General features: G+C 67.2%; 56 protein-coding genes, 1 tRNA gene, 2 pseudogenes and 1 riboswitch (1 of these 60 only partly in view). Of the genes and pseudogenes, 29 read left to right on the top strand and 30 right to left on the bottom strand.

Features of this window, described 5'->3' with window-relative positions:
- Both I7S92_RS13045 and I7S92_RS13050 read left to right on the top strand, forming a co-directional pair.
- A pseudogene (locus tag I7S92_RS13045) lies at positions 1-105 on the top strand (IS5/IS1182 family transposase); the annotation flags it as partial.
- 35 nt (positions 106-140) lie between these two features.
- Positions 141-719, top strand: a complete 579-nt coding sequence (locus I7S92_RS13050; RefSeq protein WP_197645005.1) for a thymidine kinase — start codon at positions 141-143, stop codon at positions 717-719.
- Here I7S92_RS13050 and I7S92_RS13055 read toward each other — a convergent pair.
- Positions 671-1627, bottom strand: a complete 957-nt coding sequence (locus I7S92_RS13055; protein WP_197645008.1) for a DMT family transporter — start codon at positions 1625-1627, stop codon at positions 671-673. The genes I7S92_RS13050 and I7S92_RS13055 overlap by 49 nt on opposite strands.
- A 161-nt stretch (positions 1628-1788) precedes the next feature.
- Here I7S92_RS13055 and I7S92_RS13060 point away from each other — a divergent pair, with 161 nt between their 5' ends.
- A complete protein-coding gene (locus I7S92_RS13060; RefSeq protein WP_197645011.1) occupies positions 1789-2811 on the top strand; it encodes a hypothetical protein in 1023 nt (340 codons plus the stop codon).
- On the opposite strand, the gene I7S92_RS13065 is transcribed toward I7S92_RS13060, so the two are convergent.
- The 7 genes from I7S92_RS13065 to I7S92_RS13095 all read right to left on the bottom strand — a co-directional run bounded on the left by I7S92_RS13065 (position 2808) and on the right by I7S92_RS13095 (position 8834).
- Positions 2808-3047, bottom strand: a complete 240-nt coding sequence (locus tag I7S92_RS13065; RefSeq protein ID WP_197645014.1) for a hypothetical protein — start codon at positions 3045-3047, stop codon at positions 2808-2810. The genes I7S92_RS13060 and I7S92_RS13065 overlap by 4 nt on opposite strands.
- On the bottom strand, positions 3047-3679 hold the full coding sequence (gene upp, locus I7S92_RS13070; protein ID WP_197645017.1) for a uracil phosphoribosyltransferase: 633 nt from the start codon (positions 3677-3679) through the stop codon (positions 3047-3049). Before upp ends, I7S92_RS13065 begins: the two co-directional genes overlap by 1 nt.
- Entirely contained in the window at positions 3680-4657 is a 978-nt protein-coding gene (locus I7S92_RS13075; RefSeq protein ID WP_197645020.1) for an adenosine deaminase, read from the bottom strand.
- 64 nt (positions 4658-4721) lie between these two features.
- Positions 4722-5918 carry a phosphopentomutase gene (locus tag I7S92_RS13080; RefSeq protein WP_197645023.1) on the bottom strand — a complete coding sequence of 399 codons (1197 nt, stop codon included), beginning with the start codon at positions 5916-5918 and terminating at the stop codon, positions 4722-4724.
- Positions 5918-7228: a thymidine phosphorylase gene (locus I7S92_RS13085; RefSeq protein ID WP_197645026.1), complete on the bottom strand. Its 1311-nt coding sequence runs from the start codon at positions 7226-7228 to the stop codon at positions 5918-5920. The genes I7S92_RS13080 and I7S92_RS13085 overlap by 1 nt, the downstream gene beginning before the upstream one ends.
- A complete protein-coding gene (locus tag I7S92_RS13090; RefSeq protein ID WP_197645041.1) occupies positions 7225-7635 on the bottom strand; it encodes a cytidine deaminase in 411 nt (136 codons plus the stop codon). Before I7S92_RS13090 ends, I7S92_RS13085 begins: the two co-directional genes overlap by 4 nt.
- Before the next feature lie 119 nt (positions 7636-7754).
- Positions 7755-8834, bottom strand: coding sequence for a cupin domain-containing protein (locus tag I7S92_RS13095; RefSeq protein ID WP_197645044.1), 1080 nt, complete (start codon positions 8832-8834; stop codon positions 7755-7757).
- A 138-nt stretch (positions 8835-8972) separates the two neighbouring features.
- On the opposite strand from I7S92_RS13095, the gene I7S92_RS13100 reads away from it, so the two are divergent.
- From I7S92_RS13100 to I7S92_RS13115, 4 genes are all read left to right on the top strand, one after another.
- A complete protein-coding gene (locus I7S92_RS13100) occupies positions 8973-11252 on the top strand; it encodes an NADP-dependent malic enzyme (RefSeq protein WP_197645046.1) in 2280 nt (759 codons plus the stop codon).
- A gap of 279 nt (positions 11253-11531) precedes the next feature.
- The gene (locus I7S92_RS13105; RefSeq protein WP_197645048.1) at positions 11532-13418 is read left to right on the top strand and encodes a propionyl-CoA synthetase; all 1887 of its coding nucleotides are present in this window, start codon (positions 11532-11534) and stop codon (positions 13416-13418) included.
- Positions 13419-13461: 43 nt separating this feature from the next.
- Positions 13462-13836 (top strand): hypothetical protein, encoded by a 375-nt coding sequence (locus I7S92_RS13110; RefSeq protein ID WP_197645050.1) that lies wholly within the window; start codon positions 13462-13464, stop codon positions 13834-13836.
- Positions 13830-15248, top strand: a complete 1419-nt coding sequence (locus I7S92_RS13115) for a sigma-54-dependent transcriptional regulator (protein WP_197645051.1) — start codon at positions 13830-13832, stop codon at positions 15246-15248. Before I7S92_RS13110 ends, I7S92_RS13115 begins: the two co-directional genes overlap by 7 nt.
- Positions 15249-15309: 61 nt before the next feature.
- Here I7S92_RS13115 and I7S92_RS13120 read toward each other — a convergent pair whose 3' ends face one another.
- Positions 15310-16068, bottom strand: a complete 759-nt coding sequence (locus tag I7S92_RS13120; protein ID WP_197645052.1) for an NAD kinase — start codon at positions 16066-16068, stop codon at positions 15310-15312.
- Positions 16069-16257: 189 nt separating this feature from the next.
- Here I7S92_RS13120 and glyA point away from each other — a divergent pair, with 189 nt between their 5' ends.
- Both glyA and I7S92_RS13130 read left to right on the top strand, forming a co-directional pair.
- Positions 16258-17553: a serine hydroxymethyltransferase gene (gene glyA / locus I7S92_RS13125; protein WP_197645053.1), complete on the top strand. Its 1296-nt coding sequence runs from the start codon at positions 16258-16260 to the stop codon at positions 17551-17553.
- The gene (locus tag I7S92_RS13130; RefSeq protein WP_197645054.1) at positions 17553-18512 is read left to right on the top strand and encodes an SdiA-regulated domain-containing protein; all 960 of its coding nucleotides are present in this window, start codon (positions 17553-17555) and stop codon (positions 18510-18512) included. Before glyA ends, I7S92_RS13130 begins: the two co-directional genes overlap by 1 nt.
- A 35-nt stretch (positions 18513-18547) precedes the next feature.
- On the opposite strand, the gene I7S92_RS13135 is transcribed toward I7S92_RS13130, so the two are convergent.
- Positions 18548-18910: a hypothetical protein gene (locus tag I7S92_RS13135; protein WP_197645055.1), complete on the bottom strand. Its 363-nt coding sequence runs from the start codon at positions 18908-18910 to the stop codon at positions 18548-18550.
- 106 nt (positions 18911-19016) lie between these two features.
- Between I7S92_RS13135 and I7S92_RS13140 the strand changes: the two genes are divergently transcribed.
- A complete protein-coding gene (locus I7S92_RS13140) occupies positions 19017-19787 on the top strand; it encodes an alpha/beta fold hydrolase (protein WP_197645057.1) in 771 nt (256 codons plus the stop codon).
- A 2-nt stretch (positions 19788-19789) separates the two neighbouring features.
- On the opposite strand, the gene I7S92_RS13145 is transcribed toward I7S92_RS13140, so the two are convergent.
- A complete protein-coding gene (locus I7S92_RS13145; RefSeq protein WP_197645319.1) occupies positions 19790-19963 on the bottom strand; it encodes a hypothetical protein in 174 nt (57 codons plus the stop codon).
- A gap of 123 nt (positions 19964-20086) precedes the next feature.
- A complete protein-coding gene (locus I7S92_RS13150) occupies positions 20087-20785 on the bottom strand; it encodes an SDR family oxidoreductase (RefSeq protein WP_197645059.1) in 699 nt (232 codons plus the stop codon).
- 297 nt (positions 20786-21082) lie between these two features.
- Here I7S92_RS13150 and I7S92_RS13155 point away from each other — a divergent pair, with 297 nt between their 5' ends.
- The 10 genes from I7S92_RS13155 (at position 21083) to I7S92_RS13200 (ending at position 29179) form a co-directional block, all read left to right on the top strand.
- Positions 21083-22291, top strand: coding sequence for a tyrosine-type recombinase/integrase (locus I7S92_RS13155; RefSeq protein WP_197645061.1), 1209 nt, complete (start codon positions 21083-21085; stop codon positions 22289-22291).
- A complete protein-coding gene (locus tag I7S92_RS13160) occupies positions 22288-22875 on the top strand; it encodes a hypothetical protein (protein ID WP_197645063.1) in 588 nt (195 codons plus the stop codon). The genes I7S92_RS13155 and I7S92_RS13160 overlap by 4 nt, the downstream gene beginning before the upstream one ends.
- Before the next feature lie 96 nt (positions 22876-22971).
- Positions 22972-23163, top strand: coding sequence for a helix-turn-helix transcriptional regulator (locus I7S92_RS13165; protein ID WP_197645065.1), 192 nt, complete (start codon positions 22972-22974; stop codon positions 23161-23163).
- A 42-nt stretch (positions 23164-23205) separates the two neighbouring features.
- Positions 23206-23547, top strand: coding sequence for a winged helix domain-containing protein (locus tag I7S92_RS13170; protein WP_197645067.1), 342 nt, complete (start codon positions 23206-23208; stop codon positions 23545-23547).
- Between the two features lie 92 nt (positions 23548-23639).
- Positions 23640-23834 (top strand): helix-turn-helix transcriptional regulator, encoded by a 195-nt coding sequence (locus I7S92_RS13175; RefSeq protein ID WP_197645069.1) that lies wholly within the window; start codon positions 23640-23642, stop codon positions 23832-23834.
- 678 nt (positions 23835-24512) lie between these two features.
- Positions 24513-24965 carry a hypothetical protein gene (locus I7S92_RS13180; protein WP_197645071.1) on the top strand — a complete coding sequence of 151 codons (453 nt, stop codon included), beginning with the start codon at positions 24513-24515 and terminating at the stop codon, positions 24963-24965.
- On the top strand, positions 24962-27490 hold the full coding sequence (locus tag I7S92_RS13185) for a hypothetical protein (RefSeq protein ID WP_197645073.1): 2529 nt from the start codon (positions 24962-24964) through the stop codon (positions 27488-27490). Before I7S92_RS13180 ends, I7S92_RS13185 begins: the two co-directional genes overlap by 4 nt.
- Before the next feature lie 354 nt (positions 27491-27844).
- A complete protein-coding gene (locus I7S92_RS13190; RefSeq protein WP_197645075.1) occupies positions 27845-28387 on the top strand; it encodes a hypothetical protein in 543 nt (180 codons plus the stop codon).
- Positions 28371-28787: a hypothetical protein gene (locus I7S92_RS13195; RefSeq protein ID WP_197645077.1), complete on the top strand. Its 417-nt coding sequence runs from the start codon at positions 28371-28373 to the stop codon at positions 28785-28787. The genes I7S92_RS13190 and I7S92_RS13195 overlap by 17 nt, the downstream gene beginning before the upstream one ends.
- Positions 28784-29179, top strand: a complete 396-nt coding sequence (locus I7S92_RS13200) for a hypothetical protein (RefSeq protein ID WP_197645079.1) — start codon at positions 28784-28786, stop codon at positions 29177-29179. Before I7S92_RS13195 ends, I7S92_RS13200 begins: the two co-directional genes overlap by 4 nt.
- Before the next feature lie 6 nt (positions 29180-29185).
- Here I7S92_RS13200 and I7S92_RS23490 read toward each other — a convergent pair whose 3' ends face one another.
- From I7S92_RS23490 to I7S92_RS13250, 10 genes are all read right to left on the bottom strand, one after another.
- Entirely contained in the window at positions 29186-30631 is a 1446-nt protein-coding gene (locus I7S92_RS23490) for a S1C family serine protease (protein ID WP_197645081.1), read from the bottom strand.
- Positions 30632-30719: 88 nt separating this feature from the next.
- Positions 30720-31175 (bottom strand): hypothetical protein, encoded by a 456-nt coding sequence (locus I7S92_RS13210; RefSeq protein ID WP_197645082.1) that lies wholly within the window; start codon positions 31173-31175, stop codon positions 30720-30722.
- Between the two features lie 42 nt (positions 31176-31217).
- The gene (locus tag I7S92_RS13215) at positions 31218-31772 is read right to left on the bottom strand and encodes a hypothetical protein (RefSeq protein WP_197645083.1); all 555 of its coding nucleotides are present in this window, start codon (positions 31770-31772) and stop codon (positions 31218-31220) included.
- A 216-nt stretch (positions 31773-31988) separates the two neighbouring features.
- A complete protein-coding gene (locus I7S92_RS13220; RefSeq protein ID WP_197645084.1) occupies positions 31989-32279 on the bottom strand; it encodes a hypothetical protein in 291 nt (96 codons plus the stop codon).
- 65 nt (positions 32280-32344) lie between these two features.
- Positions 32345-32860 (bottom strand): hypothetical protein, encoded by a 516-nt coding sequence (locus tag I7S92_RS13225; RefSeq protein WP_197645085.1) that lies wholly within the window; start codon positions 32858-32860, stop codon positions 32345-32347.
- A 146-nt stretch (positions 32861-33006) separates the two neighbouring features.
- Positions 33007-33082: transfer RNA gene (locus I7S92_RS13230), tRNA-Ala, on the bottom strand.
- 61 nt (positions 33083-33143) lie between these two features.
- Positions 33144-33581, bottom strand: coding sequence for a thioredoxin TrxC (trxC, locus tag I7S92_RS13235; RefSeq protein ID WP_197645086.1), 438 nt, complete (start codon positions 33579-33581; stop codon positions 33144-33146).
- 78 nt (positions 33582-33659) lie between these two features.
- Positions 33660-33977 carry a DUF3775 domain-containing protein gene (locus I7S92_RS13240; protein ID WP_197645087.1) on the bottom strand — a complete coding sequence of 106 codons (318 nt, stop codon included), beginning with the start codon at positions 33975-33977 and terminating at the stop codon, positions 33660-33662.
- A 61-nt stretch (positions 33978-34038) separates the two neighbouring features.
- Entirely contained in the window at positions 34039-34362 is a 324-nt protein-coding gene (locus I7S92_RS13245; RefSeq protein ID WP_197645088.1) for an AzlD domain-containing protein, read from the bottom strand.
- Positions 34359-35045 carry an AzlC family ABC transporter permease gene (locus tag I7S92_RS13250; protein ID WP_197645090.1) on the bottom strand — a complete coding sequence of 229 codons (687 nt, stop codon included), beginning with the start codon at positions 35043-35045 and terminating at the stop codon, positions 34359-34361. The genes I7S92_RS13245 and I7S92_RS13250 overlap by 4 nt, the downstream gene beginning before the upstream one ends.
- A 117-nt stretch (positions 35046-35162) precedes the next feature.
- Between I7S92_RS13250 and I7S92_RS13255 the strand changes: the two genes are divergently transcribed.
- Complete coding sequence (locus tag I7S92_RS13255) at positions 35163-35894, top strand: hypothetical protein (protein ID WP_197645092.1); 732 nt, start codon at positions 35163-35165, stop codon at positions 35892-35894.
- 78 nt (positions 35895-35972) lie between these two features.
- On the opposite strand, the gene gcvP is transcribed toward I7S92_RS13255, so the two are convergent.
- From gcvP to gltX, 6 genes are all read right to left on the bottom strand, one after another.
- Positions 35973-38810 (bottom strand): aminomethyl-transferring glycine dehydrogenase, encoded by a 2838-nt coding sequence (gene gcvP / locus I7S92_RS13260; protein WP_197645094.1) that lies wholly within the window; start codon positions 38808-38810, stop codon positions 35973-35975.
- A 102-nt stretch (positions 38811-38912) separates the two neighbouring features.
- Complete coding sequence (gene gcvH, locus I7S92_RS13265) at positions 38913-39272, bottom strand: glycine cleavage system protein GcvH (RefSeq protein WP_197645096.1); 360 nt, start codon at positions 39270-39272, stop codon at positions 38913-38915.
- 10 nt (positions 39273-39282) lie between these two features.
- Positions 39283-40401, bottom strand: coding sequence for a glycine cleavage system aminomethyltransferase GcvT (gcvT, locus tag I7S92_RS13270; RefSeq protein WP_197645098.1), 1119 nt, complete (start codon positions 40399-40401; stop codon positions 39283-39285).
- Positions 40402-40570: 169 nt separating this feature from the next.
- A riboswitch (glycine riboswitch) is annotated at positions 40571-40663 on the bottom strand.
- Positions 40664-40739: 76 nt separating this feature from the next.
- Positions 40740-41171 carry a DUF6841 family protein gene (locus tag I7S92_RS13275; protein ID WP_197645100.1) on the bottom strand — a complete coding sequence of 144 codons (432 nt, stop codon included), beginning with the start codon at positions 41169-41171 and terminating at the stop codon, positions 40740-40742.
- 60 nt (positions 41172-41231) lie between these two features.
- Positions 41232-42632, bottom strand: coding sequence for an MATE family efflux transporter (locus I7S92_RS13280; RefSeq protein WP_197645102.1), 1401 nt, complete (start codon positions 42630-42632; stop codon positions 41232-41234).
- Positions 42633-42708: 76 nt separating this feature from the next.
- Positions 42709-44034 carry a glutamate--tRNA ligase gene (gltX, locus tag I7S92_RS13285; protein WP_197645104.1) on the bottom strand — a complete coding sequence of 442 codons (1326 nt, stop codon included), beginning with the start codon at positions 44032-44034 and terminating at the stop codon, positions 42709-42711.
- A 170-nt stretch (positions 44035-44204) separates the two neighbouring features.
- Here gltX and I7S92_RS13290 point away from each other — a divergent pair, with 170 nt between their 5' ends.
- The 3 genes and pseudogenes from I7S92_RS13290 to I7S92_RS13300 all read left to right on the top strand — a co-directional run bounded on the left by I7S92_RS13290 (position 44205) and on the right by I7S92_RS13300 (position 46192).
- Complete coding sequence (locus tag I7S92_RS13290) at positions 44205-44615, top strand: metallopeptidase family protein (protein ID WP_197645106.1); 411 nt, start codon at positions 44205-44207, stop codon at positions 44613-44615.
- Between the two features lie 2 nt (positions 44616-44617).
- Positions 44618-45106 (top strand): annotated as a pseudogene (locus I7S92_RS13295) (MBL fold metallo-hydrolase); the annotation flags it as partial.
- 138 nt (positions 45107-45244) lie between these two features.
- Positions 45245-46192 carry a 1-phosphofructokinase family hexose kinase gene (locus I7S92_RS13300; RefSeq protein WP_197645110.1) on the top strand — a complete coding sequence of 316 codons (948 nt, stop codon included), beginning with the start codon at positions 45245-45247 and terminating at the stop codon, positions 46190-46192.
- Between the two features lie 171 nt (positions 46193-46363).
- Here the strand turns inward: I7S92_RS13300 and I7S92_RS13305 are convergent, their stop codons facing one another.
- Positions 46364-47788, bottom strand: coding sequence for an MORN repeat-containing protein (locus I7S92_RS13305; RefSeq protein WP_197645113.1), 1425 nt, complete (start codon positions 47786-47788; stop codon positions 46364-46366).
- Between the two features lie 192 nt (positions 47789-47980).
- Here I7S92_RS13305 and I7S92_RS13310 point away from each other — a divergent pair, with 192 nt between their 5' ends.
- Entirely contained in the window at positions 47981-49639 is a 1659-nt protein-coding gene (locus I7S92_RS13310; protein ID WP_197645115.1) for an NAD+ synthase, read from the top strand.
- Positions 49640-50011: 372 nt separating this feature from the next.
- Complete coding sequence (locus tag I7S92_RS13315) at positions 50012-51592, top strand: 2-isopropylmalate synthase (RefSeq protein WP_197645117.1); 1581 nt, start codon at positions 50012-50014, stop codon at positions 51590-51592.
- Between the two features lie 131 nt (positions 51593-51723).
- Here I7S92_RS13315 and I7S92_RS13320 read toward each other — a convergent pair whose 3' ends face one another.
- Complete coding sequence (locus I7S92_RS13320; RefSeq protein WP_197645120.1) at positions 51724-52482, bottom strand: SDR family NAD(P)-dependent oxidoreductase; 759 nt, start codon at positions 52480-52482, stop codon at positions 51724-51726.
- A gap of 237 nt (positions 52483-52719) precedes the next feature.
- On the opposite strand from I7S92_RS13320, the gene I7S92_RS13325 reads away from it, so the two are divergent.
- The 3 genes in view from I7S92_RS13325 to I7S92_RS13335 are tightly spaced (at most 31 nt apart) and all read left to right on the top strand, a layout consistent with a single transcriptional unit that may run on beyond the window.
- Positions 52720-53757 carry a rod shape-determining protein gene (locus I7S92_RS13325; RefSeq protein ID WP_197645122.1) on the top strand — a complete coding sequence of 346 codons (1038 nt, stop codon included), beginning with the start codon at positions 52720-52722 and terminating at the stop codon, positions 53755-53757.
- A 31-nt stretch (positions 53758-53788) separates the two neighbouring features.
- On the top strand, positions 53789-54784 hold the full coding sequence (gene mreC / locus I7S92_RS13330) for a rod shape-determining protein MreC (protein ID WP_197645124.1): 996 nt from the start codon (positions 53789-53791) through the stop codon (positions 54782-54784).
- Positions 54777-55233: the 5' portion of a rod shape-determining protein MreD gene (locus I7S92_RS13335; RefSeq protein ID WP_197645126.1), read on the top strand. 83 nt of this gene lie beyond the right edge of the window; 457 of the gene's 540 nt are visible here — the first part of the coding sequence; it begins with the start codon at positions 54777-54779; its stop codon lies beyond the right edge, outside the window. The genes mreC and I7S92_RS13335 overlap by 8 nt, the downstream gene beginning before the upstream one ends.

Genomic DNA, 55233 nt, shown 5'->3' on the forward strand with positions numbered 1-55233 from the left:
GGCCGGCTGAAGGACTGGAGACGCGTTGCCACCCGATACGACAGATGCCCGGAAACCTTCTTCTCCGCTATCGCCCTCGCAGCAACCGTCATGTTCTGGCTCTGAAACTCAATGAGTCTGGAGCCTAGGGCAGTCGCATCATGGCCAAGCTCTATTTCCACTATTCGACGATGAATGCGGGGAAATCGACCTCGCTCCTGCAGGCCTCGCACAACTACCGCGAAGGGGGGATGCAGACCTATCTGATCACCGCGCAGTTCGACAACCGCGCCGGCGAGGGCCGGATCGCCAGCCGCATCGGCATCGGCGAGCCCGCGGATACCTTCGCGCCCGGAGAGGACCTCTTCGCCAAGCTGCAGGCGCGCTTTGCGCAAGGGCCCGTCGCCTGCGTCTTCATCGACGAGGCGCAGTTCCTGACCAAGGAGCAGGTCTGGCAACTGGCCCGCGCGGTCGACGATCTGGGCGTGCCGGTGATGTGCTACGGGCTGCGCGTCGATTTCCAGGGCAACCTCTTTCCCGGCTCGGCCGCGCTGCTGGCCTGGGCGGACGAGATGCGCGAGGTGCGCACGATCTGCCGTTGCGGCAAGAAGGCCACCATGGTCATCCGCCGCGGCCCCGACGGCCGCGCGCTGAAAGAGGGCGAGCAGGTGGTGATCGGCGGGAACGAGACCTATGTCTCGCTCTGCCGCCGCCACTGGCGCGAGGCGGTGGGCGACTGAGCCGTGGAGGGCCGCGCGATCAGCACCCCGGCCAGCGCGATCAGCGACATTCCGGCGACGGCAAGCCAGCTCAGCACCTCGCCCCAGATCACGAAGCCCCAGGCGGCCGAGGCGGGCAGGATGACATATTCGAAGACCGCGACCTTCGAGGCGTCGGCGATCTGGTAGGCCCGCACGATCATCCCCACGCCCAGAAGCGAGCCCGCGGCCTGAACGAAGGTCCACCAGAGGAAGCTGCCCGTGGGCCAGACCGGCCCGCGCTGGAGAAAGCCCTCCGCTCCCTCGGGCACCGGCAGGGGAAACAGGGTCAGCACGGCCATGCCGATCACGCCGAAGACGCCCAGCATCGCGAAGAAGCCCGCGACCAGCACCTCGGCGCTTTCGCCCTTGCACCATTCGCGCGTGGCGATATTGCCCAGCGCATAAAGCGCGCCCGAGATCACCGGCAGCAGCGCGGCGAAAGTGGCGCCCGACAGCGCCTCGGGCCCCAGGACCATGACCACGCCGCCGAAGCCCACCAGCACCGCCAGGACCTGCAGCGCCGAGATCGACTGGCCATAGGCGAACCGCTGGATCAGCAGGACGAAGATCGGCGCCGTGAACAGCCCCGCCGCGACCTGGGCCACCGGCAGGAAGGCCAGCGCGCCGAAATAGATCACCATGGCCGAGCCGTGGATCATCGACCGCGCCAGCACCCGGCCAAAGCGCCGGGGCCGCAAGCGCAGCCCCAGGGGAACCGTCAGCACGGCGAGGATTGCGAAGGCCATCGCCGTCCGGGTGGCATGGAACTGCCACAGCCCGCCATCCCGGGCGATGACGCGGACGTAATTGTCGGTAAAGGCAATGACCACCGCATAGATCAGCACGGCGCCAAGCGCGGCCAGGGTCCGGTTCGGGGTATCGCTCATTCTTGCCATCCGTTCTGCCTTTGCCGGTTTGCCCCGCCCGGCCGCGCTCTGCCCGCCTGATCGCGACGCCCGGCACACGCTTCGGGTCGCGGAAGGGCCAGCATTGTGAAGCACGGCGGCAGGCGGTAAGGTCGCGCGAAACAGGCAGAGACCGGGGCCCGATGACGGCGCTGAAGAAGTATCAGAGGCTGGAATGCTCGGGCCTGTGGCGCGAGAACCCGCAAGACCAGCGCCGCGAGGTCCTCGTCCGCTTCGGCGAGGCGACGCTGATCCTCTCCGACCCGAAAAGCGGCGAGGCGCTGAGCCATTGGTCCCTTCCGGCGGTCGAGCGGATCAATCGCGGCGAGGAGCCGCCGGTTTTCGCCCCCGGTTCGGAATCGACCGAAAGCCTGGAGCTGGACGATCCCGACATGATCGCCGCGCTGGAGGCGGTGCGGGCCGCCGTGAAGGCCGCGATCCCGCGTCCCGGCCGGCTGCGCGGGCTGATGCTGGGCGGGACGGCGGCGGGGGTGGTCGCGCTGGCGCTGTTCTGGTTGCCTGGCGCGCTGGTGCGGCACACCGCCTCGGTCGTGCCGCCGGCGCAACGGGCCGAGATCGGCCAGCGCGTGCTGGACGACCTGGTCCGGGTGACGGGCGCGCCCTGCGACAACCAGCTGGGACTGCAGGCGCTGGCGGGGCTGTCCGAACGGGTGTTCGGCCCCGTCGACACCCCGATCCTCTATGTCCTGCCCGAGGGCGTGGATGCGCCGCTGCACCTGCCCGGCGACGTGATCGTCCTGCCCCGCCGCCTGATCGAGCAGTCGAACGGGCCCGAGGCCGTCGCCGGCGCCGCCCTGATGGAGCGGCTGCGCTCGCAGAGCTCCGACCCGATGCTGCCGCTCCTGGAACATGCGGGCCTGCGCGCGACCTTCCAGCTTCTCACCACGGCGGAACTGCCGGATACGGCGCTGGCGGGCTATGGCGAGGCCGCCCTGCGCCAGCCCCCGCTGCCGCTGGCCGACGCCGCCGCCCTCGCCGCCTTCGAGACCGCGCAGGTCCCGGCCTCGCCTTACGCGGTGGCAGTGGACCCCGATGGATCGGTCACGGGCGGCCTGGTGGAGAACGACCCCTACAAGGGCCTCGCCCCCTCGCCGCTGATCCCCGACGAATCCTGGGTCGCCCTGCAAGGCATCTGCAGCGCCTAGGACTTGCCGGGTCCGGTCTTGCCCGAGGGCGGATTGCCGCAAAGCGGCTGCCCCTGCCGCGTGACGCGGGGAAGCCAGAGCACCTGTCCCGCTCCGCCCGCCCGGATGAAGATGCAGCCCTTGCTGTCGACATATTGCTGCCCGGCATAGGCCTTTGGCGGCAGCTCGGCCGGACGGACCGGCTCTCCGGCAAGGGCGGGGGTAGCAAGCGCCAGCATCAGGAGCGCCGCCCGCATCACTTGGTCCCGAACATCCGGTCGCCGGCGTCGCCGAGGCCCGGCACGATATAGCCGTGGTCGTTCAGATGGCTGTCCACCGCCGCGGTGACGATCGGCACGTCCGGATGCGCCTCTTTCATCCGGGCGATCCCTTCCGGTGCGGCCAGCAGGCAGAGGAAGCGGATCTGCTTTGCCCCCGCCTTCTTCAAGAGCGAAATCGCGGCCGCGCTGGAATTCCCGGTGGCCAGCATCGGATCGACGACGATGGCGATCCGGTCCTCCATCTTCTCGGGCAGCTTGCAGTAATATTGCACCGGCTGCAGCGTCTCGGGGTCGCGGTAAAGGCCGATGAACCCCACCCGCGCCGCCGGGATCAGTTCCAGGATCCCGTCCAGAAGCCCGTTCCCCGCCCGCAGGATGCTGACGAGAGCCAGCTTCTTCCCTTCGATCACCGGGGCGTCCATCTCCTCCAGCGGGGTCTCGATCCGCCGGGTGGTCATCGGCAGCTCGCGCGTGACCTCATAGGCCAAAAGCAGGCTGATCTCGCGCAGCAGCTTGCGGAACGACGCGGTCGAGGTGTCCTTCTCGCGCATCAGGCTCAGCTTGTGCTGGACCAGGGGGTGCGACACGACGGTCAGGTGATCCAGCATTCAGGCCTCCAGCTTTTTCGCGATCTTCGCCTTGGTATCCGCATCGCAGAAGGCCGCGTCAAGCGACTGGCGCGCGATCTTCCGGAATTGCCCCTCGTCCCAGTCGAAGGCGCGGTGGAGTTCCTCGTACTCCCGGACCATGGTGGTGTGGAAGAAGGGCGGATCGTCGGTCGAGATCGTGACCTTGACGCCCCGGCGGTCCAGCGCGTCGATCGGGTGCTCGCGGAAGTCCTTGTAGATGCCCAGCGCGACGTTCGAGCCGGGGCAGACCTCCAGCACCGTGCCGCGTTCGGCCAACTCGTCCACCAGCGCCGGATCCTCGATCGCGCGGACGCCATGGCCGATCCGCTCCACCTCCAGATCTTGCAGCGCCGCCCGCACGCTCTCCGGCCCGCCCCATTCCCCGGCATGGGCGGTCAGCCGCAGCCCCGCCTCGCGTGCGCAATCGAAGGCCCAGCGAAAGTCCTTGGGCGCGCCGATCTTCTCGTCCCCCGCGATTCCGAAGCCGACGATCCAGTCGCCCGCCGTCTCGGCCGCGCAACGGGCGGTCCCCCGCGCTTTCTCGGGGCCGAAATGCCGGATGCAGGTGACGATGCCGCGCAGGGTGATGCCCATCTGCCGCTCGGCCTGATCGGCGGCCTCCTGCATGGCATGCAGGTATTCGCGCCAGGCCCCCAGATCGCGTCCGCCACAGAAGTCGGGCGAGACGAAGGTCTCGGAATAGACCACGCCACTCGCCGCCGATTCCTCCAGAACGGCCAGCGCCAGGCGCTGGTAGTCCCCGGGCGTCCGCAAGGCGGAGGTCGCCGCCTCATAGACCTTCAGGAAGTCCCGGAAGTCCCGGTAGCGATAGTTCCCGCGCTCGTCGAAGATGCCGGATATGTCCAGATGCTTTTCCTTCGCCAGCCCCCGAATGAAGGTCGGCGGCGCCGCTCCCTCCAGATGCAGGTGCAGCTCGACCTTGGGCAATCCGCTCACGAAACGCCTCTCCTTCCTCTTGGCCAAAATACTCCGGGGTCCGGGGCAGCGCCCCGGGGGCCCGTCACAGGAAACTCCGCCCCGGCCCCTGCGCCGCCACCCCCAGATGCGCCGCGACACTCGCGCCGATGTCGGCGAAGCCGCAGAGGCCCGCGTCCCGCGCCCCGACACCCCAGCCCACCACCGGCACGCGCTCTCGCGTGTGTTCGGTCCCGCGCCAGGTCGGGTCGTTGCCATGGTCGGCGGTGAAGATCGCCAGGTCTCCGGGGCGGAGCTGGGCGAAGAACCGGGGAAGACCCGCGTCGAACCATTCCAGCGCGCGGGCATAGCCCGAGACGTCGCGGGGATGGCCATAAAGCGTGTCGAACTCGACAAAGTTCGCAAAGGTCAAGGACCCGTCTTCCGCCTCACTTCCCAAGCGCGCCAGATGTTCGAAAAGATCAAAGTCGCTTTTACCCTTCCACAGCTTCCCGACGCCCCGCATCGAGAAGATGTCGCCGATCTTGCCGATCCCATGCGTCGCCCGCCCGGCCTCCACCACCCAGTCCAGCAGTGTCGGCGCGGGCGGTTCGATGGCGAAGTCCTTGCGGTTCGCCGTGCGCCGGAAATCGCCGCAGGAGCCGGTGAAGGGCCGTGCGATCACCCGGCCGACCTTGCGGGCATGCAGGCCGGGCGCAAGGTCGTGGCAAAGCTGCAAAAGCCGCTCCAGCCCGAAGGCCTCTTCATGCGCGGCGATCTGGAACACGCTGTCGGCACTGGTGTAGCAGATCGGCCAGCCGGTGCGCAGATGCTCCTCGCAATGTTCGGCGATGATCGGCACGCCCGAGGCGTGGCAGTTGCCGAGAATTCCCCCGGTCCCGGCCAGGCGGCAGACCTCGGCCACCAGATCCTCGGGAAAGGCGGGGACGGTATCGGGGAAATAGGTCCAGTCCCAGGGCACCGGCACCCCCGCGAGTTCCCAATGACCGGAGGGCGTGTCCTTGCCCTTCGACACCTCTGTCGCCGCGCCCCAGAGCCCCTCGGGCAGAGCCGAAAGTCCCGGCGTGGCGGCGCCTGAGGCCAGCCGGATCGCCGCGCCAAGGCCGAGACGGTCGAGGTTCGGCATCCGGAGGGGTCCGCTGCGCCCCCCTTCGGCCCGGCCCGCAGCGCAGGCCTGTGCGATATGGCCCAAGGTGTTCGCGCCTTCATCGCCGAAATCCGCCGCATCCGGCGCGCCGCCGCAGCCCACGGAATCCAGCACGATCAGGAAGGCGCGCGGCATCAGGCGATCCTCTTCTGGATCAGGGCGGGTTCTTCAGGCAGGTCCGCGGCGATCCGGTAGGCGGCCTGCACCGCCCGCACCGCCGCCCGCGCGGCCTCTTCCGTGGCGGCATGGACCATCGCCAACGGCACGCCCGCGCCGGTCTCCTCGCCGATGCCGGCCAGGTCCGACAGGCCGACCGAGGGGTTCACCTTGTCCCCCTCCCGCAGCCGGCCGCCGCCTAGATGCACGACGGCATGGCCCAGCGCCTCGCCGTCGATGGCGGCGACATAGCCGTCGGCCGGGGCCGGAACCTCGCGCATCACCGGGGCCGACGGCAGGCGGTCGGGCCAGCGGTCCACGAAATCCGAAGGTCCGCCCTGCGCTGCGACCATCTGCCCGAAGATCTCGGCCGCCTGCCCGGAATGCAGCGCCTCGGCGATGCGGCCTTCGCCGTCCTTGGGATCGGCGGCCAGGCCCGCCAGCGCCAGAGCCTCGCCGCCCAAGGCTACCGTCAGATCCCAGAGCGCGGTGTTGACCGAAGTGCCGGTCAGCGTCTCCATCACCTCGATCACCTCCAGCGCGTTGCCCGCCGCCGTGGCGAGCGGTTGCGACATGTCGGTGATCAGCGCGGTGGTCATGCAGCCCGCCCCCTGCGCGGTTGACACCAGCGACCGCGCGAGGGCCTCGGCCTGCCCGGCCGTCTTCATGAAGGCGCCCGAGCCGCATTTGACATCGAGGACAAGGGCCTCGAGCCCCGCCGCCAGTTTCTTGGACAGGATCGAGGCGGTGATCAGCTCGATCGACTCGACCGTGCCGGAGATGTCGCGGATCGCATAAAGCCGCCTGTCCGCCGGGGCGAGGTCGGCAGAGGCGGCGACGATGGCGCATTTCACGCTGTCGATCTGCGCCCGCAGCGCCTCCTCGCCGAGCCCGGTCCGGAAACCGGGGATCGCCTCCAGCTTGTCCAGCGTGCCCCCGGTATGGCCCAGCCCCCGGCCCGAGATCATCGGCACATAGGCCCCGCAGGCCGCCAGCGCCGGGGCGAGAAGGAGCGAGGTGCAATCGCCGATCCCGCCGGTGGAATGCTTGTCCACCACCGGGCCGGGCAGGTCCCAGGCCAGGACCTTGCCGCTGTCACGCATCCCCCGCGTCAGGGCCACGCGGCCCTCCTCGGACAGGCCCCTGAGCAGCACCGCCATCGCGAAGGCCCCCGCCTGCGCATCCGTCACCACGCCCGAGGCAAGGCCCGCCGCAAACCAGCGCAGGTCCTCGGCCGGGGGCTGGCCGCCATCGCGGATCGTCGCGATGATCGTGCGGGCGTCGGTCATGTCCGCTCCATATGCGCGGCGGTGAAGACGCCGGGCAGGAGTTCGGCCACGGTCATCACCTTCTGCTTGCCGTCGGTGGTGCAGAGCGTGACTTTCACCTCCTGCCCGGCGAATTCCGCGATCTTCTGCCGGCAGCCGCCGCAGGGGGGGACGGGATCGGGGCTGTCGGCGATGACCAGAACCTCGGCGATGCGGCTGTCCCCGGCGGCGATCATCGCGGCGATGGCCCCGGCCTCGGCGCAGGTGCCTTCGGGATAGGCCACGTTCTCGACGTTGCAGCCGACATGCACCGCGCCGGAAGTGCTGCGCAGCGCGGCCCCGACCTTGAACCGCGAATAGGGCGCATAGGCCCGTTCCCGCACCCGTGTCGCCGCCTCGAGAAGCGTCATCGCAGTCTCCTTGACCATCCGGTCAGAGTGTGTGCCGAAGCTGCGTGTTCCGCAAGCGGGGGAAACCTCCTCGAGCACTTCGTGCACTCGTCGGGAAGCGGCGAGGAGTGCACGAAGTGCTCGACGAGCGACCCGCCTTAACGCACCGCAACCCGCGTCGGCGGATTGCCGGGCAGCGTGACCTCCAGCAGTTCGAGGTCGGAGGTGGCGTCGCTGTAGCGCGTGGCCATCCCCGGCGGAACGACGAAGGCGTCGCCCGGCGACAGGCGGTAAGGTTCCTTCCCCTCGCCCTCAAGCGTCATGTTGCCGGACATGACGAAGGTGAAGAGGATGTCGCCGTCATGCACCGTCCAGGGGGCCGGGCCGGTGGGCCGCGCCACCATCACCGAGGCCACGCCACGGGTGTTCTCGTCGATCGTGGTGTCGCGCGCCTCGAAGCCCGGGATGCGGAAGGGCCTGAACACCCCCTCCTTGCCGATGTCGTGGACGAAGCGTTGCCCCTCCCATTCCCGCTCGGGGCGGTAATGCGGGGTGGGGAGCGTCATCTCGTGGTCGATCTCGGTCACATGCTCGGCCGGGACGCCGATCTCGACCACCTGGACGCCTTCGGAGTGCAGGACCCTGTGGCGGATCCCCGGCGGCTGGATGAAGCAGTCGCCGGCATGGATGCGGCGGACGTCGCCCTGATCCTCGTAAAGCACGTCCACCCAGCCCGCGACGCAGAAGATCAGCTGGAAGCCGACCTTGTGGAAATGCACCATGTCCGGCACCGGCCCGTCCGGCACGCGGATATGGCTGGCGATCATCGCGCCTCCGAGGCGGCTGGGGATCAGGTCGCGGTATTCCATCCCCGCGCGCCCGATCACCCAGGGGGCCTGGTCGGCCAGGCGGCGGACGACGAAGGCATGTTCGGTGGCCGGGGTCACGACCGGCGGGTTCAGCTCGTCGATCTCGACCCGCGTGCCGTTCGGGGCGGTCAGCAGCTTCGCGCCGCCGGCGAAACCGGGATCATCGGTCAGGATGCGCAGGGTTCCCGGCCCCTCGGGCGCGCCCTTCTGGATCCGGAGTCGCAGGCCATGACCCGACAGGACCGCGACCTCGGGGTTGTCGGCGGGAAAGATCATGTCCAGCCGCATTCCCAGCGTCTTCGTGTAGAAGGGCAGGTCGTCGCGCAGCTCGCTCGTCGGCAAGCGGATTTCGGCGCGTGTTTCCGTCATGGCATTCCCCGTGCTATGGCGGCATCGTGAGTGGGTCGCAGGCGATTTGCAAGCAGGCCCGAAAACGGTTTCAAGCAATGCCGGATTGGCAGGCGGCCGGAACTGGTTCAACGTTGAACCATTCGGCAGGAGGGGTTGATGGACGAGGCACGGCACGACAACGCACGCCAGGCGGCGCTGGATTACCACGAGTTCCCGAAGCCCGGGAAACTGGAGATCCGGGCGACCAAGCCCCTTGCCAACGGCCGCGACCTGGCCCGCGCCTATTCGCCCGGCGTCGCGGAAGCCTGCCTCGAGATCAAGGCCGACCCCGCCACCGCCAGCCGCTATACCGCCAAGGGCAACCTTGTCGCGGTGATCACGAACGGGACGGCCGTCCTTGGCCTGGGCAACATCGGCGCGCTCGCCTCGAAGCCGGTGATGGAGGGCAAGGCGGTCCTCTTCAAGAAATTCGCCAACATCGACTGCTTCGACATCGAGGTGAACGAACCCGACCCGGTGAAACTGGCCGAGATCGTCTGCGCGCTGGAGCCCAGCTTCGGCGCGGTGAACCTCGAGGACATCAAGGCCCCCGACTGCTTCATCGTCGAGAAACTGTGCCGCGAGCGGATGAACATCCCCGTCTTCCACGACGACCAGCACGGCACCGCCATCGTCGTCGGCGCGGCGGCGACCAATGCGATGATCGTCGCGGGCAAGACCTTCGAGGAGATCAGGGTCGTCTCGACCGGCGGCGGCGCGGCGGGGATCGCCTGCCTGGAGATGCTGGTGAAGCTGGGCGTGAAGCGCGAGAACATCTGGCTCTGCGACCTGGAGGGTCTCGTCTATCACGGCCGGGCCGAGCAGATGACCGAGCAGAAGGCCGCCTTCGCGCAAGGCCACAAGCCCGGCACGCTGGCCGAGGTGATTGCGGGGGCGGACATGTTCCTCGGCCTCTCCGGTCCGGGCGTGCTGACGCAGGACATGGTCCGCGCCATGGCCCCGAACCCGATCATCTTCGCGCTTGCCAACCCCTCGCCCGAGATCCTGCCCTCCGACGCGCGCGAGGTCGCTCCCGGCGCGATCATCGCCACCGGGCGCAGCGATTTCCCGAATCAGGTCAACAACGTCCTCTGCTTCCCCTTCATCTTCCGGGGCGCGCTGGACGTCGGCGCGACGACGATCAACGCCGCGATGGAACTGGCCTGCATCGAGGGCATCGCCGCCCTGGCCCGTACCACCACCAGCGCCGAGGCCGCCGCCGCCTACCGGGGCGAGACCATGACCTTCGGCCCGGATTACCTGATCCCGAAGCCCTTCGATCCCCGCCTGATCGGGGTCGTAGCCAGTTCCGTGGCCCGCGCGGCCATGGAGACCGGCGTCGCCACCCGCCCGATCGCCGATCTCGACGCCTACAAGCGCAAGCTGGACGGGTCGGTGTTCAAGTCCGCCCTGCTGATGCGCCCGGTGTTCGAGGCTGCCCGCACCGCCACCCGCCGCATCGTCTTTGCCGAGGGTGAGGATGAGCGTGTCCTGCGCACCGCCAACGCGATGCTGGAGGAGACGACCGACCTTCCGATCCTGATCGGCCGCCCCGAGGTGGTCGAGGCGCGCTGCGAGCGCTACGGCCTGCCGATCCGGCCCGGCCGCGACTTCCATCTGGTGAACCCGGAAAACGACCATCGCTACCGCGACTACTGGGGCACCTATCACGAGTTGATGGCCCGGCGCGGTGTCACGCCCGATACCGCCCGTGCTGTGATGCGCACCAACACCACCGCCATCGCCGCGATCATGGTGCACCGCGAAGAAGCCGACAGCATGATCTGCGGCACCTTCGGCCAGTTCAACTGGCACCTCGGCTATGTCCGCCAGATCCTGGCGCGGGGCGGGCGGCACCCCGTCGCCGCGCTGTCGCTGATGATCCTGGAGGACGGTCCCCTCTTCATCGCCGACACCCATGTCCATCCCGAACCCAGCCCGCAGCAGATCATGGAGACCGTGATCGGCGCCGCCCGCCACGTCCGCCGCTTCGGCCTGACGCCGAAGATCGCGCTTTGCACCCAGTCGCAGTTCGGCAACATGGACACCACCACCGCCCGGCGGATGCGCGATGCGCTGGAAATGCTGGACTCCCGCGAGCCCGATTTCGCCTATGAGGGCGAGATGAACATCGACGCCGCCCTCGATCAGTCGATCCGCGACCGCCTCCTGCCCAACTCGCGCTATGAAGGGGCGGCGAACGTGCTGGTCTTCGCCTCCTCCGAGGTGGCTTCGGGCGTCCGCAACATCCTGAAGGTCAAGACCGGCGGACTCGAGGTCGGGCCGATCCTGGTGGGCATGGGCAACAGGGCGCACGTGGTGACGCCCGCGATCACCGCGCGGGGGTTGCTGAACATGTCGGCCATCGCAGGAACGCCCGTCGCGCATTACGGGTAAGCCTCCTCGTTCGACTCGTCTCCTCGTCGGTCCCGGCGAGGAGTGACGAAGTCATCGACGAGCGGTTCGAATCGACCGCGCCGAAAACGCGCAAGGCTTTGCAAAACCCGGGCGCATGGGGCAGAGGCCTTGCCTGCCGGCCATGATTTGCAAAACCGGCCGGCCGCGAAAGGCAAATTCTGCAAACAAGTCGCAGCCTGTTCCCGGTAACAGCGTTGCGCAATGGGCATCCCATGGCATACCACCATCCCCAGGCGGCATCAGCGGGGGGAGATCGCGATGGGCTACGCACAGATCTACAAATCCTGGGCCGAAGATCCCGAGGGGTTCTGGCTCTCGGCGGCTGGCGGCATCGACTGGGTCACGAAACCCGGCCGCGCGCTGGATGACAGCCGTGCGCCCTTGTACGAATGGTTCACCGATGCGCGCGTCAACACCTGCTGGAACGCCGTCGACCGCCATGTGATCGCAGGCCGCGGCAAGCAGCCCGCCATCATCCACGACAGCCCCGTCACCGGCACCAAGCATGTCATCACCTATGCCGAACTGCAGGACCGTGTCGCCCGCCTTGCCGGGGCGCTGCGGGCCAAGGGCGTGGATAAGGGCGACCGCGTCATCATCTACATGCCGATGGTCCCCGAGGCTCTGGAGGCGATGCTGGCCTGCGGCCGGATCGGCGCGATCCACTCGGTCGTCTTCGGCGGCTTCGCGGCTGCGGAACTGGCGGTCAGGATCGACGACTGCACCCCGAAGGCGATCATCGCGGCCTCCTGCGGGATCGAGCCTGCCCGTGTCGTGCACTACAAGCCCCTGCTGGATGCGGCCATCGACCAGGCGACCCACAAGCCCGATTTCTGCGTGATCTTCCAGCGCGAGCAGGAGGTGGCAAGGCTGACCCCCGGCCGCGATGTCGCCTGGCACGAGTTCCAGTACGGCGTCACCCCCGCCGAATGTGTCCCGGTCGAGGGCAATCACCCGGCCTATATCCTCTATACCTCGGGCACGACCGGCGCGCCGAAGGGCGTGGTGCGCCCGACCGCCGGGCATCTGGTGGCGCTGAACTGGACCATGCGCGCGATCTACAACGTCGGGGCGGGCGATGTGTTCTGGGCGGCCTCGGACGTGGGCTGGGTCGTCGGCCACAGCTACATCTGCTACGCCCCCCTGATCGCCGGTTGCACCACCGTCGTCTACGAGGGCAAGCCGGTCGGCACCCCCGACGCCGCCGCCTTCTGGCGCGTGATCAACGAATATGGCGTAAAAAGCTTCTTCACCGCCCCGACCGCGCTCCGCGCCATCAAGCGCGAGGATCCCGAGGGCAAGCTGGTCCCCCCGCTTCCCAGTCTGCAGGCGCTGTTCCTGGCCGGCGAGCGCGCCGATCCGGACACGATCGAATGGGCCGCCAGGCATCTGGGCGTGCCCGTCATCGACCACTGGTGGCAGACCGAGACCGGCTATGCCATCGCCGCGAACCCCTTCGGGATCGAGCATCTGCCGGTCAAGATCGGCAGCCCCTCGGTCGCCATGCCCGGCTATGACGTGCAGGTGCTGGACGAGGGCGGCCATCCGGTCAGCGCGGGCACGCTGGGCGCCATCGCGATCAAGCTGCCGCTTCCCCCCGGCACACTGCCGACCCTGTGGAACGCCGAGGAGCGGTTCCTGAAATCCTACCTCAACCACTTCCCCGGCTATTACGAGACGGGGGATGCGGGCTACGTCGATGCCGAAGGCTATCTCTACATCATGGCCCGCACCGATGACGTGATCAACGTCGCCGGGCACCGCCTGTCGACCGGCGCGATGGAGGAAGTGCTGGCCAGCCACAAGGATGTCGCCGAATGCGCGGTCATCGGGGTGGCGGACGAACTCAAGGGCCAGTCGCCGCTGGGATTCCTCTGCCTGAACAAGGGCGCGACCCGGCCGCATGACGAGGTGGTCAAGGAATGCGTGCAACTGGTCCGCGACAAGATCGGCCCGGTCGCCGACTTCAAGCGCGCCGTGGTGGTCGAGCGGCTGCCCAAGACCCGCTCGGGCAAGATCCTGCGCGCGACCATGGTCAAGATCGCCGACAGCCAGCCCTGGAAGATGCCGGCCACCATCGACGACCCCGCCATCCTGGACGAGATCGCCGAGGCGCTGCGCAGCCTGGGCCTGGCGCGGGGCTGAACCGGCTGGACAATCGCTGCATTTTGCGCCAGATCTTTGCATTATGCAAAGATCTGCGCTTCCCGGCCGTTTCGACCGCGACCGCTTCCGCCGCCTGATCGAACTGGTCGGACCCGGAATGGTGCCGGTACTTCTGGCCCAGCTTGCCGCCGACCTTGGGAATTGCGACAGTCGGCTGTCCCAGGGAACGGCGACGGGCGACTGGGCACTCCTGCGCGAGACCTCGCATGACCTGGTGGCGCTGGCCGGCTCTTGCGGGGCGCTGGCGCTGCAGGATCTGGCCCAGGACCTGAATGCCGCCACCCATGCCCGGGACCCGGCCACGACGCGGCGGCTTGTCCCCGCCATCGCGGCAGAACTGGCCGCGCTTCTTGCCCTGATCCGGGCCACCCCGCCTGAAGGACCTCTGCCATGGTAAGGCAATCTCCCACCCTGCCGCCGCCGATCCTGCTGGTGGAAGACACGATCTCGCTGCAGATCGTCTATCGCGCGATCCTGGAATCCGCCGGCCACACGGTCACGGTCGCCGCCAATGCCGCCGAGGCCCGGGCGCATTTTCAGGAGCACGGCCCCGCTGTCGTCCTGCTGGACCTTGTCCTGCCGGACCGCGACGGGCTGGAGCTGATGCAGGAGTTCCTCGCCCTCGCCCCCGAGACCGGGTTCATCGCGATCACGGCGAACAACTCGGCCGACCGCGCGGTCGAGGCGATGCGGGCGGGAGCGCACGACTATCTGGTCAAGCCGATCGACGAGGCGCGCCTGCTGGACGCGGTCCGCAATGCCCTGGCCGAAAAGCGCCCGCGTCGCGCCGCGCCGCCGGTGCATGTGCCCGACCGCGGCAGCGCCCCGGTGGAGACCTCGGGCTTCATCGGCTCCTCCGAATCGATGCGACGGATCCACGGCACCATCGGCTCGGTCGCGCGGTCGATGGCCACGGTCTTCATCACCGGCGAAAGCGGCACCGGCAAGGAACTCTGCGCGCTGGCGGTCCATGCCCATTCCGCCCGGGCGCAAGGGCCGTTCATCGCGCTGAACTGCGGCGCGATCCCGCAGGACCTGCTGGAAAGCGAGGTCTTCGGCCATATGAAGGGCAGTTTCACCGGCGCGATTTCCGACAAGCCCGGCGCGGCGGCGGCGGCTGACGGCGGAACGCTGTTCCTGGACGAGATCTGCGAGATGGCCCCGGCGCTGCAGACCAAGCTCCTGCGCTTCCTGCAGACCTCGACCGTCCAGCCCGTGGGCGCGACGCGGCCGCGCAAGGTCAACGTCCGCATCGTCTGCGCCACCAACCGCGACCCCCTGGAAGCCGTCCGCCGCGGCCAGTTCCGCGAGGACCTCTATTACCGCCTCTATGTCGTCCCGATCCACATGCCTCCCCTGCGCGAGCGCGGCGAGGATGTGATCGAAATCGCCGAGGCCGCCCTCATCCGCTTTGCCGAGGAGGAGGGCCGCCGCTTCCAGGGCCTCTCGCCGGAGGTGCAGGCCCAGCTCATGCGCCTTCCCTGGCCCGGCAACGTGCGCCAGCTTCTGAACGTGATCCGCAACGTCGTGGTGCTGAACCCCGGGGGGCTGGTGACGCCCGAGATGCTGCCGCCGGGCCTGACCCTGGACGAGGCCGCCGAACCGCAGGACGCCGAAGAAGGCGTCACCGCCGACGGCCTGCCGCTTGACGGGCTGGTCGGTCTCAGCCTGGCCGAGGCCGAGCGGCGGCTGATCGAGGCGACGCTGGCGCGGCATGGCGGCTCGATCCCCAGGGCTGCGCGGGTGCTGGAGGTCTCGCCCTCGACGCTCTACCGCAAGCTCGACGGCTGGAAAGCGCGCGCCGGGTGACGCCTGGCTGCGGAATTCGAAGAATTCCGGACCGGAAATCGTTCGATTTCCGGCGCCCGGTTCAGGTGAACTGCTCGCCGATCAGCCGTTCTTCCAGCCCGTGCCCGGGATCGAACAGCAGGCGGTGGGTGATCTGCGGCTCGGAGCGGACCTCGACGCTCGTCACGTCGCGGACCGAGGACCGGCTGTCGGCATCCGCCATCACCGGCCGTTTCTCGCCCTCGACCACCTCGAAGCGCACCACCGCCGTCGACGGCAAGAGCGCCCCGCGCCAGCGCCGGGGACGGAAGGCCGACATCGCCGTCAGCGCCAGCACGTCCGAGCCGACCGGCAGGATCGGCCCGTGCGCCGAATAGTTGTAGGCCGTGGAGCCTGCCGGCGTCGCCACCAGCGCGCCGTCGCAGACCAGCTCTTCCAGCCGCACCCTTCCGTCGACCAGCACCCGCAGCTTTGCCGCCTGCGGCCCCTGGCGCAGAAGCGAGACCTCGTTGATCGCCAGGGCCTCGGTCACCCGGCCCTTCACGTTCTCGGCCCGCATCGCCAGCGGATGGATCACCGTCTCCTCGGCGGCACGCAGCCGGTCGGGCAGGGTTTCCTCGGCATAGGCATTCATCAGGAAACCGATCGTGCCGCAGTTCATGCCATAGACCGGCAACCGGCGGCCATGCGCCGCGTGCAGGGTCTGCAGCATGAACCCGTCGCCCCCGAGCGCAACCACCACCTCGGCTTGACGGGTGTCGGCCTGCCCGTAGCGCGCGATCAGCGAGGCCTGCGCCGCGAGTGCCGCCGGGGCCTTGCTGGCCGTGAACCTGATGCGCACCCGATACCCTCCTGCCCGGCCCTCCGGACAGTCTTGGCCGCGCGGGACGCGGAACTCAAGCCCCGGCCCCGCTTTCGCCGGGCAAGATAATTTCGCTACCGACGCAGTTCATGTCGGATTCTTGCCTTTCCGGACCAGTCAGCCTGCTCTAAACAGCACCGACCAACTCTCAACCCAGAGGACATGACGATGAACGCACCCCACCGCGACACCGGCTTCTTCACCGAGCCCCTGTCCTCGCGCGACCCCGAGCTTTTCGGCGCCGTCACGAAGGAGCTTGGCCGCCAGCGCCACGAGATCGAACTGATCGCCTCGGAGAACATCGTCTCGCGCGCCGTGATGGAGGCGCAGGGCTCGGTCATGACCAACAAATATGCCGAGGGCTATCCCGGCAAGCGCTATTACGGCGGCTGCCAGTATGTCGACATCGCCGAGAACCTGGCGATCGACCGGGCCTGCAAGCTGTTCAACTGCGCATTCGCGAACGTCCAGCCGAACTCGGGCAGCCAGGCCAACCAGGGCGTGTTCCAGGCGCTGTTGAAGCCGGGCGACACCATCCTCGGCATGAGCCTAGATGCCGGCGGCCACCTGACCCATGGCGCGGCGCCGAACCAGTCGGGCAAATGGTTCCACGCGGTGCAGTATGGCGTGCGCAAGCAGGACCTGACGCTGAACTACGACCAGTTGCAGGAGCTGGCGACCGAGCACAAGCCGAAGCTGATCATCGCCGGCGGCTCGGCCATCCCCCGGATCATCGACTTCGCGAAGATGCGCGAGATCGCCGATTCCGTCGGCGCCTACCTCCTGGTGGACATGGCGCATTTCGCGGGCCTCGTGGCCGCGGGTCTCTACCCCTCGCCCTTCCCCCATGCCCATGTCGCGACCACCACCACGCACAAGACGCTGCGCGGCCCGCGGGGCGGCATGATCCTGACGAACGACGAGGAAATCGCGAAGAAGGTCAACTCGGCGATCTTCCCCGGCATCCAGGGCGGTCCCCTGATGCATGTGATCGCGGCGAAGGCCGTGGCCTTCGGCGAGGCGCTGCAGCCGGGCTTCAAGACCTACCAGGAGCAGGTCGTCACCAATGCCAAGGCACTGGCGGACGAGCTGATGAAGGGCGGGCTCGACATCGTGACCGGCGGGACCGATACCCACCTGATGCTGGTCGACCTGCGCCCCAAGGGCGTGAAGGGCAACGCGACCGAAAAGGCGCTTGGCCGCGCCCATATCACCTGCAACAAGAACGGCATTCCCTTCGATACGGAAAAGCCGACCATCACCTCGGGCGTCCGCCTGGGCACCCCGGCCGGCACGACGCGCGGCTTCGGTGAGGCCGAGTTCCGCCAGATCGCCCGCTGGATCATCGAGGTCGTCGACGGCCTGGCCGCCAATGGCGAGGACGGCAATGCCGAGGTCGAGGCCAAGGTCCGCGCCGAGGTCGAGGCGCTTTGCGCCCGCTTCCCGATCTACCCGGACCTCTGATGCCGCGATCCGCGGATCGCGACGCCTCCACCGCCCCCGGACCAAGGGGGCGGTGGCTCTTCTGGCTGCTGGCGGGTCTGGCCCTGATTCTGGCCTCGGGTGTCTGGGCCGGCGGGCTGTTCGGCCTTGCGGCACAGGTTCTCGCCATACGCGCGCTGCCACCGGATCGAATCGATGGTCTGGACCTCGGTGCCTATCAGGTCGTGATCGAGGCCCGGCCCATCGAAGGCCTGACCGACAACACCTCGGGCCTGACCTACAGCCCGGCGACCGGCACCCTGTTCACGGCGATCAACCACCCCCCCGCCCTGGCCGAGCTGTCGACCGACGGCCGGGTGCTGCGCCATATCGACCTTGTCGGCGCGCGCGACGTCGAGGGCATCACCCATGTCGATGGCGATCGCTTCATCATCGTCGACGAAGGCAAGAGCCGCCTGAACTGGATCTCCATCACCCCCGCGACCACCGCGATCGATCTGGAGAACAGCCCTTTCATCACGCTTGACCTCGGCACGGTGTCGAACATGGGCTTCGAGGGCATCTCATGGGACCAGCGCAGGCAGGAACTGGTCGTGGTGCAAGAGATGCTGCCGGTCCGTGTCCTTGTGGTCGGCGGGCTCGACCGGGCCGTGCGGGGACAGGGGCTGGGGATCGAGTTGCGGGAGTGGCGGCCCGAAGGCTGGGCCGGGCATGGCGTATCCGACCTGTCATCGGTCACCGTGCATGACCTGACGGGGAACATGGTCCTGCTCAGCGATATGTCCTCGATCCTGATCGAATACAGCGCGGCGGGGCAGCCGCTCAGCCTCCTCGCGCTCTGGGCGGGACGGCACGGGCTGCGGGACGGAGTGCCCCAGGCCGAGGGCGTGGCGCTTGCCCCCGACGGGGCCGTCTACATCGTCTCCGAGCCGAATCTGTTCTACCGCTTCGACCATCCCGCAAGCGCGGTCCGGGACTGAGGCTGGACGGTCGCGGCGCCAGGATCCGCGAGCGGCTACAGGAATCCGCGCCAGGACAGCAGGGCGATGATCCCGAGGGTCAGGAACATCAGGCCATAGCCGATGAAGCCCAGCATGCCGGCAATCGCGTCCCGCCGCCGCGTGGCCGGGTCGATCCTGGTCAGATGCCGCACACAGGTGTCATAGGCATCCGCCACTGCACCCATGTCGATCTGGCCCAGGAGCTTGGGGTTCCGCGCCCGTTCCGCCGCCGCCGCCAGAACCTCGGCACCCTCGCGCACCTTGCGCGGCAGAAGCCGCCGGCCGCGCCGCAGCTTGGACGGCAGGTCGCGTCCGCCCAGGCCCAGCCTCTCCTCCAGAAGCTGCGCCACCCGATCCGCCATCTGCTGGATCGCCATCGCACTCATCCCGCACCCTTTCCCAGGCTCCGGTGCAACCTAGGGCGAAGACACCGAGGGTTCAACCGCTCTGGCCATGCGCTGGCCGCGCGGATAGACAGGCAACATGCTTGCGACGATCCGACATCCCGCCGCCGCCACCCCCAGCGCACCGACCCTGGTGGTCGCGCACGGGCTTTACGGTTCGGCCCGGAACTGGGGCGTCATCTGCCGGCGCCTTTCGGACCGGCGCGATGTGGTGGCGGTGGACATGCGCAACCATGGCGACAGCCCCCGGATGCCGCGGCACCGTTACCCGGAAATGGCCGCCGACCTGGCCGAGGTGATCGAAAGCCTGGGCGCGCCCGTGGACCTCATGGGCCACTCCATGGGCGGCAAGGCCGCGATGCAGCTGGCGCTGACCCGTCCCGCGCTGATCCGCCGCCTGATCGTCGCGGATATCGCCCCGGTCGCCTATGACCACGACCAGGCCCGGCATGCCGAGGCGATGCAGGCCGTGGACCTGAGCCTGATCACCACCCGGGCCGAGGCCGACGCCGCCCTGGCGGAGCGCGTGCCTGATCCGGCCCTGCGCGCCTTCTTCCTGCAATCGCTGGACCTTCGCAGCAAGCCCCCGCGCTGGAAGCTGAACCTGGAGGTGCTGGCTTCCGAGATGCCGCATGTGATCGGGTGGCCGGGCATCGAGGGCAGGTTCGAGGGACCGGCGCTGTTCCTGACCGGGGCCGAAAGCCACTACGTCCGTCCCGAACACCGCGATACGATCCGGACCCTGTTCCCGAAGGCGCGCTTCGCCAGGATACCCGGCGCAGGACACTGGCTGCATGCCGAGAAACCGCGCGAGTTCGAGGAGACGGTCCGCGTGTTCCTGGAGGCGTGAGGTCAGCCGATCTCGCGCGCGACCCGCCAGGTCACGGGGACGGCAAGCAACGCCCCGCCCGCCGCCGCCAGGAGGATGGGCGTCAGGCTGACATGGCCCAGCGCAAGCACCGCGATCACGCCGGTTCCGGCCACCGCAGTGGCAATCGGGGCGTAGAGAAGCATGAAAAGCCGCACGTCAGTCTCCGGATTAATGGCACCTGATCAGGATGCCACAGATCCAGGACCGCTGCCTTGATCCGGATCATGCCGGAACTGCCCTGTAGGGTGGGTGCCTCACCCGCCCTAGGCAAGGCGTTCTCAGATGCTGCGCGTCGTGCCGCCGTCCACGATCAGCGTCTGGCCGGTGACATAGCTCGACTCGTCGGTCAGCAGGAAAGCCGCCGCCTTCGCCTGCTCCTCGACCCTTGCGATTCGCTTCAGCGCGGCAAGCTCGCCGTATTTCGCCACGTCGAGGCTGTCAGTGAAACCGGGCGCCAGGCAGTTCATCCGGATGCCGGCCGGGCCATAGCGATCGGAGTAAAGCTTGGTGAACGACTGCACGCCAGCGCGATACACGCAGGAGGCCGGGAACCACAGCGAGGGCTCCATCGCGGCATAGGTGGTGACGTTCACGATCGAGCCGCCGCCCTGTGCCTCCATCACCGGGGTGACGAGGCGGGACATGCGGACGACCGACTTGACGATCATGTCGTTGGCGAGGTCCCAGTTCTCGTCGGTGATGGCCAGCAGGTCGCCTTTCGGCGGGTGGCCGGTATGGTTGAGCACGGCGTCGATCCGGCCGTGGGTTTCCAGCGCCAGGTCGACGACGGCCTGCAGGTCCCCGGCGCTTTGCGCCACGCCGCGCCGGGCCACGCCGCCCAGCTCCGCCGCCAGTTTCTCGCAGCTGTCCGAGGGCGACATCAGCACCAGCGCATAGCCGCGGGCCGCCATTTCGCGGGCAACCGCCGCGCCGATACCCCTGCCCCCGCCGGTGACCAGACAGACCTTCTTCGACATGATGATTCCCCGTGCTTGACCGCCGCACCCTGTCAGAGGCCGCAGGCACTGTCACCCCCGGGCGGGGCGTCGATCTGCATGTCGCGGGAGGAGGTCATTGGTGGAGCAGAGGTCTACCAATCCCCTAAACCAATCTGTCGCTCTCCCGTCTCATATCATCCTGTTTTTGTTGCTATCATACCTCGCCTGATGTATCAATCAGTTTCATCAAGTTGCATTCTGTCCCACCATTGTCCCACCAAAGCGCACGCCGCCTGGCGGGACGGATGGAGGGACAGCCGGAGCGAGGAACCGAACATGCCGCTTACAGCCAAGGGCGTTGAGGCCAAGAAAGAGCCGGGAATGTACGGTGACGGCGGCGGGCTCTATCTCAGGGTCGGCCCGACTGGCGCCAAGAGTTGGATCGTGCGAACGGTGATCCACGGCAAGCGCCGGGAACTCGGCATCGGCAGTGCCGAACTTGTCAGCCTGGCAGAAGCCAGAGAGAAGGCCGCAGAGCTTCGGAAGGTGGCCCGGGCGGGGGGCGACCCGGACGCGGATCGGAAGGCGGCGGCGAAAGCTGCGGCCGAGGCGGCACGCCGGAACCTGATCACCTTCGGGAAGGCGGCCGAGGCAGTTCACGCGAAGCTGTTGCCCAAGTGGAAGAACCAGAAGCACGCCGAGACGTGGATTTCGGGCCTGAAGCTTCACGCCTTCCCCAGGCTCGGAGAGAAGCCCATTCAGAGCATCACCCGGGACGACGTTCTGCGCGTGCTGGAGCCCATCTGGACCAGCCGGGTAGAGACGGCCCGAAGGCTTCGCCAGCGGCTCCATACCGTCTTTCAGTGGGCCAAGGATGAAGGGCACTTTGCCGGAGAGAACCCGGTCGATCAGATCGGCCTCGGGCTGACTCAGGTGAACAAGAACACAGCCCACCTTGCGGCGATGCCCTGGCGCGACGTGCCGGCCTTCTGGCCCCAACTGGTCGAGCGGGATAGCGTGTCGTCGGCCTGCCTGCGCTTCCTGATCCTGACCGCCGCGCGATCGGGCGAGGCCCGCGGCGCGACGTGGGGTGAGATGGATCTTGAGGGCGCCGTTTGGACCGTCCCCGCCAACCGCATGAAGCGCGGCAAGGCGCACCGCGTGCCGTTGACGGCGGAGGCGCTGGCGATCCTTGAAGCGATGAAGGGCCTTGATCCGGTGCTGTGCTTCCCGTCACCGAACCGCGGTAAGGAGGGCGTGCGGCCCCTGTCCGACATGGCATTCAAGCTGCTTTTCAACCGCATGGGGGTCAGCGGCTTCACAGTCCACGGTTTTCGGTCGGCATTCCGCGATTGGTGCAGCGAAAGTGCCAAGGCCGATCCAGAACTTGCCGAGGCAGCTTTGAGCCATGCGACAGGCAACTCAGTGGTGAGGGCCTACGCGCGAAGCGACCTGTTCGACCGGCGCCGGGATCTCATGGACGCCTGGTCGAGGTTCGCGACCGGGCAGGCGTCGGGCGAGGTCGTGCAGTTGGTGCGGGCATGAACGACGATCTCGACGAAATCGACGAGGAATGGGCCAACTGGGAGCGAGGCGAACGGGTCTTCCTTGAAAAGCTCTTGGACCTTCTGGCTTGGTTGATTGCGGTCACATACGGCCGGATCGCACCTGACGATCGATTGAGGTGGCCGCTCGTGGATCTTTGGCGGCACGAAGAAACGCAACAGTTGGCATTGTCAGGCCCGATCTTCTACGAACTCACGCGCAATCAACTAGCTATCGACTTCAGTGATGATCCTGGAAGCTTCGCACAGTACGACCACCACTCAGATTTTGTCGTCAAGTTCCTATTGATCAATTGTCCGCCTAAGAGACAGGGGCAAGGCAAGGGGCGAGCAGAGATGTGCGCTCTCACTGCACTCATGTTTCAAGTGCACCAACCTCTCAACTTCTGGGAACTTCCCGTGCGGCCTGCCGATCCTGATGATTGCTGGTCCGAGCACCTTCACTCCGAGCACGCATTCAGCGTGGCACTATCGGCACGATTGAACGCTCACCATCGCTTGGCAGACCTGCCGGACGCAATTCCATCTCCGGAAGCGCTTCGCCGCCTCTTGCCCAAGGGCTGACGCAGTTCGGCGAACCTCTCGATAAGGGTGCATACCCCGAGTGATAGAACCGCGCGACTGTATGGCATCGGTTTCCACAAAAAAGGATCGAACGCCATGTCCAAGTTCCCCATGCCCTCCGGCTTGATGACCGCGCGTGAAGTTGCGGGGCACTTCAACTGCAACGTCTCGACGGTCTGGCGCTGGCTCCGCCAGGGAATTCTGCCCAAGCCGGTCAAGATCGCGGGATCGACCCGTTGGCGCCGGGAAGAAATCGAAGCGATGACCGCTGGCGAAACCGCAGCCTGAGCCCGACCCCCACCCCGCGAGGGGCAGGAGGCCGGGCCGGTCGTGCTGCTGCAATGGCGCCACCATATCCGCCCCCCTGCCCTTGCGCCATGCAAGGACGCTCAAATGGGCAGACATTCGACATGGGACCGCCGAAGCTGGACCGTCACGCCGGCCGAGGGCGCAACCTTCACCGTCGCCACCAGCGAGGGCGCAACCTGGGCGCTCCGAGCCTTGATCGCCGCCGGGCCAGCAGGCTTGCGGCCGACCGATGGAGCCTCGGGCCGCTTCTGTCTGCTGATCGGAAAACTGCGCGACTTGGGGCTCTCGATCGAGGATCTGCCGGCCGAGGACGAAGGCGGGCGCGCCGGCTTCCGGCTCGTCTGTCAGGTCGACGCAGCATGACAACAGGTATGGGTTTGCGCGCGTTCAGGTCGGTGCATGGCAGGGTCGGCCAGTTTCGGCAAGGCTCTCCAGCACGACAACAGGAGGACCGCATGATGAAAGACAACGTGCATGACCTGCTTACGGTTGATCGAGCGGCAGATGAGATCGGCATCGGCCGCACCACCCTGTTCAAACTGATGCGAGCAGGGGAAGGCCCGCCAGTGATCAAGCTGGGCGCGCTGACCCGCATTCGACGTGAAGCGTTGAACGCTTGGCTGATCTCTCGCGAGAGGACCGCCGCCTGATCTGAGATGAGAAAACCCCGGCCCTTCACCCAAGGACCGGGGCCGAAACAGGAACAGCCTTCGCGGGGCCTTCCGGACGCAAGAAGACGTTACATCATAACGTTTCTACCGGCAAGTTACGTCCCGCGCAGGCTCCATGAGGAGCAACGCCAATGTGCGAGGCGGAAAGTCAGTTTCCCATCGTCCCACGCGCTTCCGGGCAAGTCGACACGTCATAAGGCCGGGCACTTCCTCCGGTCTATGCGGATGGTCTGCCCGGGTGCGCCTTTGCACGAAAGACCCCTGCCACGGTTGCGCGTTCCCGTGCCAAACGCGGCCTACGCCTCCGAGACGCCGCCAGCGATGGGGCTAACTGGGGGTGAATGAAGCCTACAGCCAAGGACACCAGCTTTAGAGACGGCTGCCCAATCCCGGAAGGTGCGGGGAAACGACTTTAGTGGTGATGACCTACCCCGGCTGCGCGAAGCCGAAACCTGCCCCGGGGGCTTCCGGGATGGATCGCGGTCGATGATGTGAGCTTTGGCTGGCCACCCCAGGCAGAAACAAGGGACGCAGGAGAGGATGGCTGTGCACCATCACCCTACGTCTCTTGATCTTGCATTTGATCAGAACAGTGAAAATCGGCCGCGCTCCGGACAGAAAATCTTCAATCGATCTCCTCACCGAAAGGACCCAAGCATGTCACTGACACACGACCAACTCCCACCAACGGACCGACCGGAGAAATTCTGGTCCGGTCGGATCGAGAGCCTGAGCGCTCAAATCCGCGACTGCCGAGACCGAGTTGCCAGCAGCGAAGATGAGCTCCACGTCTTGCCCGGGATCAGCCTATCAAACTGGCTGAAGATGCTGAGGGTCGACCTTCTGGAAGCCGTCGTTGAGCGTGAAGCCGCACGGGCCAAACGCGAGGCGGAACTGCCCGCAGGTGGCGCCGATGATGGGGTGGAGACTGAGGGCCTTGACGCAACGCTTACCCGCTTGCGCGATCTTCTCCCCGACCTTGAAAACCCGACCGTGCCGGAGTTCGCCCAGATGACACCGGAGGACGAGGCGGCCTGGGAGACGGAACATAGGGGCGGCAGTGGTCCGTGGGATACGCTTTCGGCAAACGAGCGGAGGAAGCTGCAATGAGTGTGAAGGCGTGCCTGAAGGGCAAGATCGCATCGGGCCAGGTGAACGATCGGAAAGGCCGGGCCACGCTCGACCTTCTGGCGAAGCTGACGCGGCAATACGAGGGCGCCGGCTTCAACCGGCTGCAGGCCGAGGCCATGGCGGCTGAGGAGGCGCAACTGATCATCGGACGGAAGGCCGCAGAGACGCGGCATGTGCTCTTGGGCCAGGCCGCGGCGGCGATGCGGTCGAAGGAGCTTGTCGAGGAGTCCAAACAACTGGGTTCGCTGATGACCGACGTCCTGGAGCGGAACGAGGCCAGCCGGAACCGCATGGCGACCGTGGTGGGCACGCAGCGCGCGCTGATGCGGCAGTTTCAGCACCGGCTGGGCGGCCTGATCCAAAAGCACAGCCGCGACCTTCTCGGGCGGACCCGAAACCCGACCAACCTGGCGAACGTGGTGAAGGAGCTTCACGGCGAGGCGTCGGGCGACGCGGCGGCGCTCGCGATGGCGAATGCGGTCCGGGATGCCTTCGAGGACATGCGCCTTCAGTTCAACGCGGCCGGCGGCGTGATCGGGAAGCTTGAGAACTGGGGGCTTCCCCATGCCCACAGCCGGGCGGCAATCAGGAAGGCCGGGTTCGACGCCTGGGCGGCAGAGGTCGGGCCGCGGCTGGCTTGGCACAAGATCCCGGACGACTACACCGGCCGCCCCTTGGCCGAGGAAGGCGAGATGCCCTCGCCCGCCGTCGCCCACAGGTTCCTTCGGGAGGCGTTCGACAACATCGCCTTCGGCCGCACCACCGAGAGCGGGGAGAAGGTCGCGCGGGAGGGGATGGCGCTATGGCGGCGCCGGGCGCAGCCCCGCGTCCTGCCGTTCAAGAGCACGGACGACTGGGGCGCCTACAACCGGAAGTTCGGCACGGGCGATCCCTTCGCGTCGATCATCGGCCACGCGCAGCGCATGGCGCGCGACATCGCCCTTGCTCGGGAATTCGGCCCGGACCCGCGGGCAGGCTTCAGGGCGCGCGCAGAAATGGCCATGGCGAAGGCGCGCGAGTTGGGCGACGTGGACCTTGCCCGCAAGATCGAAGGCTCTGCCGCCCACGGCGAGCGGATGCTGAACATCATCTCAGGGAGCCAGGTTCCGGCCGGGCCCTTCCAGGAGGCGATGGCCTCGCTGTTCTCGACCACGCGGCATGTGCTGACGGCGGCCTTCCTCGACCGGGCTATCCTCTCGGCGGTGAGCGACCTGAACTCCATGCGCGTTGCTGCGAAGGCCGTGGGCATGAACCCGGCGAACGTCGTCTCGCGCCACGTCAAGTTGCTGGCCGACAGCCTCAGCCGGGAAGAGGCGGCGCGGGCCGGGTGGATCGCCGACACGCTGGCAGACCCCGGCGCGGCGCTGGCGCGGTTTCAGGCAGAGGTTCCGCCCGCGATCTTCGCCGAGCGCCTGTCCTCCCTTGTCCTGCGCATCCAGGGGCTTTCCCACTGGACCGACCAGGCCCGGATTGCCTTCCAGATGGAGATGGCCGGGCTTTTCGCCGAACACGCTGGAAAGCGCATCGCGGACATTCCCGAGCCCATGCGCGGCCTCTTGGTCGAGAAGGGGATCAGCGATGCAGAATGGCAGGCTTTCACGGCTTCCGATACCCTGTTCCGCTCCACCAACGGCGCGACCTTCGCCAGCCCGATCTACTGGCGCGAGGCGACCGACATGGACCGCCCCGCCGCGGATGATCTGTTCGCCCGGCTCCAGGCGATCGTCGAGGAACAGACCGAATTTGCGGTCCCAACCCGTTCATCCTGGGCAGAGGCGCACATTCTCGGCACGGCTCCGCCCGGCTCGATCGGCTACGAACTGGCGAAATCCGGGCTCATGTTCAAGTCGTTCCCGATGACGGTGACGGTCAACCAGATCCGCCGCATCATGGCCCCGCCGCACGGTCAAGGGCGCGTCAGCTACGCGCTGGACTATGCCGGCGGCGCGATCCTCCTGGGTGCCGTCTCGCTCCAGCTTGTCGAACTTGCCAGCGGCAACGACCCACTAGACATGACGCAAGCCGACTTCTGGGCCGCGGCCGCCCTGCGCAGTGGAACGTTCGGCCTCTTGGGTGATGCGCTGGCTTCGACCGAGAGACCCGGCCAAGGGCTGGCGTCCTTCGTCGGCGGCCCGATGGTCGGACTGGCGCAGGACACGGCGTCCCTGACCTTCGGGAACCTGATCGACGCGGCCAGTGGCCAGGACATGAACTTCCTGCGGGAGGCAACCCGGTATGTGAACCGCTACCTGCCCGGGGGCGACTTACCTTTCGTCGGGATCGCGGCGGATCGGCTGCTGATCGACCGCTTGATAATGGCGATCGACGGGCAGGGCGTTGAAGAGTTGGCCCGCGAGGTCGCCCGCTCGCGCAAGCGGAGATCAGAAAACATCTTCTGGCTTCCAGGTACGCCTTCGCCGAGCCGGATGCCGGATTTCTCAAAGGTGTTTGGGCAGGTGGCAGAATTCAAGGCCCGATACCCGGAACTCTACGGCGAGAAGTGACCGGCCGCGCGTGAGAAACACCACCCATCGCCCACTTTTCGGGCCCGTGCGTTTTCGTGCGGGCCTTTTTTTATTGATCAGAGGCGCGCTGGAGGTCGGTTGACCCGTTGTCGTATGTTCGGGGCCGGGATGCTGCGTTGATGCCCGTTTCTGGCGCGTATGGCGGTCAGGGAAGGGCCTTCCGGCCTTCCGGCACCCCCTCCCCCGCTGCGCAGGGTTGACGCTCACAGTTCATCTGTTGTGCTCTGGTTTTCGAGGTTGCAGCCTTGCGACTCAAGGCTGGGCAAGCACAGGCGCTTGCCTCTGCGCCCGGAGCACTAGGGAAGGTTTAACAAATGTTCTCTATTGATCGGCATGGAATTGACTTATATGTCAACTGAGGATCGGCTCAGGGAGTTGGTAGCACAGGGAACGCTTCGCTATGTCATGCCGCAGCGTGGTCACTCCGCAGTGAGATATGTGTATCTGCTAGATGCACTGTACAGGCGGATCGAGCATGAGGTCGAAGCCGACGGCGAAGATGCGGAGAGGCTCGCTGGCGTAATGGCAGTGCTCTACGCCTTCATTCATGGGAAACGCATGACTTTCGGCATGGATCCGATCTCGAAAGGCCGTGCTGCTCTCATTGCCAGGACGAAACCGGTTCGGATGGGGATCATCGATTTTCGAGTAATGGATCCGTCACCCGGGATGCGTCTCATGGGTGGATTTGTGTCAGCGGATCATTTCGTCGGCCTTCGCTGTTTCGGGCGTGGAGAGATGGGGCCCTTGGGTGGCTTTGGAGGATGCGTGCGAGAGACGTGCGCGACCTGGGCCAAGACATTCGGAACAGGGCTTTCCCCTGTAGTTTCAGACACCTTGAGAGAGTACGTGACCGAAAATGTTCATGAAGTCTAAGCCAGTAGGATCGGAACCTGTATCAAAGGCCGACCTCGCGTTTGCCGCGCAGCGCTTGCGGCTCGAACTACACAACCTGGTCTTGGAAGCCTTTGAGCGTGAAAGAGTTTCGCAGAGCGAACTCGCCCTTCGCCTGCGAAAGCAGCCATCTCAGATTTCGCGTTTGATGGCAGCCCCAGGCAACTGGACGTTGGATACCGCCGCGCATCTTCTGTACGGCATCAGCGGGAACGTCGTGGAGGTGACCGAGCACGATATCAGTGCCGCACCGGTTAGGAACGATGTCATACCTGACCTTCTGTTGGGTCAAAGCGCCGCAAACGCGCCCAAGCCGAAGGCCGAAGGGGTAGTGTCAGGTGCTTCCGCGCCAAAGGTTCAGTTCCAGGTTTCCATTCCATGACGATTACGCCTCGCACCGCCTTACTCTGCGACATGTACCGAAGGGAAGATAATGGGAAAGGCCTCCTGATCGGTATCTACCCTCAAGACGTAGTGTTCCCTCTGTTCCCCGCGACCGGCGCCTTTGTGCTCTACGTGCAGTGCACTTTTTCGGCGGCAGGGTCGCTGTCGTTGGTCTTGAGAGTGCAGCATTCAAACGGCCAGGAAGCCATGATCGACGGGTCGCTAGATGTTCTGTCACCGCAGACCACGTCGTGGCTTCCCGTCCCGCTACCTCCGATGACGTTCGAGGCAGATACCAACCTCGTCGCATCTTACAGGGACGAGGCCGGCAAGTGGATTGAGTTCTTCTCGATCCCCATCAGAAAAGGCCCAATCCCCGGGACACCGTGAAGCAGTTCAGTTGCAGGTGATTAGCCGCGTGAACCCGTTGGCGGCCTCTGCGAGATCCTCGGGGGCCAGCGGTGCGGCATCTTCCACTTCGACCGGTTCGATGCCGTTCTGATAGAGGAACAGTTTCGCGATCTCTGCCCGGATGGCGAAGTTGATATTCTGGGGAATGTCCCCCGTCGCTTCTGCGACCATCTGGGCATCCAGCTTCGAAACGACCACGCCCACGACCTGGCCCGCAGAGTTCACTACCGGCCCACCTGAGTTTCCGGGTTGCACCGGCGCAGATATCTGCATCCGCACTCCGTCGCCGGCTATGCCTTTGAGGCTCGTCACAGAGCCGCGCGTCACGTTCAAGCCACCCAGGAGATCCGGGAGCGGGTACCCGATGACTGTGACGTCGGAGTTAAGCCGGGCGGGCTTCTCTGCAAACTGCGCGGGCTCTGCCGCGGGCGGCGGGGTGACGCGCAAGAGCGCCAGGTCAAAGGCTTCATCCGTTGCGACGACGGTCGCTTGCAGCCCGTCAATCGACACGCTCGCACACCCGTTCACGACGTGATTGTTCGTCAGGAAGTCGCCATCTGTGGACACCAGGAACCCGGTGCCGAAGCCTGGGGCCTGATCCTCGCGTCCTGCGCCTTCGTTGCCCTCGGGGGCGGTCTCGGCAGCGGCGGGAGCGGTCTCCCCTTGCGCGGCAGAATCGTCAGCCATCACCGCCGCCATGGTCTCGATCCCCCTTGCCAGCACGCCCGGAGAAATGCCGATCGCAGGGGCGTATCCCGGCTGAATGCTCCCCGTCACCGCGGCGAAAGCGCCGGCGTCGCTGTCACGCGCCGAGAGCATGATCGTCGACCAGGCGCCTCGCCGATAGTCCGACCGAGTGTAAAGGCTCACCCCGTTCGCCGTTCTGGCTGAGGTGATCCACAACACCGGCCGCCGGACCTGGTAGACCTCGCCCAAGGCTTGCTCTGCCGTGAACTGGTGCAGCCGTTCCGTTTGCGCGCCCGCACCGATGGTCAGGGAATAGCCCAGAGAGGTTCCGGCCAACTCCATGTTGACGAAGGTCTCCGACGGTTTCCCAGCAACAAAGCCGATCGTTGGAACCAGAAACGACATGTCGAGGGCGGAATTGTACTGGCGCACCCATCCGTGCTTTTCGAGGATCTCGTAGGTCTCCAACGCAAGGAACAGCACGTCGGCATTCGTTACGAACTCGGAGCGACCGTTCCGGACTTCAAACCTTTCGAGGGCACGCTGACTGCCCGAGCCCCAGGCACCATCGAGAAGTCCGTTGTACGCATTTGAGAAGGCAAGGCCCGCCTGAAGAAAGCGCTTTTCTTCGGCAGTCAGGAAACGAGCGTCAAATTCGAGTTGCAGCTGATCCGCTTCAAACGCACTCGCGGTGGGCGCGGCAACCAGAAATGTGAAAGCTATGGCGACTGAAAGGCGAAGCACGATAACCCCTGGCTCGACTGCCTCTGATTGGAGAGGGCCGCGCCGGGTTCGTCAAGCAAGATGGTTGGATACAAAGATAACGGAAGCTTCAGGGCCGTTCTTCGGCTTCCTGCAAGTGCGCGGGCCGCTGGTAGACGTACCCCGCATTTGCGTGCCCCGCCACTTGGCTACGCGCATCCACATTCACGTTCACCGAGGCCGAGGGGCGACCTTCGTTCATGAGCAGTTCGATCAGCCGCACCTTGACGGTTTCCGAGGACGCAGAGCGCAGCATGTCCGCCGCCACCTCCAACGCCTCCAGCCGTAGCGCGTCCCGACGGGCCGAGGCCTCGTCCAAGAGGCGCTTGCGCACATCCTCCGCGTACAACCGCACCTCTGCCCGGCGCTGGGCCTTGTAATAGGCTTGGGTGCTGATGCCGGCCGCGGCACAGGCATCCGTGACGGTGCAGCCCTTCTTGATGCGCAGTTCAATGGCGCGCTTCAGCGAAGCCGACAGGCGGGACGGGCGGGCGGGGCGCAGGGACGCGGGGAGGGTTTCAGACATGCCCTGAAGATGCAGTTCACCAGCAGAACGAGCGATGCACCGTCAAGGATCCGGGACGGGCCAGAACAGGGCAAGCCCTGCCGCCACCAGAGGCAGCGCGAGATAGAGGCCGTAGAGGTAGATGCTTGCCACCCAGCTAAGGCGTAGCGTCGATCTCTGAAGCTTCTCGACCTCTTCGCGGGCCGCCTTAACCTCAGCCGCCACCTTCTCGATTGCGGCCTGATCGGATTGGCCCTGAAGTTGCCGGGCAGAGTTCTGTACGACCTCGATCATCTCCTCAAGTTGCCCAATGCGGTCGATCGTCCTTGATCCGACACTCCATCGCGCCATGCCGTTGAACCGCTCCGCACTGTTCCAGGGCACCAGCGAGGTCCAGTCGCCGATCCAATGAGCGAGGAACGTTCCGGACTGCACCAAGACTACGATCACCGCAGCGCCCGCGATCACCTTCGGGTCAATCACCACCTCAAAGATCTTCAGCCCGGTGAGGTCCAGCCCGTAGAATTTCGCGAGGAAGACCGCCAGCGCCGTCCCGACCAACTGCCGGGCTGATCGGCGCGTCGGCTCCGATACGATATCCCGCCCAAGAAGATGCATCGCCACTCCTCACAACAATCCTGGAAATCCAGCACGAGGGCGCGGGAAGAGAAAGGAAAAATTTCAGAACTGGCGCGGCTGCGTGTGGAGTAGTGAAACCGCGCGGCCCGTTTTTACCCCCCACCCCCCTCCCGATCGACCCCCACCCCCTATGCGATGCCCTGGGGGGGCTGGACCGGGAACCCGTCGCCAGACTTGGCGCCGGCGGGGCTGGGCTCAGAGTTTGCTCCAATCGACCCCGGCCACGTTGCCCGAGGCGTCTGCCTTCGCATTCTCCCGGGCCTCGGCTTCGGTCTCGTCCGCCACCCGGCGGCGACGCTTGATCCATGCCAGCACGTCCTGACGACAGGTCAGACCGATCAGGCCATCAATCCGAGGGAAGCCTTCCCTTTCCAGCTTCGGCCGGTTCTGCCTGAACCAGTCGCGCGAGCGACCGAGGACCGTCGCGACCTCGGTCTCGGTCAGGTACTCCGGCACCAGCCAGGACTTACCCTGCGTCTTGTCCATCTGCGCTCCCTCCTGAATGCGAAAGCGGCCCCACCCGGTCAGGCAGGGCCGCGCTGGGCCGTCTGTCAGTGCTGGATCGGGGCGGTAAGGCCGAGGGCTGCCCAGGCCTCCCGCATCAGCACAGCGGCCGCGCCAGCGTGCCGGGGCTCGGTCACGTCGAACACCATCGCCACCTTGCGCCAGATATCCAGCGGCTCGACGGCGGGCAGATCGGCCGCCATCCGTACCAGCGCCAGATCCTCGTCGATCTCGGCCTCGGTGGACATGCCGTCGGCTGATTTCTGGGCGAGCGGGAGCCACTGGTCGAAGATCGCGGCAAGCGGGCTCTGTGCAACGGCCTCGGCTTCCTCCCGCGCCCGGCGGAACAGAGCATCGGCGGTCGCGGTGACGTCGCGGCCTTCCTCGGTAGTCATGGCGAGCAGGCGCCAGCCATCCACTGCGCAGGTGACGGGAAGCAGGACGGCGGCATCCTCGATGCGGGCCTGTTCCTGGGCGAGGTGGTTGAATGTCGCGTCGTCGGCTTGGAGAAGCTGCGCCTCGATCACGTTCCAGGCGGCGAAGGCTTCGGCGATGGTCTGCATGGGTCTCATCCTTTCAGGGGCCTTTCGGCGGTTGAATGGATGATCTGAGCGAGGGAAGCGGCGTCTCGGTGGTGGGCTAGATGGTGGGACAGGTCCTGATCCCTTTCGGGTTTTCCTGTCTTTTCATCATCTTAGCTGAGGGTCATTGGTGGAGCAGAGGGGGATCGAACCCCTGGCCTTATCATTGCGAACGATACGCTCTCCCAACTGAGCTACTGCCCCAATGACCTGGCGCGGTGTCTCGCGCATCGCAGGGGTATTGTCAAGCGGGCCCGAACGGGTTTCAGCCTGCGTGCTGGCGGGCAAAGGCCACGATGTCGGCGGCGGGGCGGGCCCCGGCGAGGCGGGCGATCTCGCGGCCGTTCCTGTAGAGGATCAGCGCCGGAATGCCGCGGATGCCGGCACGGGTCGAGACCTGGGGGTGCTCCTCGGTGTTCAGCTTCATCAACCGCACCCCGGGCGCGAGCGTCCTTGCCGCCTTGGCGAATTCCGGAGCCATCATCCGGCAGGGACCGCACCAGGGCGCCCAGTAATCCACCAGCACCGGCAGCCCGTCGCTGCGGGTGACCTTGTCATGCGTGGCTGCATCCAGTTCGGCCACACCGCCGTCCACCAGGGCCGCGCCGCAGGTGCCGCATTTCGGCCCCTCGGCCAGACGCGCCAGCGGCACGCGGTTGCCCTGGCCGCAGGTCGCGCAGGTGAGCCTTGCCGATTCGGACATTCGATCCCCCATCACATCTATCAAGGTTCGAAGATGTGAAGCCGAAGTCCCGGACGCAAGACCCCGCGGCACGGGCGTTCAGAGAAAATCCTCTTCCTCGCCGGTCACGTCCACCCCCAGCGCCTCGAGTCCGGATTCCAGGTTCTCGGCCAGATGCGGCATCCCCATGAGATAGCCTGCGGTCGGCGTCGTCGCCTCGGCGGCGGCGGTGGCAGCGGCCTCGGCGAAATCCTCGGGCTCGAAGGCGCCGCGGCCGATCCAGGCGATCGCGGTCAGATGCGCCTTTTCCTCATCGTTGAGGTTGTCGATGAAGGCGTGAAGCTCGGCCTCGCCCACCGCACCCTCGCGGGAAAGATAGATCACATGGACCACTTTCTGCGGGCTGATCTCAAGCATGGGTCACTCCTTCTTCATCTGGGTATCGTCGCGCAAGCCGGGCGCGGGCGCAAGCGCAGGCTCAGCCCAGAAGCCAGACGGTTGCACCATGGATCACCGCGCCCGCCAGCGTCGAAAGCACCACCGAACGGCGGAGACGGAAGGTGGCGAGGACGGCAAGCGTGCCGGTAAGGGCGGGGACAAGGCGGGCCGGATCGGGCACCAGCTCGGGCAGGATCGCGGCGACGAACAAGGTGGCGATGGCGGCGGGGCCGGTGGCCGAGAAGAACCGCTCGAGCCAGCCGCCCGCGGCGAGGCGGTCGGTGCGGGCCAGGATCGGCAGCGCCCGGAAGGCCCAGTTCGCAACGCCCGCCAGCACGGCGACAACGAGGAGATCGGTGTTCATCGCCGCACCAGCCCGGCCAGAGCCCCGGCCAGCATGCCCAGAAGAATGCCGCTGGTGGCGCTGATGGCCAGCGTCGCCACGACCGTCACGGCTCCGGCGACCGCAATCACCGGCAGCTGGCGGCGGCTGAGGATCGACAGCAGGAGTGCCAGGAACAGGGCCGGCAGCATGAAGCCGAGCCCGGCGCCCAATGCGGGCCAGCCGTCCAGCGCCCCGCCCCCCGCCACCGCCCCGGCCAGGGTGCCCGAGACCCAGCTGGCATAGGCCCCAAGCCCGAGACCGAACATGTAGGGTTCGGAGAACCGCTGCCCCCGCGCCAGTGCCCCCAGCGCCTGCCCGAAGACCTCGTCCGTCAGGCCGAAGGCCCAGGCCCAAGCATGGCGGGTCCCCGCCTCCCGCCCGGCCTCGCGCATCAGGGCGGGACCGTACAGCACATGGCGCAGGTTCATCGCGATCAGCGTGAAGGCCGAGACCAGCACCGGCGCGCCCGAGGTCAGAAGCGCGAGCGCCAGGAATTGCGAGGCCCCGGCAAAGATGATCAGCGAAAGCGCGGCCGCCTCGGGTGCGGTAAAGCCGGAGCGGGTCGCGGCGACGCCGAAGGAAAAGGCGATCGGGAAATAGCCCAGCACGATCGGCAGGCTGGCGATCAGTCCGTCAAGAAAGGGCGGGCGGGTGCGGCTCATCGGCCACGGCTAGCGCGGCCTGCGCGGGTGGTCAATGCACAGCGTCCGAAAGCCCGACTTGCGGAACGCCCCCCCGGCCGGGCATGCTGAGGTCAACCGAAGACAGAGGAAGGACCGATGCGCGCGCTTGCCTTTTCCACCCTTCTTGCGACTTCCGCCGCCCCGGCGCTGGCCGAGCAGATCCGAGGGACCGACTTCGAGACCGGCTACTGGACCGGCGCGGCCTATACCGAGGATGCGACGGGCAAGTTCCTGTATTGCGACGTCTCGGTCTCCTATACCAATGGCGAGACCCTGTGGCTGGGCCTTTACCGCAACGACACGCTGGCCGTCCTCCTGACCCATCCCGACGTTCGCTACCGCACGGGCGAGACCTTCGATGCCTGGCTGATGCTGGAGACGGGCCTGCCGATCCACCAGGATGCCGAGGCCTGGGACGAAAGCTATGCCGGGATGACGCTCTCGGGGATCGACGGCTCGATCGACTTCCTGTCTGCGGGGCAATGGCTGCGGCTTCTGGGGATCGGGATCGACGAGGCCTATGACGTGACGGGGATCGGGGATGCGCTGGCGATGGCGCGGGCGTGCCACGCCAAGCATTCCGGCTCGAACCCCTTCGCGACGGTCGCGCCGCCGGTGGCGGAACCCGAGGTCACGCCCGAGGCCGAGCCGCCGGTGGAAGTCGAGCCGCCGGTGGAAGTGGCGACCGAGCCGACGGTCGAGCCGCCGAAGCTGGGCACGCCGCCACCGATGCCGAAGGTGCCGGACCTGAAGCCCAAGACCGGCGGCGGGCTGGGCACGCGACCTGGCGGCGCGCTTGGAACGCCGGCACCGAAACCGACGCCCTGAATCTGGCCCCCGGATCGGTCCGGGAGCCAGGTTTTTCAGTAAAGATATGCCAAAATCCTTGCTTGAGGATTTTGCGCCTCATTCCGCCGCTTCGGCATAGGATTCCACTGGCGGGCAGGTGCAGACCAGATGGCGGTCGCCATAGACGTTGTCGACCCGGCCCACGGGCGGCCAGTACTTGTCGACCTTGAACGCCCCCGGCGGGAAGCAGCCGGACTCGCGGCTGTACTTCCGGTTCCACTCGCCCACCAGCGCCGCCACGGTATGCGGGGCGTGGCGCAGCGGCGAGTCCTCGGCCGCGATCTCGCCGTTTTCCACCGCCCGGATCTCCTCGCGGATCGCCAGAAGGGCGGTGACGAAGCGGTCGATCTCGGCCTTGGTCTCGCTTTCCGTCGGCTCGACCATCAGCGTGCCGGAGACCGGCCAGGACATGGTCGGTGCGTGGAAACCATTGTCGATCAGGCGCTTGGCGATGTCGTCCACCGTCACGCCATGGTCGGCGAAGGGCCTTGTGTCCAGGATGCATTCATGCGCGACCCGGCCCTTGTTGCCCATGAAGAGGATCGGGTAATGACCCGACAGCCGCGCCGCGACGTAGTTGGCGTTCAGGATCGCCACCCGCGTCGCCTGGGTCAGGCCCTGTCCGCCCATCATCAGGCAATAGGCCCAGGAAATCAGCAGGATCGAGGCCGACCCGTAGGGCGCCGCGCTGACGGTGCCGTCACCCCCGGTCTCCGGATGCCCCGGGAGATGCGGCGCGAGATGCGCCTTCACCCCGATCGGCCCCATGCCCGGCCCGCCGCCGCCATGCGGGATGGCGAAGGTCTTGTGCAGGTTCAGGTGGCTCACGTCGCCGCCGATCTCGCCCGGCTTCACCAGGCCCACCAGCGCGTTCATGTTCGCGCCGTCGATATAGACCTGCCCGCCGTGGTCATGGGTGATCCGGCAGATCTCCTTCACTGTCTCCTCGAAGACACCATGCGTCGAGGGATAGGTGATCATGCAGGCCGCCAGCCTTGCGCCCGCCGCCTCGGCCTTCTGGCGGAAGTCCTCGACATCCACGTCGCCATTCGGGGCGGATTTCACCACCACCACCTCCATCCCCGCCATCTGCGCCGAGGCCGGATTGGTGCCATGCGCCGAGGTCGGGATGAGGCAGACCTTGCGGTCATGATCCCCGCGCGCCTTGTGATAGGCGAGGATCGTCAGCAGCCCCGCATATTCCCCCTGTGCGCCACTGTTCGGCTGCATCGAGAAGGCGTCATAGCCGGTGATCTCGCAGAGCTTGGCCGACAGGTCGTTGATCGCCTCATGATAGCCCGCCGCCTGGTCCCTTGGCGCGAAGGGGTGGAGCGAGCCGAACTCCGGCCAGGTGATCGGCATCATCTCGGCCGCCGCGTTCAGCTTCATCGTGCAGGAACCGAGCGGGATCATCGCCCGGTCCAAGGCCAGGTCGCGGTCCGAAAGGCGGCGCATGTAGCGCATCATCTCGGATTCGGCCCGGTTCATGTGGAAGACCGGATGGGTCAGGTAGTCGGTCGTCCGCAGCATCTCCTCGGGGAAGCCCAGCGTCGCGCGGTGCGGCGGCACCCCGTCGATGCCGAAGGCGCGCAGGACCTTGATCAGGACGCGCTCGTCGGTGGTCTCGTCCAGGCTGATGCCGACGCGGTCCAGGCCGATCTTGCGGAAGTTCAGCCCCTCGTTCCGGGCGGCGGCCAGGATGCCGGCCTGCCCCACGCCGACCTCGACCGTGATCGTGTCGAAGAAGGCCTTCGGAGCCACCTTCGCCCCCGCCGCCTTCAGCGCGCGCGCCAGCCGCTGGGTCAGGAAATGCACCCGCTCGGCAATCGCCCGTAGGCCCTTGGGCCCGTGGAAGACGGCATACATGCTGGCCATGACGGCCAAGAGTGCCTGCGCCGTGCAGACGTTCGAGGTCGCCTTCTCACGCCGGATATGTTGCTCCCGGGTCTGGAGCGCCAGCCGGTAGGCCTTGCCGCCCTGCGCGTCGATGGAGACGCCGACGATCCGCCCCGGCATCTGCCGCTTGTGCGCATCCTTCACCGCCATGAAGGCGGCATGGGGCCCGCCATAGCCCATCGGCACGCCGAACCTTTGCGCCGAGCCCACGGCGATGTCCGCCCCCATCGCACCCGGCTCCTTCAGCATGCAGAGCGCCAGAAGATCAGTCGCCATGATCGCGATCGCCCCCGCCGCATGCAGGGAGGCGATGCGGAGGGTGAAATCGACGACATGGCCGTAGCTGGAGGGATACTGGAAGATCGCCCCGAAGACCTTGGTCGGGTCGAGGTTGCGCACGTCGTCCTCGATGATCTCGATCCCCAAGGGCAGCGCGCGGGTGCGGATCACGGCAATGGTCTGCGGATGGCAGAAGCGGTCGACGAAGAAGGCCTTGGCCTTCGACTTCGCCACCCGTTCAGCCATGGCCATCGCCTCGGCCGCCGCCGTCGCCTCGTCCAGCAGGCTGGCGTTCGCCACGTCGAGGCCGGTCAGGTCGCAGATCATGGTCTGGAAGTTCAGCAGCGCCTCCAGCCTGCCTTGCGCGATCTCGGGCTGGTAGGGGGTATAGGCGGTATACCAGGCCGGGTTCTCCAGGATGTTGCGCTGGATCGCCGGTGGCAGGACCGTGCCGTAATAGCCCTGGCCGATCAGGCTGGTCATCACCCAGTTCTTCGCGCCAACTTCCTTCATCATCGCCAGCAGCTCATGCTCGGCCAAGGGCGCCCAGGACAGCGGCTGCGCTTGCCGGATCGAGGGCGGCACGGTCTGGTCGATCAGCTCGTCCAGCGCGCGGACACCGACGGCCGCCAGCATCTCCTCCATCTCGACCGGCGAGGGGCCGATATGGCGGCGGTTGGCGAAGTCGTAGGGGTTGTAGTCGACGGGGGTGAAGGTCATGGCGCAGGCCTCTGGCATGGGGCGGACAAATTCCTTCGAAGGAATTTGCAAATCTTTTCGAAAAGATTTGCCCGGCGCGGAACCCACACCGGGCGCTTTGGATCAGCCGATCAGTTCCTGATACTCGTCCTCGTCCATGAACTGGTCGAGCACCGAGAGATCATTCACCTTCAGCTTGAAGAACCAGGCTGCCCCCATCGGGTCCTCGTTCACGAGGCCGGGGTTGTCGACCAGCTTCTGGTTCACGGCGACGATCTCGCCGTCGATGGGCGCCAGAATGTCGGACGCCGCCTTGACGCTTTCGATCACGCAGACCTCGTCGCCCTCGGCAACCTGGGTCTCCGTCTCCGGCAATTCCACGAAGACCACGTCGCCCAGCTGCGTCGCGGCATGCTCGGTGATGCCGACGACCACATGGTCGCCCTCGACGCGCAGCCATTCGTGTTCCTTGGTGAATTTCATTGCGGACTCCTCAGCGCTTGTAGGTTGTCGGTTGGAAGGGAAGCTCGGCGACCGTCACGGGCAGGCGCTTGCCGCGCACCTCGCCCGTCAGGGCCGTGCCGATGGCAGAATGCGCGCGGGCGACATAGCCCATCGCGATGGGGGCATTTACCGATGGTCCGAAGCCGCCCGAGGTGATGCGGCCGACCGGCGTGCCGTCCGGGGCGAAAAGCTCCACCCCCTCGCGCATCGGGGCCCGGCCCTCAGGGCGCAGGCCGACGCGCAGCCGCTCCGGCCCCTCGGCCAGTTCGCGCAAGATGCGCACCGCGCCGGGGAAGCCGCCCTCGCGCGCACCGCCGGCCTTGCGGGCCTTCTGGATCGCCCAGGTCAGGCCGGCCTCGACCGGGCTGGTGGTGGTGTCGATGTCGTGGCCGTAAAGGCAGAGCCCCGCCTCCAGCCGCAGGGAATCGCGCGCGCCGAGGCCGATGGGCGCGACGGCGGGCTGCGCCAGCAGCTTGCGCGCGAAGCCCTCCGCCTGCGCCTCGGGGACCGAGACCTCGAACCCGTCCTCTCCGGTATAGCCGGACCGGCTGACCCAGATGTCACCGATCACCCGGTGGTCCATGAACTTCATCGCCGCAACGCCCGGCAGCACCGCCTCCAGCGCCGCCTCGGCCGCCGGCCCCTGCAGCGCCAGCAGCGCACGGTCGGTCACGGGTTGCACCGACACGCCCGGCATCCCGGCCGTCATATGGGCGATGTCAGCCGCCTTGCAGGCCGCGTTGACCACGACATAGAGGTGATCGCCCCGGTTGGTGAACATCAGGTCATCCAGGATGCCGCCCGCGTCATCGGTGAAGAGGCCGTAGCGCTGCCGTCCCTCGGCCAGGCCCAGCACGTCCACCGGCATCAGCGCCTCGAAGGCAAGCTTCAGCTCCTCCATCGAGCCCTTCGGCCGCAGGATCACCTGGCCCATGTGGCTGACATCGAACAGCCCCGCGGCCGCGCGCGTGTGCAGGTGCTCCTTCAGCACGCCGTCGGGGTATTGCACCGGCATCTCGTAGCCGGCGAAGGGCACCATCTTGCCGCCCAGTTCCACATGCAGCTCATGCAGCCCCAGACGCTTCAGCCCGTCCTCAAGGTCGGCCATTGCCGCCTCCCTAACCCATGGCCGGACAATCCGGCACCGTCAGGCGGGCAAATCCCCGCCCTGCGATGCCCCCTCTGTCCTTGCGCCCGCTCCGGATGTCCGGGCATGGCGCGCCTGAGATCGTTATCCCTTCGGCGTCCCGAATTTTCCGGGAACTCTCCAGAGCCTGTCGTCAGCTACGGTCCCTTGCGCCTGAGAGTTTACCGGGGCGGTTGCTCCTTCGGCACCGGATCTTGCACCCGGATTCTCCCGAACCTGACGGGTCTTGCCTACCCCAAAGGCGCCCGTCCGGGCAAGAAGATTCGGGATACGACGGTATGCCGTGCGAAAGCGCCGGGTCAAAGCACGCCATGCCGGCGCAGGACGGCCGTCTCGTCGCCGGAGATCCAGCCAAAGACCCTCGGCCCGTCCTGGCGTTGCTGCATCAGGTAATGCACCTCGAAGTCGATGACGGTCTCGGGCAGGTCCGCGCGAAGATAGGTCGCACGCCAGGCGACATGCGCCACGCAATGCATCTCGTCGATCGGCGACAGGCGCAGCCCCCGCACCCGCATGTCCCTGGTGCCGATCGCCCGGTACTGCGCGTGACCCTGCCGCATCGCCTCGATCAGGCTTGCGTCGTTCTTCCCGGCCTTCACCCCGGCGGGCGAGGCGGCGATGAACTCCTCGGCATAAAGACCGGCCACCTCGGCCGGGTCCGGCTCACCGGCCAGCGCGCGCAGGAAGAACTGCTCGTAGCGTGCGAAGAAACGGCGGATGCTGTCTTCCATGGCTGACCTCCGATGGCGGGCGCCGCCAATGTCCCACGTCTTGCGCCCGGCGCCAACGGCTCACGCCCGCCGCTCGCCGGGGTCCGCCACCGGCTCGCCTGCAGGCTTCGGGACGGGACGGCCACGCGTCACCGGCATCGCCGGCGACCGGATCGCCAGCAGCGCCAGCCAGGCCGCCGCCAGTCCGAAGATCACGCCGCCCAGAGCCTGCCCCACCAGCACGCCCTGCGCGCCCCAGTATTGGCCCAGCCACAGCGCCAGCGGGATCGTTCCCAGCGTGTGCCGGCCCCAGTTCACCACCGTCGACCAGAAGGGCCGGCCCAGGTTGTTGCAGACCGCATTGCCGACGAAGATCACCCCGTTGAAGAACCACAGCAGCGCCAGCGGCCCACAGAAGAGGTAGACCAGTTCCCGCGTCAGCCCCTCGGCCCGGAAGCCGTCGGCGATCGGAGCGCGCAAGGCGAACAGCAAGGCCGAGACGACAAGGATCACCAGCCCGGTGAAGACCAGCCCGTCCAGGAAGGCCCGCCGCACCCGGTCCATCCGGCCCGCGCCGAAGTTCTGGCCGACGATCGGCCCGATGGCGCCGGACAGCGCGAAGATCACCCCGAAGGCCACCGGCGTCAGCCGTCCGGCGATGGCCATCCCCGCCACCGCCGCCTCGCCATAGGCCGAGGTGGCCCGGGTGACGAAGGCCTGGCCGACCGGCGTCGCCACCTGGGTCAGGATCGCGGGCACCGCGATCGCCCAGATCGGCCCCATGTCGGCCATGACCTGCGACGGCGTCGGCCGGTCAAAGCCGCCGTATCTCGCCGTGATCGGCCTGAGCGCCATGACCGCGATCACCACCCGCGCCGCGACGCTGGCGATCGCCGCTCCGGTCAGCTCCCAGCCCATGCCGAAGATCAGCACCGGGTCCAGCGCCGCCGTGGCGACCGCCCCCCAGACCGTCGCCATCATCGCCGCCCGCGCATCGCCATGGCTGCGCAGGATCGCGCCCCCGATCATGCCGACCATCAGCAGGGGCTGCGAGGGGATGACGATGGCCAGGAAATGCACCGCCAGCGCCGCCGTCTCGCCCGTCGCCCCCAGCAGCCCGACCAATGGCCAGAGCGCGACCCAGATCACCGCCGCAAAGACCGAGCCGAAGACGAAGCCCAGCACCAGCCCGGTCGTCGCCTTCTCCCGCGCGAGCGCCTGGTTCCTCTCGCCCAGCGCCCGGGCCACCAGGGCGCTGACGGCGATCGACATGCCGATCCCGAAGCTGGTGGTGAAGAACAGCACCGCCCCGGCATAGCCGATGGCCGCCGCCAGCTCCGCCCGGCCGAGGAGCGCGATGTAGAGCATGTTGACCAGATCGACGACGAAGACCGCCATCAGCCCGACGGACGAGGTCAGCGCCATCACCGACACATGCCGGAACAGGTTCCCCTCGACGAACTTCGCCCGCGGCCCGGCCATGCCCAAGCCCTTTCATCTTTGCACAAATATCCCACGGGGGTCCGGGGGTGTGAAACCCCCGGGGCCGGCCCGGGGCTCAGACCACCGGCATCTTGCGCAGGAGCGGCATCACCTCGGCCATCTCCGGCCCGGCGTCGCGGCCGGTCAGCGCCCGGCGCAGCGGGCGGAACAGGTCCTTGCCCTTGCGGCCCGTCGCCTCCTTCACCGCCGCGGTCCATTCGCCCCAGGTGGCCTGCGTCCAGGGCTTCGGCGGCAGCAGCGCCAGCGCCTGCCGCACGAACTCCCGGTCCGCCTCGTCCACCACCGGCTCCGCCCCGTCGCGGAAAAGCCGCCACCACTCGCCCAGGTCATCCAGCACGGTGATGTTGCCCTTGGCCACCGCCCAGAACGCCTCGGCCTCGGCCTCGGGCACGCCCAGGTCCAGCACCCGCTCCTTCACCGCCTCGAAGGGCAGCGATTGCACATGGTGCCGGGTCAGCGGGAACAGGTCCTCGGCGTCGAACTTCGTCGGCGCCGCCCCGAAGGAGCCGACGTCGAACCCGGCCACCAGCTCGTCCATGCTGGCCGCCAGCTCCACCGGCTTCGACGACCCGAGCCGTGCCATCAGGCTGAGCAGCGCCATCGGCTCCACCCCCCGCGCCCTGAGGTCGCGCAGGCTCAGCACCCCCAGCCGCTTCGACAATTCCTCGCCCTGCGGCCCGGTCAGCAGCGAATGGTGCGCGAAGACGGGCGGCGTGCCCCCCAGCGCCTGCATGATCTGGATCTGCGTCGCCGTGTTCGTCACATGGTCGGCGCCCCGGACGATATGCGTGACCCCCATCTCCACGTCATCCACCGACGAGGCGAAGGTATAGAGCACCTGCCCGTCCGCCTTGATCAGCACCGGATCGCTGACCGAGGCCGCATCGATCGAGATATCCCCGATGATCCCGTCCCGCCATTCGATCCGCTCCTGATCCAGCTTGAACCGCCAGTAGCCCTGCCGCCCCTCGGCGCGGTAGGCTTCCTTCTGATCCTCGGTCAGCGCCAGCGCCGCGCGGTCGTAGACCGGGGGCCTGCCCATGTTCAGCAGCTTCTTCCGCTTCAGGTCCAGTTCCACCGGCGTCTCGAAACACTCGTAGAACCGCCCCGCCGCCTTCAGCTTCTCGGCCGCAAGCGCATAGCGGTCCATCCGCTTCGACTGCTGCTCGATCCGGTCGTAGCGGATCCCCAGCCAGTCGAGGTCCGCCTTCAGCCCGTCGATGTATTCCTGCTTCGACCGCTCCTGGTCGGTGTCGTCCAGCCGCAGGATGAAGGTCCCGCCGTTCTGTCGCGCGATCAGGTAGTTCATCAAAGCGGTGCGCAGGTTCCCCACATGGATCCAGCCGGTGGGCGAGGGGGCGAAGCGGGTGATGACGGTCATGCCTTGGGCTCCTTGGAAGGCCCTTCCCTGTCACAAGCCCCCGGATTTGTCCAGTTTGGCACCGCCCCTGCGACTATCCGTGGCAACGCCGTCGCCGGGGGCTCGATGCCTCCGGCGACGGCACCCCGCACCCCCTTCCCCCTGGGGGCTGGCGGCCTTATCTTCCCCCGATGACCAACCCATCCCCCGACAGCATCGCACCCTCCCTCGCCCTCCTGGAACAGCTCGCGCACGAGGCGATCTCCACCCTGCCCGCGTCGTTCCGCGACCCCGCCACCCATATCCGCCTGCGCGTCGAGGACTTCCCCGAGGAGGAGATGCTCGAGGAACTCGGCGTCGACGATGCCTTCGATCTCACCGGCCTCTACGACGGCATTCCCCTGACCGAGAAATCCACCGCCGACCAGGTGACGCGGCCCGACGTGATCTGGCTCTTCCGCCGTCCGATCCTGGATGAATGGGCCGAACGCGGCAATGTCTCGCTGCAGGAACTGGTCAGCCATGTGGTGATCCACGAGCTTGCGCATCATTTCGGCTGGTCCGACGACGACATCGCCACCATCGACCCGTGGTGGGAATGACCGGGCTCCCGGACGGGACGACGCCCACCTTCGCCAAGGCCCGCTATGTCACCGGCGCCACCGAACACAACCACTGGTCCGGCGCAGCGAACGAAGGTTTCGACAAGAACGTGAGGCCCTTGAACGACAAGATCGTCTTCCTCGACAATGGCGGCGGCGTGGTCCCTGGCATCACCGGCATGGAGGCCTTCGGCCATACCCCCGGCCACATGATCTATCAGCTGGAGTCGGAGGGCCAGCGCCTGATGATCACCGCCGACACCGCCAACCACTATGTCTGGTCGCTGCAGAAACCCGACTGGGAGGTCCGCTTCGACGCCGACAAGGCGGCCGCCGCCACCGCGCGCAAGCAGGTCTTCGGGATGATCGCCGCCGACCGGATTCCCTTCATCGGCTACCACATGCCCTTCCCCGGAATCGGTTACGCCGAACCCCTGGGCGAGGGCTTCCGCTTCGTGCCCGCAAGCTATCAGCTGATGCTGAACGGCTGAGTCCGGGATCCGAATTCCCTGGGGGAAGGAAGTTGCCGAGAACCTTCCTAGAGATTCTTTGCGCCGGACCGGCCTGCGCGGGGCAGTTCCATTCCGGCGGAAAGGGTTTATGATAGCGGTAACACGAACAGGTGCCGCATGACCCAAGCCCCGATCCTGACGCTGACGCTCAACCCCGCGCTCGACATGTCGACCGAGGTGCACGAATTGGTCCCGAACCACAAGCTGCGCTGCACCGAGCCGCTGCTCGACCCCGGCGGCGGCGGGCTGAACGTCTCCCGCGCGATCAAGGCGCTGGGGGGCGACAGCCTGGCGCTGGTCGCGCTCAGCGGGCTGACCGGGGACCGGCTGGCCGGGCTGATCCGGGCCGAGGGAGTGACCTTCCTGTCGATCCTCGGCCCCGGCGAGACGCGGCAGTCGCTGACGGTGAAGGAGGAGGCCTCGGGCAGGCAATACCGCTTCATGCTGCCCGGCCCGGTCTGGGGCGAGGAGGAGCGTGCCAGGGTCTTCACCCTCCTGCACGCCACTGCGCGGCCGGGCGGGTTCTCGGTGATCTCGGGCAGCCAGCCGCCGGGGGTGCCGCTGGACTTTCCCGCGCAGCTGGCGGCCTCGATGCCGGAAAGCCGGGTGGTGCTGGACACCTCCGGCGCCACCCTGGCCGAAGTGGTGCGCAATCCGATCCCTGGGCTCGAGGTGCTGCGGATGGACGGGCCGGAGGGCGAGGCGCTGGCCGGCAAGCCGATGGCCAGCCGCGAGGACACCGCCCATTTCGCGCAGGCGCTGGTCTGGGCGGGGGTGGCGCGGATGGTGATCGTGGCGCAGGGGGCCGAGGGCAACGTGCTTGCCGATGCCGAGCACCGCTTCTTCGCCAGGGCGGCGCAGGTGAAGGTGAAATCGACGGTGGGGGCGGGCGACAGCTTCGTCGCGGCCTTCGTCCTGGCGCTGGCCCGGGGACAGTCGCATGCGGATGCGCTGGCCCTGGGCTCGGCTGCGGCTTCGGCGGCGGTGATGACGGATGCGACGCAGCTTTGCCGGCCCGAGGATGTGATGCGGCTGCTGCCGGAATGCGGGGTGGTGGAGCTTTGAAGGCGCCCGGCGATGGCGCGGGGTCGTGGCAGGCCGCCTCGTAGGGTGCGCTACAGCGCACCATCCAACGGCGCAACGACGGACAGGTCGCCTGGCGTGGCTGGCGGCGACGGCGCGCTGTAGCGCACCCTACGAAAAATAACGGTCGCGAGAGTCGGGCTGAAGCCCGACCTACGGTGTGCCTTCGGCCGGTGCGACATCCGCCGAGGCCTCCGGCGGGGCGGTCAGGATACCGTTCTGCCAGATACCCTCGGCCACCTCGCCGCTGGCATAGGTGAGTTTGCCCTGGCCTTCGCGCTTGCCGGCCTTGAACATCCCCTCGTAGACATCGCCACCGGGATAGGTCGCGGTCCCCTGCCCCTCCATCTGGCCCGCGACCCAGGCCCCGGCATAGCGGAAACCGTCGGGCAGGGCGAACTCGCCCTCGCCCTCGCGCAGGCCGGCCTTGAACGCGCCCTTGTAGACCCCACCGTCGGGATAGGTTGCGGTGCCGGTGCCCTCACGCCGGCCATCGACCCAGTCACCCTCATAGCGATAGCCGTCGGGATAGGTCATCACCCCCAACCCCTGCGGCCGGGCATTGCGGAACGCGCCCTCATAGATCCGGCCGTCGGCATAGCTGGCCCGGCCCTTGCCGGAGATCAGCCCCTTGTCCCAGTTGCCCTGGTAGGTCGTCCCGTCCGTATAGGTGATCGCGCCCTGGCCGTGCGGCTGGTCAGCCTGCATCGCGCCGATATAGACCGAGCCGTCGGGATAGGTGATCGAGCCCGTCCCCTCCATCCGCCCCTCGACCCAGGCACCTTCATACTTGAAGCCATCGGCGGCGGTGAACCGGCCCTGTCCCTGGCGGCGGTCCTTGACCCAGCCGCCATCGTAGACATCGCCGTTCTTGTGCGTCATCTGCCCCTGGCCCTGGCGCTGGCCCTCGACGAAGGCGCCCTCGTAGACATCGCCGTTCGGCTGGGCCAGCCGGCCCTGGCCGTTGATCTGCCCCTCGGCCCAGTCGCCCTCGTAGACGAGGCCGTCCGGCATGGTCAGCTTGCCCTTGCCCGACCGCTGTCCCTTGGCCAACGTCCCTTCATAGGTGGCGCCATCGGGATAGGTGATCTTGCCGGTCCCTTCCTTCACGCCCAGGACCCAGTCGCCCTCGTAGGTATAGCCCGACGGATTGGTCAGCTTGCCCTTGCCGTCATGCTGGCCCTGGACGAAGCCGCCCTCATAAACCGCGCCATTGGCATAGGTGGCCACGCCCTGGCCGGTCATCGCGCCCTGGATCCAGTCGCCCTCATAGGTCCGCCCGTCCGGCGCGGTGATCTTGCCCTTGCCCTCGGGCTGGCCCTTGAGGAAAGCCCCCTCATAGACGGAACCGTTGGGATAGCGGGCGGTGCCCTGGCCGGTGATCTCGCCCCCGACCCAGTCGCCGCTGTATTCGAAGCCCGAGGGCAGGCGGTAGGTGCCCTTGCCGTGCTGGCGACCGTTCAGGAAGGTCCCCTCGTAGACCGAGCCGTCGTCGTATTGCTTGGTGATCACCTTGCCGTCCTGGGCCAGCGCGGGCAGGGAGAGGGCGACGAGGAAGGCGGCGGTCATCAGGCGCATGGACGAATCCCCGGGGTCATTGGCGGGCAGGGTAAGGGGGCGGTTCCAAGGTGACAAGGATCTGGCGGGCACGCCTCCTCGAGCACTTCGTGCACTCGTCGGAAGGGTGACGGCGAGGAGTGCACGAAGTGCTCGACGAGCGGTTCCATCGCGGGCGATCCCGGTCTAGATACTGGGGAAAGGAGCCCGCCCATGACCGACATTCTCAAGATGATGCTGGCCCAGCTGAATCCGGTGGTGGGCGACATCGCCGGCAACGCCGACCGCGCAAGGGCCGCCTGGGCGGCGGGCAAGGCTGCCGGGGCGGACATGGTCGCGCTGACCGAGATGTTCGTGACCGGCTACCAGACCCAGGACCTGATCCTGAAGCCCGCCTTCGTGGCCGATGCCATCGCCGCGGTGGAGCAACTTGCCCGCGACTGTGCCGATGGTCCGGCACTGGGGATCGGCGGGCCGGTGCTGGCGGGACCGAAGCTGTACAACGGCTATTATGTGCTGGAGGGCGGGCGGGTCCATGCGCGCGTCCTGAAGCACCACCTGCCGAATGACGCGGTCTTCGACGAGAAGCGGGTGTTCGCCTCGGCCGATGTGCATGGCCCCTATGTCGTGAAGGGGGTGCGGATCGGCACCCCGATCTGCGAGGATGCCTGGCACCCCGACGTCCCCGAGACCCTGGCCGAAACCGGGGCGGAGATCCTCCTGATCCCGAACGGGTCTCCCTATCATCGCGGCAAGCCCAATCTGCGGCTGAACCTGATGGTGGCCCGCGTGATCGAGACGGGACTGCCGCTGGTCTACCTGAACATGGTGGGCGGGCAGGACGACCAGGTGTTCGATGGCTCGTCCATGGTCTTGAACCCCGGCGGGCGGCTGATGGCGCAACTGCCGCAGTTCGACGAGGCCGAGGTGATGGTGACCTTCCGTCGCGGCCCCGAAGGGTGGCAGGCCGATCCCGCCGGGATCGCCGAGATCCCGCCGATCGGCGAAGCGGACTACCGGGCCTGCGTGCTGGCGCTTGGCGATTACATGCGCAAGACCGGGTTCAGAAAGGCCGTGCTGGGCCTGTCGGGCGGGATCGACTCGGCGATTGTCGCCGCGATGGCGGTGGACGCGCTGGGGCCGGAGAACGTGCGCTGCGTGATGCTGCCCAGCGCGTTCACCAGTGCCCATTCGCTCGAGGATGCGACGGCGGCGGCGAAGGAGCTGGGGGTCCGGCTGGATACGGTGCCGATCGGCGGCGCCCAGGCGGCGGTGGGCGAGGCGCTGGCGCCCCTCTTCGCGGGGACGGAACCGGGGATCACCGAGGAGAACATCCAGTCGCGGCTCCGGGGACTCTTGCTGATGGCGCTGTCGAACAAGTTCGGCGAGATGCTGCTGACCACCGGCAACAAGTCCGAGATGGCGGTCGGCTACTGCACGATCTACGGCGACATGAACGGCGGCTACAACCCGGTCAAGGACATGTACAAGACCCGGATGTTCCTGACCGCGCGCTGGCGGAACGAGAACCACCGGAGCTGGATGAAAGGCCCGGCGGGCGAGGTCATTCCGCAACGGATCATCGACAAGCCGCCCTCGGCCGAGTTGCGCGCGAACCAGACCGACCAGGATTCGCTGCCGCCCTACGAAGTGCTGGACGCAATCCTGGAATGTCTGGTGGAGCGCGAGATGTCGGTGGCCGAGACGGTGGCCCGGGGCTTCGACCGGGACACGGTGAAGAAGGTCGAGCACCTGCTCTATCTGGCGGAATACAAGCGCTTCCAGTCCGCCCCCGGCGTCCGGCTGACGCAGAAGGCCTTCTGGCTCGACCGTCGCTACCCGATCGTCAACCGCTGGCGCGACCCAAGCTAGGGTAGGCGAATCGCCCACCCTACGCCTGCCCTTTCATGCTTCCCGCGCGACCGGGATTTGCTCCTGTTCCAAATACTCCCGGCGGAGGCCCGGCCATCCCGGCCAGGCCCGCGGCAGCGCCGTCGCCAGGGGCTCGATGCCCCCGGCGGCGGCACCCGGTTGCAGAAACCCCCTTTCCTTCGCCGATTTCCGCCCTATAGTCCGGCCCCATGACCAGGGGACCCCAGATCCGCTCCGCTGCCGAGGCCGCTCCGCGCCTCGCGATGCCCCTTGGCCTTCTCCTTCTTAGCCGCCTCTGAGCGTGCCCCCGGGCGCGACCGCTCAGAGGTGACCAGCGCCCCGCTCTGCAGCTAAGATCCAAGGACCAGACCCATGACCACACAAGACCGCACCACCCAGGACCGCGTCGTCATCTTCGACACCACCTTGCGCGATGGCGAGCAATCGCCCGGCGCGACCATGACCCACGAGGAGAAGCTGGAGATCGCCGGCCTCCTGGACGAGATGGGCGTCGACATCATCGAGGCGGGCTTCCCCATCGCCAGCGAGGGCGATTTCGCCGCCGTCAGCGAGATCTCGAAACGCGCGAAGAACAGCACCATCTGCGGGCTCGCGCGCGCCAACCAGAAGGACATCGACCGCTGCTGGGAGGCGGTGAAGCACGCCCGCAGCCCGAGGATTCACACCTTCATCGGCACCTCCCCCCTGCACCGCGCGATCCCGAACCTGGACATGGACCAGATGGCCGACCGCATCCACGAGACGGTCACCCAAGCGAGGAACCTCTGCGACAACGTCCAGTGGTCGCCGATGGACGCGACCCGCACCGAACCCGACTACCTCTGCCGCGTCGTCGAGATCGCGATCAGGGCCGGGGCGACGACGATCAACATCCCCGACACCGTCGGCTACACCTACCCGATGGAATCCGCGAAGATCATCCGCATGCTGCTGGAACGGGTTCCGGGAGCCGACCGGATCATCTTCGCCACCCACTGCCACAACGACCTCGGCATGGCCACCGCCAACGCCCTGGCGGCGGTGGAGGCAGGCGCCCGGCAGATCGAATGCACGATCAACGGCCTCGGCGAACGCGCGGGCAACACCGCGCTGGAAGAGGTGGTGATGGCGATGCGGGTGCGGAACGACATCCTGCCGTTCCAGACCGGCATCGACACGACCAAGATCATGAACCTCTCCCGCCGCGTCTCCCAGGTCTCGGGCTTCCCGGTCCAGTTCAACAAGGCCATCGTCGGCAAGAACGCCTTCTTGCACGAATCCGGCATCCACCAGGACGGCGTCCTGAAGAACGTCCAGACCTTCGAGATCATGCGGCCCGAGGATATCGGGATCACCGGCAAGAACATCGCGATGGGCAAGCATTCCGGCCGCGCCGCGCTGCGGGCCAAGCTGAAGGAACTGGGGTTCGAGCTGGCCGACAACCAGCTGAACGACGTCTTCGTCCGCTTCAAGGCGCTGGCCGACCGCAAGAAGGAGGTCTACGACGACGACCTGATCGCGCTGGTCTCGGACGAGCAGTCGAACGACGCCTACGAATACCTGCAACTGAAGAAGCTGCGGGTGGTCTGCGGGACCGAGGGGCCGCAGGAGGCGGACATGATCCTGTGCATCGACGGCAAGGACCACCACATCGACGCGACCGGGGACGGGCCGGTGGATGCGGCCTTCAACTGCGTGAAGATGCTCTTCCCCCACAAGGCCAACCTGCAGGTCTACCAGGTCCATGCGGTGACCGAGGGGACCGACGCGCAGGCGACCGTCTCTGTCCGGCTGGAGGAGGAGGGGCGGATCGTGACCGGCTCGGCCGCCGATACCGACACGATCGTGGCCTCGACCCGCGCCTATATCAACGCCCTGAACCGGCTGATCATCCGGCGGCAGAAGACGGCGCCGGGCGAGGATGTGAAGACCGTCTCCTACCACGGGGAGTGAGACGGTCCGGTGCGGGTCGGGGTCTGTCCCTGGCCCGCATCGGAATCGGGAGAGACCCCCGAATCTCGCGCGACGGCGATTTCCGAACGGAAATCGTGCCGGAATTCGACTTCGAATTCCGCTGCCCGGCGTCAGGGGGATTTCATTTCCTGCAGCGTGTTGCCGCCGTCGACCACCAGCATCGCGCCGGTGACATAGGAGGCTTCGTCCGAGGCCAGGAACAGCGCGCAGGCCGCGATCTCGTCCGGGGTGCCGGGGCGGCCGGCGGGGGTGCGGCGACCGGCGGCGATCTCGTCCTCGGAGGAGCTTTCGGTGGCGATCCAGCCGGGCAGGATCGCGTTGCAGGTCACGCCCTGCCCGCCATATTCCAGCGCGATGGAGCGGGTCATGCCGGTGATCCCGGCCTTGGCGGTGGCATAGGCCGAGGAGCCGTCGATGGTCACGACCGGCCCCGTCACGCTGGAGATGTTGACGATCCGGCCATGGCCCCCGGAGACCATTGCCGGCAGGGCGGCGCGGCAACAGTGGAAGGTGGTGTTGATGTTCAGCGCCATGTGATGCGCCCAGGCCTCGTCGCTCCACCCTGCCAGCCGGGCGCGGTCCACGTCGCGGCCGGTCTGCACCATGCCGGCGTTGTTGACCAGGATCTCGACCGGGCCGAGCGCGGCCTCGACCGAGGCGAAAAGGACCATGACCTGCGCCGGGTCGGTCAGGTCGGCGACATGGCCAAGGCAGCCCAGCGTGGCGGCGCGGTCGTGGACCCGGCCGGTCGTCGCCGTCACCGCCACCCTGGCCCCGGCCTGCGCCAGCGCCCGGGCGATGGCGAAACCGATTCCCCCGGCGCTGCCCGCCCCCGTCACCAGCGCAACCCTGCCTGTCACACCCGCCATGTCCGCCCCCCGCCTGTCAGGGACCGAGAATGCCCGGAGATCGGAAATGTGCAAGCCTGTTGCATCGGGCAGGCCCCGCGGTTGATAGAATAGTCCGTATTATCCATGCACGCGGATTTGAGCACATCGCCGCCCCCGGGGCTTCCGCTTCATCCGCTGCGCCCCTATAAGGAGGCGCCTCGCCGGGACTGAACCCCGAGTCGGGTGTTTCCGTATTGCCAGCGCGAAGGAACCCACATGTCGCTTCTCCCCGGCCTCTTCTCATCGGACATGGCCATCGACCTTGGGACCGCGAATACGCTGGTCTACATCCGGGGCAAGGGGATCGTGCTGAACGAGCCCTCGGTGGTGGCCTATCACAACAAGGACGGCAAGAAGCAGGTCCTGGCGGTGGGCGAGGATGCGAAGCTCATGCTGGGCCGCACCCCCGGCACCATCGAGGCGATCCGCCCGATGCGCGACGGGGTGATCGCCGATTTCGAGGCGGCGGAAGAGATGATCAAGCATTTCATCCGCAAGGTGCACAAGCGGTCGACCATCTCCAAGCCCAAGATCATCGTCTGCGTGCCGCATGGCGCGACGCCGGTGGAAAAGCGGGCGATCCGCCAGTCGGTGCTCTCGGCCGGAGCCAAGCGGGCCGGGCTGATCGCGGAACCCATCGCGGCGGCCATCGGCGCGGGGATGCCGATCACCGAACCGACCGGCAATATGGTCGTGGATATCGGCGGCGGCACCACCGAGGTGGCGGTCCTGTCGCTGGGCGACATCGTCTATGCGCGGTCCGTCCGCGTCGGCGGCGACCGGATGGACGAGGCCATCGTCAGCTATCTGCGCCGGCACCAGAACCTCCTCATCGGGGAATCCACCGCCGAGCGGATCAAGACCAGCATCGGCACGGCGCGGATGCCGGATGACGGGCGCGGGGCCTCGATGACCATTCGCGGCCGCGACCTGCTGAACGGTGTGCCGAAGGAGACCGAGATCAACCAGGCCCAGGTCGCCGAGGCGCTGGCCGAGCCGGTGCAGCAGATCTGCGACGCGGTGATGCAGGCGCTGGAGGCGACGCCGCCCGACCTTGCGGCGGATATCGTCGACAGGGGCGTGATGCTGACCGGGGGCGGGGCGCTTCTGGGCGAGCTGGATCTTTCCCTGCGCGAGCAGACCGGGCTTTCGATCTCGGTGGCGAACGAGTCACTGAATTGTGTTGCGCTGGGGACCGGGAAGGCTCTGGAATACGAGAAGCAGCTTCGGCATGTGATCGACTACGATACCTGACGCCTGAACCCCGGAAGGGAAGGCTGTAGCCTTGGCCAAGACCCGCATCGGACCGGAGGAATTCCAGCGCCCGCTCCGCCGCCTGCTGGTGGGGATCGCGGTGCTGATCCTGCTCGGCCTGTTCCTGCTGTGGCGGATCGATTCCCCGCGCGTCGAGCGGTTCCGGGCGGCGCTGGTCGATGCGGTCGTGCCCTCGATGACCTGGGCGATGGCGCCGGTCACCTGGGCCTCGGACGTGCTGGGCGACTTCCAGTCCTATGCGCAACTTCTGGAGCAGAACCGCGAGCTGCGCGAGGAATTGCGCAAGATGGAGGCCTGGAAGGAGGCCGCGCTGCAGCTGGAGCAGAAGAACGCGCGGCTTCTCGACCTGAACCATGTGCGGCTGGACCCGAAGTTCACCCATGTCACCGGGGTGGTGATGGCCGACAGCGGCAGCCCGTTCCGGCAGTCGGTGCTGCTGAACGTCGGCGCACGCGACGGGATCCGCGACGGCTGGGCGACGATGGACGGGATCGGGGTGGTCGGCCGGATCTCGGGCGTGGGCGAGCGCACGAGCCGGGTGATCCTGGTCACCGACACCAACAGCCGGATCCCGGTGACGGTGCAACCCTCGGGGCAGAAGGCGATCCTGTCGGGCGACAACAGCCCGCTGCCGCCCCTGGAGTTCATCGAGGACACCGACGAGGTGCGGCCGGGCGACCGGGTGGTGACCTCGGGCGATGGCGGGGTATTCCCGGCGGGGCTTCTGGTCGGGCAGGTCGCCCTGGGCACGGACAAGCGGCTGCGGGTGGTGCTGGCCGCCGACTACCAGCGGCTGGAGTTCCTGCGGGTGCTGCGCAGCCACGAGCTGGAGCCGATCACCGATCCGGGCGGGCTGATCGCGCCGCCTGTGCTGCCGCCGATGCCCGACACCTCGGCCGCGGCGGCCGAGAGCGCGGCGGGCACGCCCCCGACCACGATCGAGGGCGGCAGCGTCGAGGCGGGCGGCTCGGGCGCGGCCGAAGGGGCGGATGCGGGCGATGGATGATTTCTGGCGCCAGACGCACTGGATCTTCCGCGCGCTGTTCCTGGGCCTGGCGCTGCTGCTTCTGTTCGTGCGCCTTCTGCCGCTGAACCATGCGCCGGGGGCCCTGCCGGGGCCGGACCTCCTCATCTGCCTGATCCTGGCCTGGATCGTGCGGCGGCCGGATTTCCTGCCGATGCCGCTGATCGCCGGAGTGATCCTGCTTGAGGACCTGGTCCTGATGCGGCCGCCGGGCCTGTGGACCGCCATCGTCGTGCTGGCGACCGAGTTCCTGCGTTCGCGCATCGCGCTGACGCGAGAGCTGAATTTCATCGTGGAATGGGTGCTGGTCTCGGGCGTGATGCTGGCGATGCTTCTGTCCTACCGGCTGGCGCTGGGGCTGGCCTTCGTGCCGCAGCCGCCCTTCGGCTTTGCCGTGGTGCAGGTGCTGTGGTCCATCGCGCTCTATCCGC

Origin of the sequence: Tabrizicola soli (assembly GCF_015999335.1) — a bacterium.
GTDB lineage: Bacteria > Pseudomonadota > Alphaproteobacteria > Rhodobacterales > Rhodobacteraceae > Tabrizicola > Tabrizicola soli.

Coding starts and splice junctions, on each gene's coding strand:
- I7S92_RS13055 (WP_197645008.1), bottom strand. CDS start 1,627: ATGAGCGATACCCCGAACCGGACCCTGGCCGCGCTTGGCGCCGTGCTG.
- I7S92_RS13165 (WP_197645065.1), top strand. CDS start 22,972: ATGTCCAAGTTCCCCATGCCCTCCGGCTTGATGACCGCGCGTGAAGTT.
- I7S92_RS13130 (WP_197645054.1), top strand. CDS start 17,553: ATGCCGCGATCCGCGGATCGCGACGCCTCCACCGCCCCCGGACCAAGG.
- I7S92_RS13190 (WP_197645075.1), top strand. CDS start 27,845: ATGGAATTGACTTATATGTCAACTGAGGATCGGCTCAGGGAGTTGGTA.
- I7S92_RS13275 (WP_197645100.1), bottom strand. CDS start 41,171: ATGGAAGACAGCATCCGCCGTTTCTTCGCACGCTACGAGCAGTTCTTC.
- I7S92_RS13135 (WP_197645055.1), bottom strand. CDS start 18,910: ATGGCGATCCAGCAGATGGCGGATCGGGTGGCGCAGCTTCTGGAGGAG.
- I7S92_RS13315 (WP_197645117.1), top strand. CDS start 50,012: ATGACCACACAAGACCGCACCACCCAGGACCGCGTCGTCATCTTCGAC.
- I7S92_RS13150 (WP_197645059.1), bottom strand. CDS start 20,785: ATGTCGAAGAAGGTCTGTCTGGTCACCGGCGGGGGCAGGGGTATCGGC.
- upp (WP_197645017.1), bottom strand. CDS start 3,679: ATGCTGGATCACCTGACCGTCGTGTCGCACCCCCTGGTCCAGCACAAG.
- I7S92_RS13140 (WP_197645057.1), top strand. CDS start 19,017: ATGCTTGCGACGATCCGACATCCCGCCGCCGCCACCCCCAGCGCACCG.
- I7S92_RS13095 (WP_197645044.1), bottom strand. CDS start 8,834: ATGACGGAAACACGCGCCGAAATCCGCTTGCCGACGAGCGAGCTGCGC.
- gcvH (WP_197645096.1), bottom strand. CDS start 39,272: ATGAAATTCACCAAGGAACACGAATGGCTGCGCGTCGAGGGCGACCAT.
- gcvT (WP_197645098.1), bottom strand. CDS start 40,401: ATGGCCGACCTTGAGGACGGGCTGAAGCGTCTGGGGCTGCATGAGCTG.
- I7S92_RS13280 (WP_197645102.1), bottom strand. CDS start 42,632: ATGGCCGGGCCGCGGGCGAAGTTCGTCGAGGGGAACCTGTTCCGGCAT.
- I7S92_RS13240 (WP_197645087.1), bottom strand. CDS start 33,977: ATGCTTGAGATCAGCCCGCAGAAAGTGGTCCATGTGATCTATCTTTCC.
- I7S92_RS13110 (WP_197645050.1), top strand. CDS start 13,462: ATGCAAAGATCTGCGCTTCCCGGCCGTTTCGACCGCGACCGCTTCCGC.
- I7S92_RS13080 (WP_197645023.1), bottom strand. CDS start 5,918: ATGCCGCGCGCCTTCCTGATCGTGCTGGATTCCGTGGGCTGCGGCGGC.
- I7S92_RS13215 (WP_197645083.1), bottom strand. CDS start 31,772: ATGCATCTTCTTGGGCGGGATATCGTATCGGAGCCGACGCGCCGATCA.
- I7S92_RS13065 (WP_197645014.1), bottom strand. CDS start 3,047: ATGCGGGCGGCGCTCCTGATGCTGGCGCTTGCTACCCCCGCCCTTGCC.
- I7S92_RS13320 (WP_197645120.1), bottom strand. CDS start 52,482: ATGGCGGGTGTGACAGGCAGGGTTGCGCTGGTGACGGGGGCGGGCAGC.
- I7S92_RS13325 (WP_197645122.1), top strand. CDS start 52,720: ATGTCGCTTCTCCCCGGCCTCTTCTCATCGGACATGGCCATCGACCTT.
- I7S92_RS13250 (WP_197645090.1), bottom strand. CDS start 35,045: ATGAGCCGCACCCGCCCGCCCTTTCTTGACGGACTGATCGCCAGCCTG.
- I7S92_RS13255 (WP_197645092.1), top strand. CDS start 35,163: ATGCGCGCGCTTGCCTTTTCCACCCTTCTTGCGACTTCCGCCGCCCCG.
- I7S92_RS13300 (WP_197645110.1), top strand. CDS start 45,245: ATGACCCAAGCCCCGATCCTGACGCTGACGCTCAACCCCGCGCTCGAC.
- I7S92_RS13085 (WP_197645026.1), bottom strand. CDS start 7,228: ATGACCGACGCCCGCACGATCATCGCGACGATCCGCGATGGCGGCCAG.
- I7S92_RS13090 (WP_197645041.1), bottom strand. CDS start 7,635: ATGGTCAAGGAGACTGCGATGACGCTTCTCGAGGCGGCGACACGGGTG.
- I7S92_RS13210 (WP_197645082.1), bottom strand. CDS start 31,175: ATGTCTGAAACCCTCCCCGCGTCCCTGCGCCCCGCCCGCCCGTCCCGC.
- I7S92_RS13100 (WP_197645046.1), top strand. CDS start 8,973: ATGGACGAGGCACGGCACGACAACGCACGCCAGGCGGCGCTGGATTAC.
- trxC (WP_197645086.1), bottom strand. CDS start 33,581: ATGTCCGAATCGGCAAGGCTCACCTGCGCGACCTGCGGCCAGGGCAAC.
- I7S92_RS13225 (WP_197645085.1), bottom strand. CDS start 32,860: ATGCAGACCATCGCCGAAGCCTTCGCCGCCTGGAACGTGATCGAGGCG.
- I7S92_RS13220 (WP_197645084.1), bottom strand. CDS start 32,279: ATGGACAAGACGCAGGGTAAGTCCTGGCTGGTGCCGGAGTACCTGACC.
- I7S92_RS13180 (WP_197645071.1), top strand. CDS start 24,513: ATGTCACTGACACACGACCAACTCCCACCAACGGACCGACCGGAGAAA.
- glyA (WP_197645053.1), top strand. CDS start 16,258: ATGAACGCACCCCACCGCGACACCGGCTTCTTCACCGAGCCCCTGTCC.
- I7S92_RS13290 (WP_197645106.1), top strand. CDS start 44,205: ATGACCAACCCATCCCCCGACAGCATCGCACCCTCCCTCGCCCTCCTG.
- I7S92_RS13185 (WP_197645073.1), top strand. CDS start 24,962: ATGAGTGTGAAGGCGTGCCTGAAGGGCAAGATCGCATCGGGCCAGGTG.
- I7S92_RS13245 (WP_197645088.1), bottom strand. CDS start 34,362: ATGAACACCGATCTCCTCGTTGTCGCCGTGCTGGCGGGCGTTGCGAAC.
- I7S92_RS13105 (WP_197645048.1), top strand. CDS start 11,532: ATGGGCTACGCACAGATCTACAAATCCTGGGCCGAAGATCCCGAGGGG.
- I7S92_RS13195 (WP_197645077.1), top strand. CDS start 28,371: ATGTTCATGAAGTCTAAGCCAGTAGGATCGGAACCTGTATCAAAGGCC.
- I7S92_RS13160 (WP_197645063.1), top strand. CDS start 22,288: ATGAACGACGATCTCGACGAAATCGACGAGGAATGGGCCAACTGGGAG.
- gltX (WP_197645104.1), bottom strand. CDS start 44,034: ATGACCGTCATCACCCGCTTCGCCCCCTCGCCCACCGGCTGGATCCAT.
- I7S92_RS13155 (WP_197645061.1), top strand. CDS start 21,083: ATGCCGCTTACAGCCAAGGGCGTTGAGGCCAAGAAAGAGCCGGGAATG.
- I7S92_RS13060 (WP_197645011.1), top strand. CDS start 1,789: ATGACGGCGCTGAAGAAGTATCAGAGGCTGGAATGCTCGGGCCTGTGG.
- I7S92_RS13305 (WP_197645113.1), bottom strand. CDS start 47,788: ATGCGCCTGATGACCGCCGCCTTCCTCGTCGCCCTCTCCCTGCCCGCG.
- I7S92_RS13175 (WP_197645069.1), top strand. CDS start 23,640: ATGATGAAAGACAACGTGCATGACCTGCTTACGGTTGATCGAGCGGCA.
- I7S92_RS13115 (WP_197645051.1), top strand. CDS start 13,830: ATGGTAAGGCAATCTCCCACCCTGCCGCCGCCGATCCTGCTGGTGGAA.
- I7S92_RS13310 (WP_197645115.1), top strand. CDS start 47,981: ATGACCGACATTCTCAAGATGATGCTGGCCCAGCTGAATCCGGTGGTG.
- I7S92_RS13050 (WP_197645005.1), top strand. CDS start 141: ATGGCCAAGCTCTATTTCCACTATTCGACGATGAATGCGGGGAAATCG.
- I7S92_RS13200 (WP_197645079.1), top strand. CDS start 28,784: ATGACGATTACGCCTCGCACCGCCTTACTCTGCGACATGTACCGAAGG.
- gcvP (WP_197645094.1), bottom strand. CDS start 38,810: ATGACCTTCACCCCCGTCGACTACAACCCCTACGACTTCGCCAACCGC.